Here is a 45946-nt window from a genome sequence, read left to right on the forward strand (position 1 = left end):
TCACGTATACTGCCATCAACGGTGCCGCAAAGACATATCTTTTCCGTAACCATGCGGGAAAGCGTACAATTGGAGATGCCGACGGCCTTTACGAGGGCTTTGCATCAGCCATTGATGGATATACCGATTTTGAGACGGCCAAAGAACCGGAAGGTTCAGCTAAAGAAAATTTAATCCGTTTGGGGAATCTTCTGTCAAAAGACAATCCACAGCAGGATGATCTTGGTATGTATGCTGCTAAAAATGCTGCAGCAAGCGCCTCTGAAGCTAAAACAGGAGCAGGCATTTATTTTCTGGAAAATTCCGTAAAAAAGGATGCATTCACTGCTAAAAACAAGAATTTCGGTTACTACCGTCTGCCCTATGCCAAGGTCTATACCACTTATACTCCGAATGAAGTATGGAAACTTGAAGACGGAAAATTGGTCAAAGAGACTAATTTTCAAAAAGGGACAACATTTTTCCGGGGGGAAAAAGACGGTCTTATCTATGCTAGCAAGGAAGCCGCAAAGAAAAGCCAGTTAAATCCGGATCAAGGAGCTTATACTTACATGAACGGAAAATGTGCATACCGTGCGTTGTGGAACCGTCAGACTGTTACAGCTGATGGAAAATCGATTGTGAACGCTGACACGCGCCGTAACAACACCTATCTGTTGACAATCAAGGCTTTCCAAGGATTGGGCATGCCATGGGATCCTTCCGATCCCAAAGATCCATATCTTCCGAAACCGACAGATCCTACTGAACCGACAAATCCAGAAAATCCGGATATCGAGAAAGAAGAGACCTATATGCGTGTCGAGGCCAAGGTACTCCAGTGGAACCTCGTTTCACGTGATGTCGTTCTGGAGTAATTTTAGTATTAGATTGCTGATAAATTCAGCCTACAATTTCTTACATAGCTGTAGAGAGGGAAGAGGAATTTTTCCTCTTCTTTCTCCAATCAACAAACAGTTTGGTTTCAAACTGCTAAATAACCCCAACATAAACTATATCAAATGAGAATCAGAAGTGTACATTACATCGCATTTATCATGTTGCTGGTTTACTGTCTTATAGGATGTAATTCTGCGGTATTTGATGACTTGGGTAGTTGTCCGCAAGGTGTTTATTTCCAGTTCTATAGACAGACCCCTTGCGAACAATTTCCTGGCTATCCGTCAGATATCAGAGAAGTCCGGGTATTTATCTTTGATGATGATGATCTGCTGGTGGGCGAATTTTCTGACAAGAAGGCAGTCCTTTCGGCAGATTATTCTTTGTCCGCCACATTGCGGCATACGGGGAAACTCACGTTTGTCGCATGGGGTGGCAGTGACCTGGAGGCCTATGATTTTTCAGATTTTCGAGAAGGCGTTACTACCAGACAGGAAATGCAGGTGTCACTGCGGTTGAAAAACGGACGGATTTCCTCAGCCCCCGGGCCTCTGTATGTCGGTCTCGCCTCCATATCACTGGAGAACCGGAAAGATATGGGAAGCGTGTATGAACGGGTGGCTTTCAATATGCAGGAATTGACATACCGGGTACACTTCACAATCAGCTCCATAGGTTCCCCTTTCCCCATAGACGGGGAATTTGTCATCAGGATAGAAGATGACAACGGTGTGTATGATTTCAACGGCCGGATCGCCCTTTGCGAACGTTTTGAATACGAGACCGAAGCCGTACGTGACGCTGAAGGGGCATTGAAAGCGGATTTCACGCTGATGAAACTGGAAGAGGGAAGAAATGCATTCGTATCTCTGATTGACAAGACAACCGGGGAGATTCTTTATACCGCTAATCTGGTTGATGACATCCTCATGTTCCGGGGAGATGCGGGTGAACCGCCGTATAGTCTGGAATGTGACCATGACTTTCCCATAACCCTGAAACTCAAGAACGAAAAGGAAACATGGATGTTGATACAAGCAACCGTTCTGGATTGGAATGTCGTTTCCCGCCCCATAGAATTGGAGAACTGATAATCAGACAGATTTTAAAACTAATGATTCGTGTAATATTAGAAAGGAATTGGTATTATTATAAAAATGATAGATAATGAAATACGGAATTGTGATAAAGCTGTTGATGGTGGCCTGTGTATCAATTGTACAATTGACCGGATGTTCGTCTGATACGGAAGAGTTAGAAAAGTCAGTTTCGGGTATTCCCATCCGGATTGTGGCGGAAATGAATGGAGGAACTGGTATTTCTCAGATGACAAAGGCGTCTGTACGTTCATCCGGAGAGTGGAAAGAGAACTATATCGGTGCAGAGGAATATGAGAAAACTGTTAAACATGTTCTTCTCTTCGCTTTTAAGAATATGGAGAGCTCTCCGGAAAAAGTTATTTTCTATTATTCCCAAGGAACAACCAACCCGTTGGCGGGTATAACCGGCATTGAGCATTTTGAGATGAGAGAGATGGGTAGAGTGAATGCAGGCGAATCCAATATAGCCTTGGACCTGGAGTTGATGGGAGGCGATTATAATTTTGTTTTGTTGGTTAATTGTGAATCCGGATTGGAAAAAATCAGGAATGGACATACAATTCCTGATCCGAAGCAATTAATGGAAAAGACCGAAATTTTCACATCTGACGATCTGAAAGGAGAAAACCGGAAGTATCTTCCCATGACTGGGCAGTGTAACTTCCATGTTCCGGATAATGTAGTTAGTAATAATAGGATTACCCTTTCTCCCTGCATACTTCTGGAACGTATGCATGCCCGTATTGAGTTCATACTTACAACAGTTGATGACAGGGGGAATTATCTGTCTCCTTTGTTACCTCTTTCCAAAGTGACAAAACTCACCCTGAACAATGAAGCTAGCGGTTATTCTGTACTGCCTTCTTCTGGGGAATACACCGCCACTGGAAGTGGTAATCCGGATATGAGAGGAGTAGATTATGCGGGGACTCCCCTATTATTGCCGGAAAGAGCCAGTTTCCATGACGGTGCCAACGAGGGGGCCGGAGAATCCGCTTTTGTGACCAAATGCAAAGAAAGACTGCTTCCATATATGGGTAAGACACCTAGCTACATCTATGTGGCTCCGGGAGTCTACGGGAAAGGGAAAGAGGGGGCGCTGGCCTTGGTCTTATCCGTCGATTATCGGATGGGAACCCCCGATAAGCCGTATAGGATCGAACTCTATAATCCGGATCTTTCCGAGAATGATAAGGGTTATTACAACATCCGGCGTAATACGGTTTACCGTGTCTTCGCCACACTGAAAGGACCCGGAAATATGGAATATGACATAGTTGTGGACGAATGGGAGGATACGGAGGTGGCTATCCCCTGGTAACTAAGGTATGGTCAGTCATGCCATCACGAAGAAAAACAGTTTAAAGAATAGATACATATGAGAATCAAACATTACACTTTGATAGTCGCTTTTCTGGCGATATCTATGGGAATCCCTCTCGTGCAAGGGTGCAGTGATCCCTTCGATGAGTATGGAAACGGCGGGACAGAAATGCCTGTCAGGGACGGCTGGACGTCTGTCAGCATGTCTGTCGAAGGACTTGGTCTTCGAAATCCCCTGACACGGTCCCTTACACCGGAGGGGGAGAATTCCACGGCAGCGGAGAGGATTAGGGTACTTGTGTTTGACAAGGACAACAAGTTTTCATATGAGGCCAAAGTGACCTCCTATATTCCTTCCGGTGATCCGGCTGACAAGAAAGACAAGGGTACCATGACCTTGTTGGCGAAAAATACTCCTTCAGGCGATACCAGTACATTCGTGATGCTGGCCAATGTCACCCGGTCAGCTAATACAGACGCAGACGGGCTGGCTGGAAAGACACGGGAGGAAGTCATGCAACTTTTCACTTTCTCCATGCCGGACAAGGGGGTATGGAAAGACGGGGAGTTGCCGATGTGGGGTGCCTCGGACCCGGTCAGGGTGGATCACAGTGCCGGTGCTGTTCCCAAACTTGGAACTGTCTATCTGGTCCGTGCCGTAGCACGTGTGGACGTGGGGCTTAACTTGAGCAACATGTCGGAAGGGGCTTCTACATTCGACGAGAAAGCCGGGGGGATTGAAGGGATAACGCTGACTAAAGTATTTTTTTATAATACCAATACGACGGGACGGGTCTCTCCGTTCGAGAACAGGATTTACTGGGATGAGGCCAATAGAAAGGCGAAACAGCCTTCTATTCCTGATCCTGCTCCGGCTGTGACAGGAAAGATTGATAGAACATCTTCCATAGTGGATGAGAAAATCTTGTTACGTGAGGTATATGTTCCGGAGGCGGTCAATGTGCCGACGGCTGCCACGCAAGGAGCCAACGGAGAAACTCTTCCTGAGAATAATACGGAAAATTACTTGAAACGTCCTTATATCGTTGTCGGACTGACCGGTGCAGATAAGAGCCGTCCTGACAAGGAAACTTTCTTCCGGATAGACTACCTGAAACGTACCGGAGCCGAGGCTGATGCGACATACGAGTACCTTCCCTTGCTGCGTAACCACCGTTATCTGGTAAATATCAAGGCTGTAGGTGGTCCGGGATTCGATACGGAAGAGGATGCTAGGAAAGGGCCGGCTGCTAACATCATGTATAATGTTGTGGTATGGAACGAGTCCATTATGTCTGATGTATTGTATGACGGGCAATATATGCTGGGGGTCAGTGCCGACCATTTCACTTTTTATAGGGAGGGAGGCAGCCTGACGGCGAAAGTGCAGACTTCCTGGCCGGAAGGATTTACGGTAGAGGGACTGCCTGCATGGATCAGTTATTCTATAAAACCTTCGGATCCGGATAAGACCGCACCGACGGATGAGAAAACCGTGACCTTTACGGTCACAGAGCATGTGGATGCATCCCGAAGGTGGCCGGAAAAGCCGGAAGATGCTCAGAATACGTTGAAAGCCGCTTATGTGAAGGCGGGGCGTATGAAATGGTTTCTTGGCTTTGAGCAGTCTAAGGATATCAATGTCACCTTACAGATTTTTGCGGACGAGGCCTGCAGCCGGCCGCTGGAGTTTATTGAGGTCAATCAGTATGGCGAGAGCTATGGGCAGGCGGATAAGGTGATAACGAAAGACGGGCGGACGCTTACAGCGGAAGAGGCAGGTGCCAGGGTTACTTTCTATGTAAAGACAGAACCGCATGATTTGGAGCCCGTTTTCCATGCCGAAGCCGCCAATCCGTTCAAGATAAAGAAAACGGGTCAACTTGCCGGGGGAATATGGAAGTACACGGTGACGGCTCCCGACATTACAGGAAATACGGAGTATTTCGATAATTTCAATACCACTTATACTTTCACCGTCACACACGTGGAAACCGGTAGAAGTGCGTCGGGGAAACTCAGCCTCTTGCAGAAAGAATATAATGCTATCCCCTTTTTTGACAAATTCCTGCATCAGTCATTGCTGGTATCCAATAACAGTATCTATCTGATGGATGGCAAACAGAAGCAATATTATGTCAAAGCCAACAGCGAATACAAAATTGAGTTGGTTTCCGCTTTGTCCGACAACGGAGCAGGTGATGTGATAGAGATGTTCGCTCCTTTCTATGAGAAGGATCCTTCCCTTTCCGGGAAACCAGTTTCTTTCACGGCTGTTGACGATATCACAACCTCACGTCTTTACTCCGGTAAGGCGAAATTCAAGATTTATTCCCCTGATGGTCTTTTTCCGGAAAGAGAATTTGAGTTGGAGCTGGTTTCCGGAATTGTGCAGCCTGAAGCGAATACATATATGCTTAAAGCGGGAGCAAAGCAAGGGATCTTTATTCCTGTTTCCCGGGTAAATACTGCCTATGAGTATTACAAAAAGCTTCTGGATCATGACGCTGTTTTAAGTGATAAGCAGGGACTTCCCGGTAGCAAAGAGGATTTCATGTTGAATAAGTTGGATGCAGATGATGATTGGAGAGTCAATATCGTGTGGACGGATATTAAAGAGGCTGGTGGGCATAATGATATAGAAAAAGCGGGACTCAGTGAATTGTCCGAACAGGGAGGTTCCGGTCCGGGATCATATATTTATGTCAAGCCAGGGCAGACTCCGGGAAATGTGTTGATAGAAATTAAATCTGGAAAGATCAAGGGGAATCCGACACTCTGGTCCTGGCATATCTGGATTGTTGACAAGTATCCGACAGTCTTGGATGTTGCGAGTCAGGGAGGTGATGGTCCGAAAACGGTTCAATTGATGTCGCATCTGTTGGGAGCATACGAAAGGGTCCAATCACAGTATAGTGCAGATGCATATAGGGAATTTGGTATGCAATATCAATGGGGCAGGAAAGACCCGTTCCCGGCACATGATGTTCGTGTCAATAAAAACTTTTATGACGGCAGTGGCAAGCTATTTGATTTCCTTTGGGAACAGAGAGGAAATGATGTGGATTATGGAAAAACAGATGCTCAGCAAGCGAGAGGGGCTGCTCTTACGATGAAACAGAGCATCGAACATCCAAACGCTATCGTCTCTCATCAAAGTTTCTGGCTGTATGAATGTTTCCCGCATGGGCTGGTTAGTTATTTCAAAGACCGCTGGGTATTCCTGTATCCATGGAACCGGCCTTCCCAGACAGGGAATCCGGAGGATGTAGGCGGGAAAACCGTATTTGACCCTTCTCCTTACGGATTCCGGATTATGTCGCAGAAAGAGGCCGTGACTTTGAGGTTTGCATATTATTATGCAAGTTATTCTGGAATACAGACACCTCTGCCTGGAAGTATTTATGACGGTACCTTCTTGAACAACAAAACGGGAGGGGATGAAGTTATTTTCGCCGTGGCACAGGCCAAGAGCAATACTCATGCGGGCCATTATTTGCTCAATTCCGTTGGATCTGCCGCGGGTTGGACATCCGCTTCCAATACGAACGCTACTTACAGGCGTTGCATGACCTATTCCGTACGTCCGGTCATTGATCCGGATGTGCAGGATGACTACAAAAAGTATTTGCCGGAATAAGTCATGGAGGTGTGTCAAATTGCACACCTCCTTTTTTTATGCACAAAGATTGAATCCAAAGCCAACAAGTACACTTTCGTCTGGCGAAAAACAGTTGAGCGGAATCGTGAACACCTGATGAGGAAGCTACATGTCCTCTAGGATAGAAAAATGATGTCATCGCCCGAGAGAAATCATCGGAAAGCTATGAGGCAGTTGAATTCACTCCGGCTATGCTGACCGAAATGGCGGGAGAGTTACGTCATGCACTTGAAAGAGTTCCCGAACCTTCCACCCAAGAGGAGAAAGTTGCGCTGAAAAAAACGCAAATAGCTGAAGGAGCTGGAAGAACAAAGAGACAAGCTACAGGAATACGACAATCATCCTGGACACTCTACAAGGCAGGAACTTCTATTCCAAGACAGACAAGGACGCTACTTTTATGAAAATGAAGAGGAATGCCATGCGTAACGGTCAGACGAAACCCAGCTACAACCTTCAGATCGGCACCGAAAACCAGTTCATTACCGATTTTGCACTCTTTCCAAACCCTACAGATACACTGACCATGATACCTTTCCTGCAATCCTTCTGTAGCGTGTCATATTCTGGTGTCTGTTTATAGTCATATATTCACGAAATAAATATTGTGAGAACTTTGTTTCATATCACTTTTACACGAGCATTTGGTAACTCAGAGACATATCTTATGAATGCTGTTTTAGGAACCGATATACCATCGGAATGGTAGTCAGTCATAAAAATACATGGTCTTATTACCTCCAAAACTCTTTATGTCCAATGACCTATCAAAGCCCGATTGATTGACCAGTATATGTTCTGTGTATTTAACTTGTCTGTTTTAGTTGAGAAATTGTCTGTTTTTACAAAAACAGCTTTATCTTGATTTTTGTTGTAATAAAAAATAAGAAACATGAAATTACTATATCTGAATGAACATTTATCCTGTCTGAATTACCAGATGAATTCGGATGTAGGATTTACTTGCCAGCAACTGGAGAAGAATGAGGTATACCGGATTGATAACAGCAAGTCATCGTGCACTCTTTTTATGATTGAAGGTGATGTGATTTTTGATCTGGGTAAATATAAAGGTTTACGAATTTTACAGAACCAGATGGCATTCATTCCACAAAATATAGGAACCCGGATGAAGTCTATAACCGGTTCGAAATGTATGCTTTTATTTTGGGACAGGAATGTAAGTGTATGTGACAAATTGTTTTTGGGTTCGTTGTCTGTCAGAGAGGAGGAGCGAATGGCTGATGATTTTATTCTTCCCGTCAGGAAGCCTCTTGCTGAAGTGCTGGATTCTGTCAGAAAGTATCTGGAAGCAAGGCTGCTTTGTAAGCATATGCATTTGTTGAAGCAGCAGGAACTGCTTTTGGTGTTGAAGGGCTTTTATACAAAGAAAGAACTGACAGCGTTCTTTTCCGCATCGACCGGCATCAGACAACGTTTTGAGAAATTTGTCATGGAAAACTATAAGAAAGTGAACTCTGTCAAGGAATTCGCTGATTTATACTATGTTTCCGAACGCTCCTTCAGCCGGAAGTTCCACTCCTGTTTCGGGGAAAGTCCTTATAAATGGATGCAGAAAAAAAGGGCGGAACAAATGTTGGAAATGATTTGTGATCCGGAACTATCCTTTCAGGAAATATCCGGCAGGTTAGGTTTCAGTTCACCTTCCCATTTTACGGCATATTGCCGCAGAATGTACGGGATGTCCCCCACCCTGTTGAGAGAAAGAAATAAAAAATAAACGGATTTTTATAATTGCATTTTAGCGGAGGAACTATGAAATATTCAAATGCTGGTCTGGTCTGTGAGCAGGCAGGTCTTTCCTGTGTGGAACTGCCGAAGATCTGTATACCAGTCTACAGAGAGGTTGTCAAGGACATGGCAGAAGTGATAAAGGACACCCAGATACGGGATGTTTTTTACTCTCTTTCTACCGGGATAGATATACTGACTGTTTCCAAGAAAACAGGTGTTGCCCCCAAGAAACTGGCATATATGTATAAAAAAGCGAGCAGGCAGGTCCGTTTGGAATGGAAATCTTATTCTGAATGGAAACAAGAGTTGGACCGTGTATATATCAGATGCCGGAATTATGCGGCACTCCTGACACATTCCCAAGAGTGTGGCGGACAGAATTTCAAGAATGTAGTGATAGTCGTAAGGGAACAGGATATTCCGTCGGAATGTGTAGACTTGTTAGTTACACCTTTAGGAAATTTGGATATAAATTTCAGGGTGTTACGTGCGCTTAGAAAATACAATATCTATCAGCTTGAGGATCTTTTACGCTTTATAAAATATAACGGATTTGATGCGCTGTGCCGAATACCCGGTATGGGAATGAAATCTGTTGAGCAGTTGTACAAGAATTTAAAAGAGAGGAAAATTCTGGAAGATAAGGAAACTTGCATCCTGTTCCGCTACCTTTTTGTGTAACACACAAAAAGAATGCAGAAACTGCATTCAGATATTGACAATGACTGTGGATATGATTGATATCTTGTCTTTATTTTTAAAACGAATAGATATACTGATAATATGGGATAATTCCCCTATGTTTAATTAAAAACTGGAATTGATGAGAAAAAACATCTTGATTTTATGTATGCTTGGAGCATCTGCCCTGACTGTAAGCGGACAGACGTTGTTGAAAGGGACAAAGTTTACGGACAACTGGTCTGTCGGAATTAATGGTGGAGTGACCACTCCGATGACACACAGCGCTTTTTGGAAGAACTCCCGCCCTGCCGTGGGTATTGAATTATCAAAACGGATAACACCGGTTCTGAGTCTGGGGACTTCAGTCATGGGGCATATCAACACAAGCAGCAGTAAAACGGCTTTTGACGCTTCGAATGTTGAGCTTTTAAGCAAGTTCAATATGATGAACCTTTTCGCTGGTTATCCTGGAACACCCCGGACATTTGAAATGGAAGCCGTAATTGGAGTAGGCTGGCTTCATGGCTACGTCAACGGTACGGGGGATGATAATTCCTGGGGTACACGGCTGGGAATGGACTTCAACTTTAATATAGGGGAGGAAAAAGCGTGGGCAATCAGTCTGAAGCCATCATTGGTATATGATATGGAAGGTGACTTTAACCGGCACAAGAGCCGTTTCAATGCCAATAATGCACGTGTTGAACTGCTCGCAGGGATTACTTATTATATAAAGGGAAGTTACGGCAGACACCATGCCACTCGCGTAAAGGAATATGACCAGACAGAGGTGGATAACCTGAATGCAAGTGTAAACAGTCTGCGCGACCAACTTTTGGACAGCCGGAAACAGACAGAGGAAGCAATTGGCCGGGCGGACATGCTCCAGAAGCAGCTGTCTGAATGTCAGAACAAGAAACCGGTCATTGAAACTGTTATTGAAAAAGCCAAGACACTGGAGTCTATTGTGACTTTCCGCCAGGGTAGTTCCAAGGTTGACGTCTCACAACTCCCCAATGTGGAACGTATTGCCTCCTATATGAACAGGCATCCTGAATCCAAGGTTGTGATCAAAGGATACTCTTCACCGGAAGGAAGTATCGAGGTGAACGAAAGAATAGCCCGTGCCCGTGCGGAGTCAGTCAAATCCATTCTTACAAAGAAATACCGGATAGCCGCCTCACGCATTACTGCGGAAGGACAAGGTATAGGGGATATGTTCTCTGAACCTGATTGGAACAGGGTCAGTATCTGTACCTTGCAGGAAAATAAATAATATCCGGGACTATGGTTCCACACAAACCACAGCATAATCTGCAAGATGCATGAATGTTAAAGATTTCATATAAACCATGGATTGCGATGCGGATTATAGTCAGTCTGAAATGTAGCCAGTTGCCAATCGGTAACTGGTTTTTTGGTTTCATCAAGCTTACGGGGAATTTGTGGGTTGAGCCGCAAGCGGGCCGCATCGTTAAGCCATTTCATGCTGTCCTCATAATCCCGTATCCGTACAACACTTACATTATTGGGAGCTATGAGTTTTGTAAGTTCATAAACAGCCAGTCTTACCATGTGCCTCTTGAGGTTAGGATTACGTGGGTCATGTAACACAAGATGTTGTCCTGCTTGTGGAATATCTGCGTTTACGTCTGTTTCTGGACTGAACACCCGTCCTTTGTAGACTACGTACTCGTGATCCGAAAGTTCATATGTGTTGTATGCCGGATCATAATCTGCGACGGCACCCCAATTGTCGGAAACCATTGGATCGAGGTTGCTGTCAAAGCTGTCAAGTGTCGTCAACGTGTAAAACTCTCCGCTATATTCGACCACGCTCCATAATGGATATTTCATGGGCTGCCATGATGGTGTTTCTACTTCCTTCCAGCCATTGACTAACGGGATGCGTATGTCGTTGAACTTGTAACCATTCTCCAAAAGACAGGTATAGAAAACGCCATTATGACTTATCTTATCACCCGGATAGTAAGTACCGAACTGGGAGTAATTTACCACCTGTGTCACACTGATATTGGCATCGGAACACTCTTCCCAATAAATGGCCGTTGATGGTTTACGGTAACCGCTGATGGAGCGTGTCACTTCATGAATTTGTCCTTCAAAATAGATATGCACCCCCACAGGATAGGTAATGCGCCGGTCATATTCGGCGATATATTTTCCTTTGGCAAGTTCTTTCTCCACTTCGTAATTCTCCGAGAGATATTCCACAATACTTATCTCTGCTGATTCTTCAGCCTGAATAAACCGCTCGTCATTGCCTCGTGTAAGCTGCGTAAGGGCTTCCCGAGTGATGACACCCAGATAATCGTTATTATTAAGAAACCGTCTGTACATTTTTTATTTTGTTGTTAATATGAAAATCCTTCCTGAATTACTGAAGTGGAGACTACATATCCGTTTCCGTCCCCACCACTCTTAAACTTGTACCAACTATCACGCAGATAAAAACACAGCAGATAGTCAAGGCAGTCGGACAAATGGCCATAACGCTCGCACTTTACACCGGTTTTCGGATCGGTAGTCTTCTGCTTATTCTTTGAGCCGTCCTCATTGCGGAGCTGGTAAATCAAATCCTGTGTAAGTCTCCGGCATTTGATGTCTATCTGTATTTCCCAGCCATTGTAACCATCAAATATCTCGTTTACAAACTCACAGCGTGTCGCCTGCGGAGGCTGTTTTCGTAACAGTTTCACCTTGGCGCGTAGAACTCCTTTTCCAAAAATGTCCGCAATTATGGTGTAGTTGTTAATTCCGTCCTCATTGGTGGTAGAGCGCTGCAATCCGGACGGATCTCCCGTTACATCCACTCCGCCGATATGTTTGTCACGGTAAAGTTTCAAACGTACTTTTCGTGCCAGCGCAGGCGTATTATTCTCTTTTGTCTCCGGCTTACCAAGTATTTCCTCGAGTATATATACCTTTTTGTTGTCGTAGTCTATCTGTGCGGAAAGTACGGACATTTGGGGGGCGACATTGAAATCCCAGACCGTAACAAGCGGCTTGGTAGGATCATATACCTTTTCTTTCAGTCCGGTAACAAGATGTCTGGAACCATCAAAACTGCAATAAATGGCCATATCGTTGGCTTCCACAAAGTCCCAGTTACCATAAAGCAGGCGTTCCTTGGTGGCCTGATCCCGAATTTTGTTCAATGCGGCTTCATAAACCTGGCGAAAAGCAATGTTCGGGTTATCAAATACGGAAAACGGAATATAGGATTCACCTTCACGGCACATAACTTTTTCACCATTCTCATCCTGTACAAAACGGGAGCGCACCCAATTGATCGTCGGATTGGTCGTGAGCAACATTCGTGGCGTCTTAAACGTTTCGTGGGTTCTCCAACGGAGACGGGAAAACAGCACCTCGACAGCCCGTTCTGAAATCTCCGATACCTCGTCCACCATGGCAATGGTATATTCGGACGAACCAAAACGTTCGAAGTTCGGGTCGCTGGGGATATCCGCCATCTCTTTCATGATAATAACAGAATCATTCCAGAATGTGAGTGTGCCTTCGAGATTGTTTATCTTGTAATTTATATCCTCTTTAAGCCCCCAATCTTTCAGTATAGACTTGATGGTATTCCAGGTCGATTCCTTCAATGATTTGAGCGTCTTACGGGCGACGACCGCACGAATATTCTCAAATCGGATACACGAGGATACCAACCATACGCTACCGATAAAAGACTTTCCGCCACCCGCTGCTCCCCCACCCAATATCAACTGTGGGAGGTTTTGCGACCTACATTGCTTACATTGCGGCTTATACTGCGGATTCCTTTGCGGATCGTAACCGACAAGGATTTGCTCTATTTCTCCGCCGCAGTGGGGACAATAATTAGGCTGCAACAACTTCCACAGTTCATATTGTCGTGGTGACGGTTTGAACTCGATATGCAGGTTTTTAGGCGGTTTGAGCTTGTTGACCGCCATTCCTTATACGATTTGAATGGTTATATCGACCGCGGACTCAAGTATGGAATATAAATTCTGGAAAGTAGCAAGGGATTCCAACACTTTCCCTCTAACCGTGTTATTCCCCACGATGATACAGCCGACAGAATCAACTTCGGTATTTCCGGAATGAATCAGGATGCCGAGGAAATGGGGCACATCGTGCAGATACGGCATCTTTTTCTTGTACTTGGGGCTGTACTGAAAAGTGATTTTGTATGTTCCAGCGGGAATGGCAGTTCTGGCATAAATCTTTTCCTTACAAGTACAAGAACGGCCATTAGGGGTATTGGGGCAAGCTGCCGGAAGTTTTCTTACGGTGTCTTCGATGGTGTTACAAAAAAAATTGCCATTGATGGACAAGTCGCCTATTGTATAGGTCTGACCTCTGAATTTGCGATTGAGTGTTAGCTTCATACTTTGATACTATTTGTATCGAAAGAGTAGCTCCAACTATCGAATAGAGTTTATTGAGAATGTTTATAAGGTAAGATTTTAGAAAGTGATTATTGCTTTTGTTGTGTTGTAGGTACTCATATCTAATGAAGAGTATCAGAACCTCTTTAATAGACGGGGAAAGTTTTTTTCGTGGATTCTACATTTAAATCTAATTAAAAAGTTGTATGGGATAAATTGTATATAACATCACAGAGGATATCGTCATAATACAATTAGTTATCCATAATATTCCGGCATTTCTCCGCCTAAACGTTTTTATTAGATAGAACAAGGAATAGGATTGGTGTTTTATTCTGATACTTATAGCACTTTATATAAAGCAACGAGGGTTCTGTTTTCTGTTTGAAACAAGAAATGACCGTTACTTAATATGCACTCATGAATGTTGCTGTCAGTCGGATCGAAGTTTAACAAACGCACGGCTTCATCTCTATCTATAACTTGCATTTCCACACCTAGCACTGTTACATAAGTGGCATCTTGGGGAATCTTCATAAGTTCATTCAGTAATGTACTTTTCATAGCACTTTAATTCTTAGCCTGAAGTCCCGTCAAGCATTTTTAGATATCAAAAGAAAACGTGGGACATAACTGTAGCACCGAGGTTCTGGTAAACCTATCCGCAAACAAGTTAAGCCCACGCCAAACATAGGCGAAAACTGTTTGTCTTGCGGATGAATGAAATTTACCAGATTCCGGTGCATGACAAAAGCTAACGCTTTCTATTATTTTTTCTTTTACAAAAAAATATAAATAAAAACTAAATCTGATAAGCAATATAGCCTATCAGACTTTTAATATATACAAAAGAGACTCTGAATTATTTTTATCTTTCATAAATAAAAAAGTAAGCAACCAACATAACTTATGACAGCTTTATTCTTTACTCAGAAAGAGAACTACTTTTTACTTGCTTCCAAAGATGCTTTACGGAATTCTTTAGCCAGTTTTTCCAATATCAAAGAATCCTTACGAGCACGAGTTCCGGCAGCCTTATTCTGTTTTTCCAATTGAAGCGTAGCATTTGCTTTAAACGTTTCATAAGTGTCCTGCATTTTTTCTAAAAGTTCTTTCATCGTTATTTTTATTTGGATTATAATATAGCAACAAAGATAGCAGATGATTGAAAGTTATTTTTTAGAATACAGAAATTATTGCTTGACAGCATGAATATTTAACAAATGAACACATTTGTTTGCATAAGGGAGGTTGATTCATGACATCGAGTTCCGGTTAACAAGATGTTTATATACAAATTCGATAACCTGAAAACAAGAATGGAGTATAAGGATTTAGAAGGTCGATTTTCCTATGTTGGATGTCCTATGTGAAAAATATCATGAGATAAATGCACTGAATCATGGAAAATAGCTATCTTTGCAAGGAGTGACAAATATAGGGCGTTTTGCTCTATTTTGTCACCCAAAGACAGATGAAGTATAGTACAGCTATTGGACTTTCACTATAAAACTACTACATAGAGATGAAATGCTCAATATTAATAGATTATGTAGTTTTTTGCAGAAGTGGCAAGGAAGGAAATTTGCTCTGTATAGGGGGATTTTCAAAAATAATTTATTTCTAACCTTTTAGAAGTTGTAAACTATATACATCCGTCTTTGCGAAAATTTGATTATTAATTGTATTCATGTAGGCTGATATGCGATTTTTCGACTCAGAGACTTTAGTTTACATTTGATATTCAGAAAGTTAGGGAGCAAAAATAAGCTACCTGGGATAGATAGCCTTTTTTATTTTATCCTTGTTAGCCCCCCCAAAAAAAGTGTCACTGCTAAAAATGAAAAAGGCAAAAACCAAAGTAAGATTGCTTGCAAAAATATAGGGAATGCCAAAGTATGTTTTTCCCGCATCAGAAAACATGTTTGTACACGTATATTCCCATATAGTTATACATACGTACAGACTTGTGCGGACGTATGTATAATTATATGTCCAAAATAAAATTCCATATCAAAGACAAGGGCGTTTTTTTAAAAGGCGGTTATCTTTTTTAAAAACGTCTTGATCTTTTTTACCGTTACCGGAACTTTGTAAACCGTCATTCTATGGAAATCCCCCCCCTTATGCACACTTCTTGCGAGAAAAAAGCCTGAAAACACCCTACTCCCTATCAAGCCTGAAATAGCCCACAATATATGTATATAACTGAGGACAAGCATGTTACACGAAAACATATTTTAGAACGCTATGAGAGCATGAGAGCATAAGTGAGAACAAATATTTTTACTATATGCATATAAGTTGTTTATAATTAGTCTGTTATACAGACAGTGAGGGCATGAGGGCATAAACATCCGAACTTCCTCAAGAGAAAAACTGATACGTCAAGAACATTTCTGAAAGCTGTCAGAGAACAAAACAATCCTTCAAGAACCAAAGTCCTTCCCCACGATTTTGCAGATGAACCTCAAACAGACCGAAAAAACCGCTTTTTAAAAACTTGTTTTTCAATTGAAAGGACAGAGAAGCACTCTTTACAAGGCAAAGTCATTTAAAAAAAGAAATAAAACATTGCCCGCAAATAAAGTCTTGCTAGCTTGTTCAAGAACTTTCTATTTATCACAAACTTCAAACTTTATTAAATCATTAAACCATTTCTACCCGTATTTGTCATCTAGAAAACAATAAATAGATTAGATTATGGAAAAAATTATTGAGAGAAATGTCCCTATTGCAGAAGAGAATGTAACATTATCAGGACAACCGGCAACAAATATGTTCGAAGACTGGAGTGAGAACATAACTGAAACAGATCTTTTGCATGAAGAAAAAGATAAAGGATTCTCCCCTAAAAAGAATCCCAAAAAACTAATGAAAGAAATGGATCAGATAGTACAGGATGACATTAAAAACATTCATTAATAACTATTCATCCAATCCCCTTTACTATTTTACATTTGTCCTAGGCTAGTGTACAAAAATCACTTGGCGAAAAGAGTATAAGGACAACTGAATACAAATAAATTGGAAACAGCTGCCATAAAAAACAGTTGTTTCCAATTTCAATTATGAACAAAATCTCTATGACGGCAAATTAATTAAGATAACAACACAAGTCTTGATGCCATCCTGTTGGAGCATTATTCACCTCAACAGGGGTAAAATGATTTATCGCAATCACATTCTTCACTCCACGTACTATATCTTTTGCAAACAACGCTGCAAGTCCTAATCCCATTACCCATACTAACACAACAAAAAACTTTCTCATATCCTAATATATTTAAATGGTTATTCTTATGACAAAGAGAAAACAAAGCCTATGCCAAAACAAGACAGGCTTTGATTATCAATTAAATACATTAAGAATAAGCTATTTTCAAAGAAAAAGATCCACATTTTCATTGTAGAATATTTCTACACTTTCCCCAACAAACCAGACATGTACATCACCTTGTATCCGGCACAACAAACAACAGGAAGGATAACTTTATAACATTCTTCCTCATCTAAATACATTAATAATATTGATAGTTGGTTAAGCTGCACACAAGTACAAACAACTAACTATAAGCAGTTTCGTTATATTCCCTAATAACAAAACAACCATATTCACTATAAATCGTGTTCATTCATCCCAGGCAACAATTCTTCCTGAATATTTGTCATGCATTTCCACAAACTATACCGTGCTTCAGGATTCATTTTTTCTAGAGAATATAAAACCTCTTTCATATTTGAACGATTCGACAAACTTTCATAAGGACAATCTTTGATCTGTTTACGAAAACCGCGGATACGTGCCATTTCAATTAAATCCGCTTCATGTACCAAGCACATCGGACGAATAATTGTCATCTCAAATTTACGCATCACTAATTTAGGAGGCATTGTACTGAACGCTCCCTGAAAAGTAATATTCATCAACAAAGTTTCCAAGATATCATCCATATGATGTCCTAAAGCAATCTTATTGCACCCCTGCTCCTTTGCCACCGTGAACAAAGCTTTTCTCCGATTCCAAGAACAAAGGAAACAAGGAGACTTCCGAGTGTCGGTACTCGGATCAAAAAAAGTTTCATAATGCACAAACGGCACCCCTAAATCCTCTGAGTAGCCTTTCAGATATTCCAAATCAGATTGATAAGGAATATTTGTCATGCCTACATGCACAGCTATCACTGTAAATTTCGGTTTCAAAATACGTGAACGCCTTGCCAATAGCTCCAACAGAGCCAAAGAATCCTTCCCACCAGAAAGACCTATCAAAATTTTATCACCATCCTCAATCAAGCGATACTTTACCACCCCCTTGTTAAAGCGTTGCTCCAACCTTCGCATTATTTTCTCGTCTTCCGTAAATTGTGCCATACATCTTCTTTAAAAATAGGGCACAAAAGTACATGAAAAGAATGATTTATGGAAGATTTAACAAAATAGAATTATGTAAAGCATGAGAAATCCAATTAATATTTGTATTTTTGAATCTAAATAATACGGATTATAAACTAACTATGTACAAAAAATATATCATTGGTTTATTTACTTTATGCTGCGCAGGCAATGCTGCGGCACAAAGCTTGGCGCAAGCCAAACAACTTTTCCTGAACGGAGAATTTGAACAAGCCAAACCTGCTTTCCAAAAGCTGGTAAAACAAGCCCCTTCTAACGCCAATTATAATTATTGGTATGGCGCATGTTGTTATGAAACAGGAGAAAAAAAAGAAGCACAGCCCTACCTTGAAAAAAGCGCCGCCCGCAAAGTCATTGACGCATACCGCTACTTAGGAAAACTATATTATGACATCTATCGGTTTGACGATGCCGTAGATAACTACGAACAACACATAGAATGGTTGGAAAAGAAAAAACGCCCTACCGAAATGGCTGAAGCAGAGCTGGAACAAATAAAGCAAGCAGCCCGTATGATAAAAGGAGTGGAAAACATTACTGTAATAGACAGCTTTGTAGTCGATAAAAATGATTTTCTAAAAGCATATAAAATCAGTAGAGAATCGGGGGCACTCTATCACGATCCTGCCATATCCGGGACTGTCTATCAGACCGAAATGGGCAATAAAGTACTCTACGGAAACCAAAGCACAGACGGCAAGATGCAACTGTACTCCCGTATCCGTCTGTTGGACGGCTGGAGCGAGCCCGAACCCCTCACGTCCCTTAATGAACAGGGAAATGTAAACTATCCCTTCTTAATGTCAGATGGCATTACCTTGTATTATGCATCGGATGGAGAAGGCTCTTTGGGAGGATACGATATTTTTGTAACTCGCTATGATTCGGAAAATAGCAATTATCTTCGTCCCGATAATATAGGAATGCCATTTAACTCTCCCGCCAATGACTATATGTATGCCATTGATGAATTCAACAATATCGGCTGGTTTGCTTCAGACCGCTATCAGCCTGATAACAAAGTCTGTATCTATGTGTTTGTACCGAACTCTTCAAAAGAAGTATACAATTATGAAAGTACAGACGAACAGATCATCATAAATGCAGCCAGCCTGCGCTCTATCCGTACTACTTGGAAAGATGAAGAGAAAGTACGAACCGGCAAGCAACGCCTGGCAGCCATAATGTATGCCAAAGAATCCGGAGAACAACAAAAAGACTTCACCTTGATAATAGATGATTCTGCCGTTTACCACACATTGAACGACTTCCGCTCTGCCGAAGCACGCAAACTTTACCAGCAAAGAATACAAAAGCAGAAGGATTATGACAACCTGAAGAAAAATTTGGATGACAAGCGCGAACAATATGCCCAAGGGAACAGTGCACGAAAGAAGAATCTGACACCCGCCATTTTGGAATTGGAAAAACGTACTGAACAACTTCTGAAAGAAATGGCCCAACTGGATATCAGTGTCCGCAACGAAGAAATAAAGAAGTTGAAACACTAATACAAAGATATTTATGGAAGTATTTATTATCGTATCGCTCATCTTGGCAGGACTACTTCTCTTTATTGTAGAGGTTTTCCTTATTCCCGGCATCAGTATAGCCGGAATAGCATCAGCCATCTGCCTGCTATATGCCAACTATTACGCTTTCGACACATTAGGACCGATAGCAGGATTCATTACTTTAATAGCATCCGTCCTAAGTTGCATAGCCATTATCGTTTGGTTTATGCACTCAAAAACCATGGACAAGCTTTCTTTGAAGAAAACACTGGATTATAAAATCGATCCCCTAAAAGGAACCCATATCCGCATCGGAGACAAAGGCATAGCAATAACCCGCCTTGCACTGATAGGCAATGCAAACTTTAACGGACACATCATCGAAGTGCGCTCTGCCGATGGTTTGATTGATGAGAATACTCCCATTTATGTAGAAAGAATGGTTGAAGGAACGGTGATTGTACGCAAATTCAACCAATGATAGAGAAATGACTTACAAATACGAATTTATCAGGTTTCTTGATTGACATTCTCATTCAAGCATATTTTAGACAATAGTGAAAACAGCAAAAACTTGATATTGAGCTGTTCAAATATAAATATTTACTTTTAAACAACTGATTATTATGATCGAACCCAACTATCTTCCTTTCATCCTTATAGGAGGTGGAATTATTTTCGTGGTACTATTCTTTCATTATGTGCCATTTTTCCTCTGGCTGTCTGCCAAAGTTTCGGGGGTACGCATCTCATTGGTGCAATTATTCTTAATGCGCATCCGTAATGTCCCTCCTTATGTCATTGTCCCGGCAATGATTGAAGCACACAAAGCCGGCTTAAGCAACATAACCCGAGATGAATTGGAAGCTCATTATATGGCAGGCGGGCATGTGGAAAAAGTAGTGCACGCACTAGTATCCGCGTCCAAAGCCAATATCGAACTGTCTTTCCAAATGGCAACTGGTATTGACCTAGCCGGTCGTGACGTATTCGAAGCCGTGCAAATGTCAGTGAACCCTAAGGTTATTGACACCCCTCCCGTTACCGCTGTAGCCAAAGACGGCATACAGCTTATAGCTAAAGCTCGTGTCACCGTACGCGCCAATATCCGCCAATTAGTAGGAGGTGCCGGAGAAGACACGATTCTAGCACGTGTTGGTGAAGGTATCGTGTCCTCTATCGGATCGTCCGAAAATCACAAATCCGTATTGGAAAATCCTGATTCTATCTCTAAATTAGTACTCCGCAAGGGCTTAGATGCCGGTACGGCTTTCGAAATCCTGTCTATTGATATAGCTGATATTGATATAGGCAGAAATATTGGAGCTGCTTTACAAATAGACCAGGCCAATGCCGACAAGAATATTGCACAAGCCAAAGCAGAAGAACGCCGTGCAATGGCCGTCGCCTTGGAACAGGAAATGAAAGCCAAAGCAGAAGAGGCACGCGCGAATGTAATTCAGGCAGAGGCCGAAGTACCCAAGGCCATGGCGGAAGCATTCCGTAGTGGCAACCTAGGTATTATGGACTATTACCGCATGAAGAATATACAAGCAGATACCTCCATGCGTGAAAATATTGCAAAACCCGAAACAACTTTCGGTAATGAGCCATTAAGTAAATAAAACTAGTATTCAACGATTAATATATTTTTCTTGGATGCGAATGGAACTGCTTTTCTCTTGATAATGCTAATATCAATGAAAGTTTATAAATCCGTAACATCTACATCCAGGAAATAATCTGTTTGCATACTCATTAAAAAGACAAGAAATATAACATTAATTATACTGGCCATTAACCACAAAAATAAAGATTATGAAAAAATATTATGCAGAATCTGAGTTGATTATCAATCCCGACGGCTCTATCTTCCACCTTCATATCAAACCTGAACAGTTGGCAAATAAAATAATTCTAGTAGGTGACCCCGGGCGTGTAGCATTAGTAGCTTCTCATTTCGATACTAAAGAATGTGAAATAGAAAGCCGTGAGTTCAAGACCATTACCGGTACTTATAAAGGAAAACGTCTCACCGTAGTTTCCACCGGTATAGGTTGTGACAATATAGACATTGTGATGAATGAATTAGATGCTTTGGCCAATATTGATTTCAATACCCGTTATGAAAAAGACCACTTGCGCCAATTGGAATTAGTACGTATCGGTACATGTGGCGGATTACAGCCTTATACTCCTGTTGGTACCTATGTTTGTTCTGAAAAGTCTATCGGTTTTGACGGACTGCTTAATTTCTACGCCGGACGCAATGAGGTTTGCGATCTGAAATTAGAACAAGCTTTTATAGATTACATGGGGTGGGAAGGTAATGTATGCATCGCCCACCCATACGTTATTGATGCCGACCGGGAATTAATAGACCGCATTGCGCAAAATGATATGGTCCGTGGCGTAACTATCGCCGCAGGAGGTTTCTTTGGTCCGCAAGGACGAGAACTCCGTATCCCATTGGCCGATCCTAAACAGAATGAAAAGATTGAGAAATTTGAATACAATGACTATCGCATCACTAACTTTGAAATGGAAAGTTCCGCCCTTGCCGGATTAGCACGCCTGATGGGACACAAAGCCATGACTGTATGTATGGTGATTGCCAACCGACTAATAAAGGAAGCCAATACCGGCTATAAAAACTCTATTGATGGTTTGATAGAAAAAGTCTTGGAAAGAATATAATTCCCAATTTAGTTGTCTATATAATATGGATAAGATTCACCGGATCATCTATCAAGACTTATTCTTATTATCATCCAGAAGAAGATTGGCATAAACAGATTTTTTACAGAATAAGCCAACTCTTTTTACCTAACAGGGGACATCGCTTCATAGAAGACCATTTTTTGTAAAAAAACAACAAGATGTCCCCTCATAAAACAAATAAAAATATGGAAACCAGTTTCAAACAAACAACTAGTAATAAAGTAGAACGTTACCGTCTTTTCCTCCCTCAGTTTGAACTTTTAATATCAGATGAAAAAGAAGAAATAAGTGTTTTGGCCAATACTGCTGCTGCTCTTCGGGAAGCCTTCGGCTTTTTTTGGGTAGGTTTCTATCTGGTTAAAGACAACCAACTTATTTTAGGACCTTTTCAGGGAAGCACCGCCTGTTATCGCATCCATAAAGGAAAGGGAGTATGTGGAACCTCATGGGCAGAAGCTCGAACCTTGATAGTGCCCAATGTAGAACAATTCCCCGGACATATAGCCTGCAGTTCTCTTTCCCGCTCCGAAATTGTTGTTCCTATTCTTGCTAATGGACAAGTAAAGGGAGTATTGGATATTGACAGTAATCTATTAAACTTTTTTGATGAAACAGACCGCCGTTATTTAGAAGAAGTAACAGCCATTATAGCTAAAACATTATATTATTAACCAAATGAAAATGATAAACCAAGATACAATCTGTGCCATTGCCACCGCCCAGGGAGGAGCTATCGGAATAATTCGTGTATCTGGCCCAAAAGCGATTGAAATAACGTCACGCATATTTACACCCGCCACAGGCAAGCCACTGACAGAACGAGCACCATATACTCTTACTTTCGGAAAGATTTGTTCCCCAAAGCGAAAAATTAATAATACACTTTTCCAACAAACGAGTGAAATTCCGCAAGAAAAAAGTGAAACGTTACAAAAAACTTCGTCAATTACTTCTTCTGCAGAAGAAGTAATTGACGAAGTTTTAATTTCCTTGTTCCGCGCCCCCCATTCTTATACCGGTGAAGACAGTACGGAAATCATGTGTCACGGTTCATCTTATATCCTGCAGCAAGTTATACAACTCCTGATCTATAATGGATGTCGTGCCGCTCTACCAGGTGAATACACCCAACGTGCTTTTCTAAACGGAAAAATGGACTTGAGCCAAGCCGAAGCTGTTGCCGATCTGATAGCCTCATCGTCTGCCTCCACCCATCGCCTAGCCATGAGCCAGATGCGCGGAGGATTCAGTAAAGAACTTTCTAACCTGCGTAACCAATTACTTCATTTCACTTCGTTAATGGAATTAGAACTGGATTTCAGTGATCATGAAGAACTAGAATTCGCCAATCGTGACGAACTGAGCAGTCTAGCTACCCATATCGAACAAGTTATTGCCCGGCTAGCTCATTCTTTCAGTGTAGGAAACGCAATCAAGAATGGCATTCCTGTAGCAATTATCGGAGAAACGAATGCCGGAAAATCTACCTTACTGAATGCGTTGCTGAATGAAGAAAAAGCCATTGTCAGTGATATCCATGGAACGACCCGTGACGTAATAGAGGATACAATCAATTTACAAGGTGTCACATTCCGATTTATTGATACAGCTGGAATCCGCCAAACGAACGATACAATAGAAAATCTAGGGATAGAACGTACTTTCCAAAAGATGGACCAAGCATATGTCATTTTATGGATGATAGACTCTACAGATGCCCAAAGGCGGTTCGAAGAATTAAAAGCTGACATTCTTCCACACTGCGAAGGGAAAAAGATGATTATTTTATTTAATAAGTCAGATCTGTTACTAGCAACACAAAAAGAAGAGTTGTCAGCCATATTTGCTGACATGAAAGTGGAAAAACTATTTATCTCAGCAAAGAAAAGGGAAAATATAACGATTCTGGAAAAGAAGTTAGTACAGGCAGCTGCCTTACCGGAAGTCAACCAAAACGATATTATCATTACAAATGTACGCCATTACGAAGCATTAACACGAGCATTGGATTCTATTCATAGAGTACAGGAAGGATTGCAATTGGAATTATCAGGAGATTTGGTAAGTGAGGATTTAAGACAATGTATCCACGAACTAAGTGAGATTGTTGCAGAAGGAGGTATAACCTCGGAAGAAACATTGCAAAATATATTTCAAAACTTTTGCATCGGCAAGTAGGATATTGTAATCAACTGCAACGAATTAGAACCAACTATAATGAAGTCGCTGATTTTCAGCGGCTTTTTTGTTTGCCAAAAATCCAGCTATAAACAGTTGGATACTGTTGTTCACCATATTTTTCTACCGTATTTCTACCGCGGAACATTTTCAGAATTTGCCCCGATGTCACGATGACGCAGTAGTTTACGTGTGTTGACAATGGTTTACGTGTGTTGACACAAAAGAGGAGAAATAAAGAGATTTGAACTCAAAATATATTAGGAAAATATGGAAGTAAGAAAGATTTGCCAATGGTGTGGAAAACCATTTATCGCTAAGAAAACAACGACTTGCTATTGCAGTCATCAGTGCTCTAATCTCGGTTACAAAGAACGTATCCGGGAACGTAAACGCCAGATGAGAAAAATGCAGGAATTACTGCAACCTAAACAGGCTGCAGAAGGACAAGATTTCTTCTCATTTGCACAAGCTGCCAAGCTCATGGGGGTGACCCGCCAATATGTTTATAAATTGGTAAAGGAATCAAAACTAAGAGCATCCCGTATCAGTGGGAAGAAATCTCTTATCCGTCGTGCGGATATTGAGCTAATGTTAAAGACAAAACCTTATGAACGAATAGTTCCTAAAGACGATTTTGACATGAGTGAATACTATACCGCTGAAGAAATAGCGGAAAAGTATAAGGTCAATGCTAAATGGGTATGGACTTATACTCGACAGCATAAAATTCCCAAAGTCAAAGTCCGCCAATTTAACTATTACAGCAAAAAGCATATCGATGCGGCATTTGCCAAGTACAAGACGGATGACGCCTTGACCGAATGGTACACACCGGAAGAGATTGAGGAAAAATATGGAATGACACGTGTAGCCATCCGTTCGCATGTCTATCGCAACAACATCCCCTCTAAGAAAGAGCACGGCCAGATATTCTACTCCAAACTTCACTTCGACCTGTCAAAACAGACCGCCGAAGATGACTCGTCTGAATACTACACAGTACAGGAAGCCATGAAGAAATACAATCTCACCAGGGATTCAGTTTACGGCATCCTGCAATTCCACGAAATAAAACGGGAGAAGAAAGGCAGGTTCGTGCGCTTTCTGAAGGTGGAATTCGACCACATCATGGGAGCCCGTTAGTGGCTAAATGCGACCGACTGTAATTATCGGGAAATTATTTCCTGCTGATTATAGTCTGTATAAAAGCATTAAGGATTTTCGCAGCAAAAATCAGTTACAACCATTTAATATTCAACATTATGTCAGAATGCAAAACAGTTACATTGAGGACGCGCCCTTTGAAGAAAGGTATGCTGTCGTTCTACCTTGATTATTATCCGGGCTACCGGGATCAGGAAACAATGAAGACCATCCGCCATGAAGGATTGAACATTTACATCTATGCCAATCCCAAAAATCAGCGTGAACGCGACTTCAACGCTGCTATGTCGGAAAAGGCCGAAGCAATCCGGTGCCGGAGGTTTGAAGCCATCGTAAATGAACGGTACGATTTCTTCGACAAACGCAAGTACAAAGCAGACTTTCTGGAGTATTACCGGAAGCAGCTCCGCAAGCACGACCAGAAATGGGGATTTGTCTATCAACACTTCTACAACTTCGTTCACGGCAAATGCACTTTCGAAGAAATAGATGTGGACCTGTGCAACAAGTTCCGGGAATACCTGCTTAACGCAAAGCAACTCCGGCGTGACGGACAGATATCAAAGAACTCCGCTTCCGGCTACTGGTCCACTTTCCGGGGATTCCTGAAGATTCTGTATCGCAACAGGATGATAAAGACCAATGTCAATGACTTTCTGGAAAAAATCGAACCGGAAGATGTTGCCAAGGAATACCTGAGTGTGGAAGAGCTGTATTGTCTGGCTGAAACTCCGTGCAAGATACCTGTTCTAAAGACTGCTTCCCTCTTTTCGTGCCTGACCAGTTTGCGGCTCAGTGATATACTTTCCCTTTGCTGGGAGGAAATCGTTGACTTTGCAGCCGGAGGAAAATGTGTCCATACCATCACCCAGAAGACCAAGACGGAAGACATCATCCCGATAAGCGATGAAGCTCTGGAACTGATCGGGTACAGTCCCGAGAAAAAAGGTCTTGTGTTCAAAGGCCTGAAACGGAGCTGGACACAGCAGCCTATGAAGGAATGGATCCGTTCCGCAGGAATTACCAAAAACATAACTTTCCACTCATACCGCAGGACATACGCGACCCTTCAGGCTGCAGCCGGTACTGATATCCGTACTATCCAAAGCAACATGGCGCACAAGAGCATCACTACCACTCAACGCTACATGAAAGTAGTCGACAGCAACAAGCGTGAGGCGACCACAAAAATCACATTGACAAGGAAGGGCTGACCTGACTGATTCGTGCCTGTTTTATCGGTTAGAGTATGATTTTCAGCGAAAAATCATACTCTAACCATATTTTTTCTTAATTCCCGGCTATTTTTCTGCCATTATTTACAACTGTCTGAAACCGGACATCTATTTTTGTCCTATCATAATTCCAAATAATAACAGTTTATGGCAGATAACAACCGAATATCCATCAAAAAGACAAGCCGGGTCCTTGCAATTACATGTGTCGCCTATACGACAGTGGCAACAATATTGTACAACAATTATCAGATTGACCTGATTGACTATTCCACTCCGGTCATATTAGGAACCGTAGCAACCATCATGTCATGCGCTGCACTGCAACGCCTGTTCTGTTCTCTACTCTCCAAAAGCCATCTTTCTTTTGGCTGCAAGGAGTTGTCCTCAAGAGGAACTGTCCCTTCCGAAGCAAATCCTGATACCAAGGAAGAATTGCCTCCAACTGATAATGCAACCAGTGAAAAACACGTCGAGAGTCCATATCTTAAGGAATATGAAGCCCGCATAGAAGAATTGCGGCGCAATGAAATGGAGAAAAAGACCGCTATTGTGCATGCGATACATGAATACATCACACACGAAATGTCACAGTTCTTATCCATAGACGATCTTGAAACTCTCCATGAGAACATAGAATCTCTGGCATACGGACAAGCGGAACTATATAAACCGGTTCGTTCCAAGCCCGATAATCAAATCAAATCCCCTTCGCTAAGACATTATGCATGGAATATCGGGGAGAGACTTGATATCCCTTTAATCGACAGGGCAAAGTTCATAAAAACAATATTCCCGCATGAACTGGAAAATGCGACAATCGAATACCTTTGTAAAAATCTTCGTGACTCAGTTCCCGCCATAATTGCTATTGATGTTCCGGAGAACGGGGACTATCATTTCAGTTGTATGCAAACTTCAGCAGACAGCGATAATTAGTTTCTGCTGATTATAATCTGCATAATATCATTATGTTGGTTTGCAGCATGTTAAACATTTAAATATTAAAAACATGCCAAACGAGAAACTGACATTCAATGACCTGCCGGAAGTGGTAGGCAAACTTTGCGAAAGAATCGAGAGTCTCGAAAATGCGTTGAAGGACAATTTTGCCAAACAGGTTCCTGTCAAAGAAAACCTGCATGTCCCTATGACCGTCGAGGAAGTATGCAGTTACCTTGGAATATCCAAGTCATCCTTCTATTACAAGGCCAAACACGGAGGGATACCTGTCATCAAGCAGGGGAAGCATCTGTTCGTATATCGCGACGAACTGGACAAATGGCTGGAGACCGGAAGAAAAAGCCAGGTGCCTCTGAGCTTCGAGGAGGAACACGAGCAGATGCTTGCTGCGACAAGACATAAGGCCAAACCAAGAGAACTGTAGGAATATGGAAAAGACGAGCTGCAATATTCCTACTCCGGAGGAATTGAGAAACTACATAAAAGAATCTGTCATAAGTGTGACCGGGACATACGAACAGTCCGCTTCCGTGCTTATGGTGGATGATTCCACAATCGGGACTCTGGGAAACTTCAGTGCATCCATTGGAAAGGCCAAAAGCAAGAAGACCTTCAATGTCTCCGCCATCGCTGCGGCCGCCCTGAAGAATGGCACAGTGCTGCATTACCGTGCCTGCTTCCCGGATGGAAAAAGGAAGATTCTCTACGTTGACACGGAACAAGGCAAGAACCATTGCCAAATTGTTCTGAATAGAATCCTGAGACTGGCAGGTCTGCCGAAAGATTGTGATGCAGACAATCTAACGATGCTGGCACTCCGGAAATATTCGCCTGAAGTACGACTGGCAATAACAGAAGAGGCAATCGGCATGATACCCGATTTAGGTCTGGTCATCATAGATGGCATCCGGGACTTCATCCATGATATCAATTCACCCGGAGAATCCACCGATGTGATATCCAAATTCATGCAATGGACCGATGACAGGCAGATACACATCCATACCGTCCTGCATCAGAACAAGAATGACGAACACGCACGCGGTCATGTCGGCACGGAACTGAACAACAAGGCGGAAACCGTCATGCAGATAGAGCCAGACAAAGACGACAAGTCCATAAGCGTGGTGGAAGTCATACACAGCCGTGACCGTGAGTTTGAACCGTTTGCCTTCCGGGTAAACGATGATTCCCTGCCCGAACTGGTGGAGTCATATCAGCCCCAGAAAAGGCAACCAGGACGCCCGCCTAAGGAACCGTTCAATCCATATAAGGAAATACCAGAGGATACGCACCGTTCCGCTTTGAACGCCGCTTTTGAGGACGGGAACATCGGCGGCTATAACGGTTACCTTGAACGGCTGAAAGAAGGCTATGGACGGCTGGGGATAAAACTGGGATACAACAAGACGGTGGAATTGGCAAAGTTCCTATGCAACAAGCGGATGGTCGTAAAAGAAGGGAAAGAATACAAATTCAATCGGGATTTCCATTATTGAGCCCCTATACCATAAAATCCCGGTGTGACATTTTTCTGTGACATTTCCCGACTTTACTTTAATGCAGGGGTGTAGATATGGGAATAAAGCAAAGCTATGGCAGGTTTCATCATACAAGTGCAATCTGCCATACTTCCTTTTGTATGTACACTAGAAACCGGACAGCATCTGCACTATTTGAAGTGAAGCTATACTCCATGCCGGGCTTGCCCGTCTGCCAGTAGTAAACCCTATGGGGGAGCCTAATACCCCACTCGCCTTTCGGCGGCGGGATGAGTGCCACTTAAAACAGCAAGCTGGGCACGGGAAAATCACTGTAGGGATTGGACATAGCACGATAAATTCTATCTCTTTTGTAGCCAACTATAATATCTGCTTTATGCATATAGTTCCCGCAGAAGAATCAGATAGGACTTTAACCAAGTTATGATTTGAGGCAATAGTTATGGCTGGCGCAAAAACACATCATGTGAAACTAGGGTAAGCCTACGATTCCTAAATGCGAGGTCTAGAACCAAAACTCTTGAATCCTTTCGGCAGAATATCGGACAGTCCCATGCTTTGGCTATTGGACATATTGTTGATTTTGTATCCCCTATTTTTGAGTTTGATTCGTCATGTCCATAGCCAAACTCACTATCAGAATCAAGTTACGAATATCCAATAAGCATACCACATACTCACTTACAAAAAATGCTTCATGCTATGGCAAACTGCTATCATGTATTCTGGCAAACATGATTTCCTTGACTGGATAATCTCAGCAACAATCCATCTTGAAAATCCGGCAAACAAGAGCTCATTCTCCGGCAACATCAATTATCGCGTATCGTTTAGTATGTCCAATCCAACAATGCCGCCGACCGGTTTAAGCAATTTATGCTTGGTTTGTGGCGCATTGAGGACAGATGAAAAGTCAGATTAAATCTGGCAAATCTTATTGCTGGTAAATACATGCTGTGTTACCTCCAAATCTCAGTCAATCAAATATGTGGTAACTGTTTTGTCCAAATGGTAATATTTATACAATAAATTCATTTAATTCTTCTTTCAACTGTTTCCAGCTCGGAAAATATTTAGTTAGTAAAGATGTATACTCTTCATTGTGCAATCTAACTTTAATATGTAACAATTCATGTACTACAATATATTCAATACAACGAACTGGTTTCTTGATTAATTCTAGATTAAAAATAATATTTTGTGTACGGTGATTACAACTTCCCCATAAAGTTTTCATTTGCTTGACCTCCCATTTGTTCACACTCACACCCAATATTTTTTCCCATTTGGCAATAAGTGGAGGAAGCATCAATTTGAGCTCCGCACGATACCATTCTCGCAACACTTCTGCTCGACGTGCTGCTGTTGTCCCTTCACGGACGTATAGTTTAATATATTCATTACCCTGAATTTCTACTTTTGCAGATGCATGATGATACAACACCTTTAAGCGATACCTATGACCTTTGAAGTAATGATTCTCGCCAGAGACATATTCGCGGGGCGTTTGACGACTCTGATCAAGAACCTGTGAAACACGTTGATTTATCCACGACATTTTCGTAATCAAGAATAATCGCACAGCCTCTTCTGCCATTCCAATAGGAGCAGACACATGAACACGAGCATTGGGTGGATATATTGTAAGATGCACATTCTTAATATTTTTCCACTCAACTTCCGCAGATATATTAGCAACCTCAATAATCGTCATTAGTATTCTCTTTGCGCAACTATTAGCTGCATTATATCATCTATGTTCACTTCAACTCCTTGCAAAACACGCTCAACAGCTCTCCGAAGAGCTTTCATCTTTTTCAAACCACTACTATCCATATCTCTGAAACCGTCACGTGCATTTGCTTTGATTGTTTCGTGAACTCGGAGAGCCAAAGTTTCATCTTTTCCAAGATTATCATAAAGAGCCTGTTTCCCTTTTGTATCAATTGTTGCAGGGTACTTTGTCTTGATAGTCGATCGAGCTTCTTTCAGTTTTTCGATGAGTTTTTTTATTAGTTCCTTGTATTGGATCTTACCGTCTTTCTGTTCTTGAAGCAAGTGGTTAAGCAAATCAGACATTTTATCAAAGTAGGCCGGATTGTTCGGTCGTTCACTGATAATCATTTTTCGCATATTTGCCGCCAAAATCTCTGCAACAGAACGCTCATTCTGCTTGATTTTCTTTGGCAGTGAATCGATTGCCTTATCACCCTGCGTATCAATCAAGTCGAGAAACGAAATATCAGCTAAATCGACCAGTTTTTCACTATCTTCAGCTCGCACATAGTTATCAATAAGCTGACGCATTGCCGGATCGTAATATTTAAGATCGAGTGCATCTCCACTTTTTAATTTTATCTCATCTTTGATATCATTGAAATAATCAACCTGCTTTTTGATGTCAGCAGCCTCCTCTGTGGTATAGCCAGCCTGTTCCATCTCATTGGCTATATCAATATAACGACGCACCAAACGCGACACAAGTTTATAGAAGGTCTCGCGTTTATTGGCATTCTCCTCACACTCTTTTTGCTGATCTTCCACAGGTGTTGTTTCGGCATATACAAAATACGCAAAATAGCCTTCTCGCGTTTGCGGATGTATCACTTCACACATCGTATAGACCGCTTGTAAAGATTCTTCCAAAGCTTTGCGACCTTCGGTAAGACGATCCGAAAGAAGGCCTTCGATATCGTCGTCATCATAACCATCAAATGCCCCATTTGTATAATCCTCGATTGCACTTTTTACTGCTCCAAACAGATCTTGGTAATCAATAATATATCCAAAATCTTTTTCCTCACTATCTACTCGATTCACACGGCAGATTGCTTGGAAAAGATTATGGTCGCGCATTTTTTTGTCAATGTAGAGATAGGTTGCCGACGGTGCATCAAATCCTGTCAATAGCTTATCTACGACAATCAGCAACTTCATGTCTCCGGGATGGTCTGTAAACTCCTTTTTCGCCCAAGTTTCAAACTGTTCCGGCGTTTTATCGCCAATCATCTTTTGATATACCTCATACTTGGTGAGGTCCTCGGTCTCTCCATCACCCTGATACTCGTCTTTTACCGATGCGGTACTTGCATCGTAACTTGTAACCACAGCGCAATGCCCTTTCAACTCTGTCGATTGAAAAACCTCCCAATAACGACATGCCTGATAAATACTGTCGGCCACGAGCATGGCGTTCCCATAACCACCTGCCAGAGCCCGCTTGGTGCTCATATCTTGACAAATATCTGCAACAATGCGGTCGATACGCTCCTTGCTGCTAAACAGCTTTTCCATCTTTGCCCAACGCTCTTTCAAAGCGGCACGAGCCACAGAACTCAACCCTTTTGTCTTCGTGTCAAACCACTCATCAATTTTCTCTCGTTTGCCCAAGTACTGTTCTACATTCCGAGCCTCATAGCGCAAGTCTAGAATAACCTTATCCTTTACTGCCTCATTAAACTTATAACTATGAATATACGAGCCAAAGGTCTCTATCGATTTCTTCTTATCCGTATGGAGCAGAGGCGTACCTGTGAAACCTATCAGCATCACATCGTTGCCCATGATATGCTTCATGGCTTCGTGAAGCATGCCTCCTTGTGTGCGATGACATTCATCAATAAAAACATAAATATTACCCTTCGCACAAAAGTCAGCCGGGAGCGATTTTGCCAATTCTTCAAGATACAAGTCGAGCGACTTACTTGCTTTCTTATTTCCTACCGATATGGCATCGCTGTCATTCTTATTGCCAAATTTATGAATCAACGTACAAATCAACCAGGGTTCGGCGGCATTGAGCATCTCAATCAGCTTACCGCCACTCTTGGCTCGTTGAATCTGCTCACCTACATCTTTAAAACCTGATTCTATTTGTTTATCCAGCTCATCACGGTCGGTAATGATTACCACACGAGCATCGCTTACGTTTTCACGTATCCACTGAGCCAGCCATACCATTGTAAGCGATTTGCCTGAACCCTGCGAATGCCATATAATACCGTTTTGCTTCTTGCGAACTCTGGGTTGAGCTGCTTTGACAGCGAAATATTGATTGGGACGTGCAGTCTTCTTTATCCCTCCGTCGAAGATGATAAAATCATGGATATACTCTAATAACCTTACAGGCTCAAAGAACTGCAACACACTACGATCCAGCTCATTGGGATACTCCTTTGCTGTAAAATGCGATGGCTGGCATGGCTCGCCACACGGTTCTTTCCAACGCAACCAGAATTTTTCGGGAGTTTTGATTACACCATAGTGCAATCCCTCCGTGTCGTTGCCTGCAAACAGCAACTGTATAGTCGTAAAGAATCGAGGAATATAACCGTCCTGTTGATTACGGATATTCTGGCGAATACCCTCATGGGCAGAGACCGTACTACGCTTGAGCTCGATTACAGCAAGAGCAATACCATTAACATACACGACCAGATCGGGGCGACGATCACTTGCGCCTTGAATGGTTACCTCCTCGGCTATCTGAAAATCATTCTCCATCGGGTTGGCCCAGTCGATAAGATGTACCATCTTTTTCTTTTCAGTCACCTCAGCCTGAATATTCACGCCATAACGCAAAAAGGTATATACCTCCTTGTTGGCATTATACAATCCGCCTCCAAGGGAGTTTGCCGACTGCTTGAGTTTCACGATTGAACTCCGTATCTCCTTGTCGGTATAGCCACGCCGCGAGAGATATGCTGTAAGCAACTTTTCTTCGATATTGGCGTTATCCTCACGAGTCTCCCAATTCCCAAGATAGGTGTACTTTAAGACATTCTTAAAAAGTCCTATCAGCCTGTTTTGCGTTACACGCTCCTTTGCCCCTATGTTTGTGTCCATATTAACTAAATATTTCTCGTTCCAACTCCTTGTATACAGAGGTATCTTCCGTAATTAGAGGTGCTAATGTGTCTCTAAAAAACGCATCTTTGGTATTACCACATTTTGTCATATTAAGAATACGTTTTAATTCAACATAAATTTCACCGCTCGCAGATTTTATATCATCAGCAGCGTTTCCTCTTGCAGTACTTGCTGCGATTTTTTCTGTTTTGGCAGTTATGCACTCAGCTATTTTATCTGGCTTACCAACAGCATTGCACAATTTTGTTATAATTTCATCGTCGAGTATGTAACTTTCAACATGACGTCGATTTAATACTTTTATACCTTTTGCAGTACACTCAGCGACTTCTTCCGTACTCTTATCATCTCGATCAACAAATTTAATAATTTCAGAGTTTTGCATCACTTGAGAAATTATTTTCATACTGATATTATTTGGATTCTCTATATCCAAACAAGAGCCAATCGACACAAACGAAGTTGTCGGATACTTAGATGAAAATATTTTACTATAAATCTGAGCATCAAAATCTTTATACTTTCGCCCCTTAACATCGCCTTCACAGAATACAATTCTTTCTGGTGCAATTAATTTGGCGAAATCACCAAAAGCGAGTTCTACAAATTTATTCCAAATAGTTTTGTCTATAGTTGTTGGTGTTATCGTTGTCTTTTCATCAAAATCTATATTACTAAAATCCAAAAAAACCACACTCCCAGGATGTTGGCTCTCGAGTTCTTTTGCTTGTTGCAACATCCCTATCGAATGTGTTGCGAGCCAAAGTTGAGACTGATCATTTATCAGATTATACATTTCTGCCAGTAATTTAGCTTGCAATGCTGTATGCATATGAGCTTCAGGCTCATCAATACAATAAACGGTATTGTCAAAGTACTCTCCTTTAATAACTAGATCAAGTATAATATCAAAAGCTGACTTTTCTCCTGCAGATAAATTTTTATAATGAAAATTGAGAGATCGCCCTTTAGTAAAATAGAAACTTCCATTTACTAATGGTTCTCCAATAGACGATAACTGCAAATCATCAAATACACGACTTAACGATTCTGCAATTTTCCCAATAAGTTCTTGTTTAAGAGACTTTACTGTTTTATCTTCATTTGCAGCACTAAAAACACCAGAAAGTGTATGTGAAACCAATCGTTGATAATTTTCGGAAACACTGGCATCTGTGGTCATTAGCGTGTTAAATTTAAAATTATTTTTAGGATCATTCTGCTTTGATAAGGTCTGAGTCGTAAAATCAGGTTCGTTTCTATGTGCCGTACGAAAATAAAAGCATCCTTTAATGTTATCTGCACTATTTAATGCTTCATCGTATGCATTAATTGTTACTCTACCATCATACCATGTTGAGGATTTAACATCTTGGACATCTCCACTTTTAACAAAATAATCCACATCAGAACTGTTCCATGAACGATATCCTTTATACTTATACCAATGATTAAAGGCCTCAAAAATAGATGTTTTTCCACATCCATTTGGTCCCACCAAAACCACTAATTTGACAGATTCTGGTATATCCTTAATCGTTAAATCTGTGAATCTCTTAAACTTATTCAGATGTACTTCTTGTATCTTCATATTCGGTTGATTTTTAATCTTATTTGACCCGTTAATAGCTTTTGCATCATGCCCGATTTTAAGAGGCTATATTTGTCCCGTTTGGCTTCAAGGTCGGCTATCTCCTTATCCATATCGGTCAGAATTGTAGCTATTGCTGTCTGTTCTTCTCTATCTTTGGGTATGGATATTGTCAATTGACTATACTCTGAAATCCAATATCGTTGATGATCTTTAAGCGGAAAATCTATCTGCTGCATCAACTCATATACTAATCGCAAATCGTAATCATTGTTTTTTAGTGAAAGCACCTTCATTGCTGATGACTTCACCTTAAATGGATACGATATATATTTACTATCCGTAGTAAAATCATCGAAAATAATAACAGGCAACTTATTGTATATGCCAAATTGTTCAGTCGTATAACCTAATATCCGAGATTTACCTGCAGTAAGGACAGGAATACCACTATCAACATAGTCAGTTGATACAACTAAATACGGCTGAGGCTGTTCATAATCTAAAATCTCACCTAACTTCTTTTCTACCCATGAGTCGGTAAAGCCTGGAAGGCGTTTTTTGCCGGTTAGGAGTTGTTGCATCGCCCCTTGCTTAATCAGGCGTTTCTTGGCGATTTTCTTATCCAATGCTGCAATCAATCCATCTATATCACTCAGCGCTTCCGCAATAGCCCGCTGCTCAGCAATAGTTTTCGGGAAAACAATCTCAAGAGAATTAAGAAGATTCTTATTTAATCCACCGCGTCCACCATCTCCAGATGAAAGCAATCGTAAATAATCATACTTACTATCTACAACATAATATAAGTATAGCGAATCGTATTTATCATTAGGTAGTATTGCTGCTATTGATTGATTGGTACATAGAGAAATATAATTATATGCAGCTGTCCCTCTCGTTTTCCCCTGTCCCGCTAAACCAATTAACACGCAAAATGGAGGTATCATATGTGTACTTGAATTTAATAATCCTTCAGTAGTTATTCGACCTTCAACATCAAAAACAAATTTCTTATTTAGTTCTCCAGAACTCATCCACATAATATTTCCACCCCAATACTCCGGTCGTAGAGTACTAGGAGTACCGCCCGTAATAATCGAGGTAAAATCCGATATTCGTTTTACCTCCCAATCATCGGGTATTATTCCCAACTCGGTTTGCTTATATCCTTGTGGTATATCCATTACTTACGTTTTAATAATATTCAATTACCCCGCTTTGTAACCTCGATTCTCATATCAGTATCCCATCTGTTTCAAATGTGCTGCAACTTTTGCCTCTAGGTCGGTTATATCGGCATCAATCTCGGGAAGCGTTTGGGCATAACGCTCTGCAAGAGCCAATACTTTGGAGGTAAGTTGCTGACTGATTCGTTGCATCTCACAGTCAAGACGCAAGGCAAGCGATGTGAACCACTTTTTCTCGATAACCAGGCGCTTGATTTCTGCCTCGGACAAATCGGCATACTTGACTACCAAAGCAGTAAGCAAGTCATACTTACGTTCTTTAATCAGTTTCTTATTGAGTGATATATCGCCTTTTAGATCGAGGTACTTTTGCAGTACGGCAATCTCTTCGGCATCAGTTCTCTTATCGAGTGCCTTAATTCGTTTTTTTACATTGGCATCGGTCATCTTACTATCGGGGAAATTGTCCTCATCAAGATAATTATCCGCTTGTTCCTCGACCAGTTCAGCAAGCTGCGCCTCATTTTGCCCCAGCAACTCTTCAGCAGCAGCGATAACATCCCGCTTTTCTGCAAAATATTCATCAATAACAATTGGTACAGGAAGCAGGTCGCAAACGACATCTTCGGGAGCGACGGCCTTTTTCTCCTTCTTCTTTTCGTCTTTCTTCTTGGAAGCAGGCTGTGGAGTGTACAGTTGCACCGTCCAGCCTCCGGACGAAATCATATAACAATCATCCTGCATCGTTTCGCTCCAGTAATTCATCAGGCAGTCATAGACATCATACGCATCGACAAGCGACTTATCAACCCTGAAAATCTCTAACAATGAGTTGCTCAGTTGCTCAATAAGTTTCTTGGGTGCAAATCCGGATACGAGGGAGTAAAGTTGTTTGCGATGACAATTACACCACTCCGTAAAACTACTCTGAAAAGCATCGCTCTGCTTACGGAAATCAATATTCTCGGCAACGGCATCACGTACCGCATCCGGGTTACACTCCAGAGAATAGTAACCTTTACGTGTAGGATGGTCGCAAAAGAGATCATTACAAAGTGACGGGCACACTTCCCAATAGGCCTCAAGTTGATCTATATCGTGTTTGGGTAGACCTCCATGAAGGTGTGCATCGATATCTTGCAGAATCTCAGTGTCGGGAGCAGATACATAACGAGGAATATTGAGATTGTAATCGTTACGCTCAATCTCCTCCATAGGCACAAAGCGCGCATAATGAGGTACATCGCGCTGTGTTTGCCAAACATCGACAATGCGGCGAATATCCTGTTCCCGCAGACGATTCTTTGCTCCGTCTTTAATATATCCATTCTTAGCATCGATCATAAACACCCCTTTACGACCTGCTGCTTCCGACTTCTCAATGATAATGATACAAGCCGGAATACCTGTACCATAAAAGAGATTAGCTGGTAGTCCTATGATTCCCTTAATGTATCGTTTCTCTGCAACGAGATATTTACGAATCTGAGCCTCTGCATTACCTCTAAATAGAACGCCATGAGGCAAAATGCAAGCTGCACAACCGGTCTGTTTCAGAGAGCGCACAATATGGAGTAGAAAAGCATAATCACCATTCTTTTCCGGAGGAACTCCGATTTTAATACCCTCTCCCCAACGATGGTATACATCCTCAGTCTTTGCACTTTTCAACCAAGACTTTGTAGAAAACGGTGGATTTGCGACAATGTAGTCAAATGTCTTGAGTTGGTCGTCATCTTTGAACTGAGGGTCATTAATCGTGTCTCCCTGCTTGATGTCAGCATAGATCTCATTATGGAGAATCATATTCATTTTTGCCAAGCCAACGGTTGCATTGTCTTTCTCCTGACCATAGATGGTCGCTCCATCTGGAGTCTCACATATAGCACGCAGAAGCAGAGACCCCGAGCCACAAGTAGGGTCATAGATAGTTGTCTTTTTCCCATTTCTGGCATTGCCCAATCCGATGACTTTGGCCATCACACGACTGACCTCTGCCGGTGTGTAGAATTGACCCTTACTTTTACCGCTCTCGGTGGCGAAATTTTTCATTAAATACTCGTAAGCATCTCCTATAAGATCGTCATCGGCAGCTCTGTTTTTGCTAAAATCGAGGTTCTCATTCTGGAAAACTGCAATGAGTTTACTGAGAGTTTCAACCTTATCCTTTCCCTTACCGAGCTTGGCATCGTCTTCAAAGTCGGCAACAAAAACGCCATCAAGTTGATTAGCCTCGGCAAGTGCTGCCATCTTTTTATTCATCTCCTCCCCAATATTCGGATTGCCTTTGAGGGCAACAAAATCCTCAAAGTAACAGCCGCCAGGAATATCAATATCAAACCCTTCGTCACTGCGACTCTTATCGCTGATGTACTTAACGAAAAGAATTACCAACACATAATCCTTGTATTGGCTTGCATCCATACCGCCACGAAGCTCGTCGCAGCATTTCCACAATGTACTATATAGTTCTGACTTTTTTACTGCCATAATGATTTATCTTGTTTATAATAAATTCATTTAGTTTTTTCATTTATTATTCCGCTATAATAGCCAAATCAATCATCTAATTCTCTTGCGACTTCCGGGAAGTTGTCCTTTATGGTTCCCTGAATGCCTCCATGTATCGAATATTGTTTGATTTGAGTAACTTGCGTTTTTGAAGATTCATGCTCATCTTTGGAATATAGTATAGGAATTGGCTCAGACTGATAGCAATTTTGATTGTCTGTAGCCATATACCGTATCTCGTATGCTTCCTCAAAAGGCGTAATAAGATATATTCTTATCGATGCGCCAAAAGCATATAGCGATTGACGACTTAATTCGCCTGGTAAAATACATTTTGTCTCCCCTTGCCGTACTTGAATATATTCACTTTTAGGTTTCAATTTTATATCCAAATGTGTTCGAGGTTCATATATTATAATCCGGTACACTTCTACCGGATATGAGTTATTTTTAACCTGAATCTTCAGTCCCCACATCAAATCATCCTTCAAACTTATCTGAATTTTCGGATATATATTGCTTCCAGCTTGAATACGTTCCAATTGATAATGACGAGAAAACATCTCTGCCATTTGCGACAGGCTGTCAATCTGCTTCTGTGTCCCTTTCTGATTTATGAGAACAAGAACAAAAGTTGCAGCTGTAGCCAAGGCACCTAAAGCCATTATACAATCAACAATTATTTCGAATGACATATTAGATATAAAACTAATTAATTACACAACAATGATTCAAAACCCTTGCCTCCTTAACCACTCGCCCATAAAGCGGTCATATATCATGTAACCGCCAGAAGTCTGATAAACCTGTTCGTTTCCCAGCAGTTTCTTCAATGCTGCACTCACGCTACTTGCAGCACGAAGCCTGTAGGCGCTGATAAAATCCCCGGCCAAAACTTCCTTGACACAGCCCTCCTTGGCGATTGCTTTCAACAGTCGCACCTGACCGGAAGAATATGCTTTCAGCATGTCTGCATAAGTGTAGCTGTACTCGGATAAAATCTGATCTATGGCGTATGCAACCAGTTTCATATCCACATCGCGGTCGTATCCATAGAGGCGATTAAGAAGACACTGCACATACCAGGTATGTCCTTCGTACTTTTCATAAATCGAATTGAAAATATCCTGAGACAGTTCCAGATTATGTAAAGAAAAATGCCCTGTAGCAAAATTTGCGTATTCATCCTGTTGTATCGGTCCGATTGTGAGAGGTTGCGTACTTTGATAAAACGGCCTTTTCGATGAAGTGAACATCTCTTGCATCATATGCTGCTTGCTGCCGGCAAAGATGAAGTTCACATTGGACAGGAACTGAATATAGGAACGCAACAAAGCCTCGACTCCTTTCTCCGGATATTCTGTAATCTGCTGGAACTCATCAATGGCGACATAGCACCGTTTCTCCGATGAACCCAAATACTCGAATATCTCTTTCAAAGTATTTTCTTCCTCTGCCGGAGCCACATCTATCGTCACCTTAGGAACACCTGTCAATTCATCAAAAGTAAAGACAGGACGGCAACTTCGGACAAATTGACGTATCCGACTCAAAGCCTTTTGCGGAACGGAGTCCAACTGCCCTAATACCGTACTGGCAAACAATCTTACAAAATCTCCTAATGACTGGGTTGAGTATGTATCCAAATAGAAAGTGACAATATCAGGCTGTTCCTCTTTCAAACGATAAAAAGCATGACGGACCAGTCCTGTCTTACCCATACGGCGTGGTGCTATCAATGCCACATTGCGCCCATTGTGGAGCGCATCAAGAATAGTTCCTGTCTCCTGCTCTCTGTCGCAAAAGAATTCAGGACTGTAATATCCCGAAATGAGGAAAGGATTATTAGGCTTCATATTATTCCAATTATTTCCATTATTTCGTTACAAGTTTATCGTAATGCAAATGTCGCGATAAAAAATAAGATGGCAAAATAATCTGATTAAAAAGTAAAACATACTCATTCGTCCGATTTCTCAAATCCTTCCGAGGCATTTGCCACTAACGCCTTTCCTATTTCCAACTGCAAAAATTTAGGCAACCGAAGCAGCTTTGACATAAGTTGACTGTAAGTGAACTCAACTCTAGTATCCAGTATCGGTTCTTCTTCAATGTCCATATCAATCCTTTCTACAGACTCGGATCCTTCGATAAAATCGGAACAGTCTGGATTCTCAGGCCAATTTTCTATCGTACCGTCACTATTGATCCTCAAACGGATATAGTCTCCACAGTCATCCGAATCCGGAACCAGACCGTTTGGCACATAACCGGCTATCTTGCATATCACCTTTTTATCTTTATCGAGCAGGAAATATGTTCCGCTGTCGCATATCTTGGCCTGCAGGTACAGATCCCCATATTCAGGCTTCCAATTCAGCAGTTTATGTGTTTTCAAATCGATTATTCCCGACCACATACCCTTAGCAACTAGCGGATATTTGTTCTCATAAAGTTCCCCCATCCATGCATCCGTATAGCTGCACATTTCCTCGTTATATGGGAAATATATCATAAGATAATGCGCAATCTCACTCAATTCCCGCTCCGTAATGCCTATCAAAATCTGTTTTGCCATAATCAGTAATATTAATAGTAACTATTCAAACTTCATCATATCCGCCAACTGGACAAAATAATCGTTTGACCAGATGTCGAGTTCCTTGGGGTTCCTGACAAACGGAAGGACATCGTTCTTTACTTGATTGATATTAGTCGAAGCCAATCTGTCTTTCAATTGAGCCATGAACGCTGCCTGCCCGATTTCTTCATTGTTAAACTGGCGGATACGCTCTGCGAGATGGGCAAAATCAAGAGGAACATTGTGGCGGACATACCATTCAAAATCATACCAGTCACGACCTTTCACCCTGTTTTTCCAACCCCTATACACCAATGCGTGCATCTTCCCGGCAAACAAATCCGGTAAAGTGAAACAGCGTGTCATGAAGGAGTGAGGCTGTAGAAGCAGCTTTTGCTCAGTCCTGAAATTCAACGGTGGCTGGGTATCAACTTCAATTTTGATTTTTATGGATTTATCGGTCTGGAAAGACAGGTCATATACATCCGTATTGTCTTTCAGGAAAGCGGATTCCACCTTACCAAAACTCTTTTTGTCTTTCTTTTTAATCTCCACCTCACGACCGACAATGGCAAATTCATCTATTATCGGCTGGAAGTATTTCGTGAAATCGAACTTGTCATCGGGAGCCAGGAGGGAAAAATCCATATCCTCGCTGAAGCGTTGGAGACCATGAAAAATTCTGAGGCAGGTACCGCCATAGAAAGCGGCCACATCGAAGAAACCGCCATTGTAGAGCCCGGCAAGTATCACCTGCTGGTTTACTTCAAATATGGCATTACACCTTTCTTGTTCTGTTGTCACACTATATGCAGAGAGCATATTGTCATAAATCTCATTCTTCATTTCTTCAGCAATTTAAGTAAAGTACGGATTGAATCGGCCTTTTTGCCGACCTTGATATATTCCTCAAACAACCGGGCATCCATCTGCAAAAAATCCTCTCGTTCCATCCGGATATCCTCTTCCAGATAAATTTCGGCATCTTTCAGATAACGCAAATTCACTTTTGAAGAATTGGCAATCAGATCACACAGAGCCTTTTCAGGTGTAGCCATCACAAACGCGTAGCCATCTTTCTTGATGCTTGTCAGCCCAACAGAGAATGCGGCCTTCGAGATATGCGTATATTCAAACCGTCCAAATGGCGTGTCAAAGTTCTTGGCATACTTCAAAGTCATGGACTGTTTGGTGTAAACCTCTTCCGGTATCAGCCCATAATAGCGCAGAGCCGATGACATGGAAACATACGAAGGGGCATACAGATGATTGGCTATCAATTCTGTCGAAAGGGTTTTCCCCGTTATTTCCGGACTACACACATAAAGTCCCTTCTTGAGACGTATTATCTGTTTGTCACGCTCAAGCAACCTGAGTTTCTGGCTTCCGCCCCTGATATGAGGGAACAGGGACTCCAAAACGGAAGCAGTAACAGGGATATTTCCTAATTGTTGCAATGGATTGTTCATGGCACAAAGGTAGCAATTATTTTAATATCAAAGTATATTAAATATATTTTTCTGCTCAGAATATTACTATGTGTGCAGCCATGATTTTTAGTGGCGCGAGATATGGGCAGAATCTTGCAGATATGGGTTCCGCATATACCTTCCTTGAAGTATAGATCCATCGCTTTCCCATGATAAAGCTCCCGTTTGAGTGAATGTTTGATTCGCATTTGTTTTTTTGATTTTGCGAGTCAACTTTTTTCAGGGAATGACACATACTATTTTTGCAGTGCTTATATTTTCTTGTGATTTATATCGGGAAGTAACCTAACTATCATATAGTTACAATTACAAACAATCTAAAATACTGACTAAAAACGACTTAAATATGGCAAAATAATAGTTTTAGGAAAGGTATTTTCTTTTGTTATGCCTATTTTTCAATATTTTTGTCCCCCGTTTGTCCCCCAAGCCACATACGGGGGGACAAATTTACGCCCCTCTATGTAATTTGGGAACTTTTCACTATAAAATCTATCTAAATCATAGATAATTATTGCTTTATACAGATACCCTCAATCTTTTAGTTTCTAAAATATCAAATACTATAACCACTGATAAACAAATACATACATATAAAAAATACGGAATTGGAGTAAGCGTCTCCGCGATTCTATCTTGTCGCCCATTTTTCATTCTTATATTTTTGCCATGTATAAAAATGAATCATTATGGATTTAGCAGAAAATCGATTTGGAAAAACTTGGAAACATTTCCTTGAAGTATTGAAAGTAGACTACAATTGTTCTTTAGCCGATGTTTGCCGCGATCAGCATACCACTTTTGGAAGTATGAGTTCCTGGATGTCCAGACGGGACTATAGCGTTAAACAAGCCAAGGCGGATATGGTCCGTGATTATTATGGTGGCGTTGAACCCTCCCGACCGACAACTTCCTCTCCTTCGTTCACTCAAATAGCCCCCGCCATGTTGTCGGAAGAAGAGTTTAGTCTTTCCGGGATCACAATCACCTTTAACAGTGGAACCACCATTTTGGTCAAACGGACCACTCCCGGGGGTATTATTAAAATGTTACGCGATTACGAAAGAAAGGAGGGAGATCCATGTATTCTCTAACATCAGCCAATCGATACTATCTGTACCAGGGCTTTGTCCGTATGAACCTTGGCATTGACGGTTTATTCAAAATCATACGCTCTCAAATGAAGGAGTTGTCCCCATTTCCGGAGATGTATTTTTATTCTTTGGCAAAAACCGGCAGAGTGTAAAAATACTGCGTTGGGATGGTGATGGCTTTCTCCTGTACTACAAGCGTCTGGAAGGTGGAAGTTTTGAGTTGCCGACATTTAACCCCCATATAGGCAATTATGAGATCTCTTATCAGATTTTGTCTTTTATCTTAAATGGAGTGTCATTGAAGTCAGTACGGTTGCGAAAATGTTTTATGATTTAATGTAATATACTGTATATTAGCTATTTGATTTCTTCAAAAAGGCGAATCTCTTAGCAAGCAACAGCGTCTTACTAAGGGGATCGCCAAACTTGTATCAAACACATCCGAACAGCAACAACCCCCTCAACCTGCATTGCCGGAGGAAGAGCGGCAGAAGAGAGAAGCGAAGCAGATAAGCGTAAAGCCAGAAAGAACAATGGGGCCAAACGTGGCATGCATTATGAGATGGAGCAGGAGGAACATGACGTTTATCCCGACGATCCTGATTTTGACATCAATAACGCCCGGCTGGTTACCATCGCTACCTGAATATGTGTCCGCTATGAATGTGTACCCATGCGCTTCATCAAGCACGTCTACAAGATACACACCTATGCGCAAGACGGTCGTCTCTTTGAGGAAAAAACAATCGTTTTTTTGTAATCGGTTGGTAGATAAGACTTAAAGAGTTGAAAGTTCGGTAGCCGGTAGCGATTTGGTAGCTGTGCGGGTTTCGCTGCATTGCTTCGCTTTGCTCTTGGAACTGATGCAAATATAGGGATTTTGACCGAAAAAGGGAAATGTTTCGGGGGATTTTTTATTTTTCGGAATCACCGGATTACAGGAAAAGCATAAAAGCAGGAGGCGGTGCAAGAAACGAGGTTGCACCCGTGGTTTTACAAGAAGTATAAAGTATTGATTTTCAGTGTGTATTTCTGTGGTGCAAGAAGGTGTGTCGTAATGCACGATGCACCTCTTTTTTGTTCATCACTATACAAATCTGTTCATTTTCTTTAAGCTGC

37 protein-coding genes and 3 pseudogenes are annotated in these 45946 nt (G+C 41.7%); 23 read left to right on the forward strand and 17 right to left on the reverse strand.

Going from position 1 to position 45946, the window contains the following annotated elements; all coding sequences use genetic code 11:
• The 8 genes and pseudogenes from RE317_RS18355 to RE317_RS18390 form a co-directional block, all read left to right on the forward strand.
• Nucleotides 1–857, forward strand: an 857-nt coding sequence (locus tag RE317_RS18355) for an Mfa1 family fimbria major subunit (protein ID WP_303266265.1), incomplete at its 5' end; no start/stop codon positions are given.
• Between the two features lie 144 nt (nucleotides 858–1001).
• On the forward strand, nucleotides 1002–1970 hold the full coding sequence (locus RE317_RS18360; protein WP_303266266.1) for a FimB/Mfa2 family fimbrial subunit: 969 nt from the start codon (nucleotides 1002–1004) through the stop codon (nucleotides 1968–1970).
• Nucleotides 1971–2046: 76 nt separating this feature from the next.
• Complete coding sequence (locus tag RE317_RS18365; protein ID WP_303266267.1) at nucleotides 2047–3300, forward strand: hypothetical protein; 1254 nt, start codon at nucleotides 2047–2049, stop codon at nucleotides 3298–3300.
• A gap of 57 nt (nucleotides 3301–3357) precedes the next feature.
• Nucleotides 3358–6942, forward strand: coding sequence for a hypothetical protein (locus tag RE317_RS18370; protein ID WP_303266268.1), 3585 nt, complete (start codon nucleotides 3358–3360; stop codon nucleotides 6940–6942).
• 42 nt (nucleotides 6943–6984) lie between these two features.
• A pseudogene (locus RE317_RS21020) lies at nucleotides 6985–7513 on the forward strand (IS1182 family transposase); the annotation flags it as partial.
• Between the two features lie 342 nt (nucleotides 7514–7855).
• Nucleotides 7856–8704, forward strand: coding sequence for an AraC family transcriptional regulator (locus RE317_RS18380; protein WP_303446167.1), 849 nt, complete (start codon nucleotides 7856–7858; stop codon nucleotides 8702–8704).
• 35 nt (nucleotides 8705–8739) lie between these two features.
• The gene (locus tag RE317_RS18385; RefSeq protein ID WP_303266270.1) at nucleotides 8740–9399 is read left to right on the forward strand and encodes a hypothetical protein; all 660 of its coding nucleotides are present in this window, start codon (nucleotides 8740–8742) and stop codon (nucleotides 9397–9399) included.
• Between the two features lie 142 nt (nucleotides 9400–9541).
• On the forward strand, nucleotides 9542–10678 hold the full coding sequence (locus RE317_RS18390) for an OmpA family protein (RefSeq protein ID WP_303266271.1): 1137 nt from the start codon (nucleotides 9542–9544) through the stop codon (nucleotides 10676–10678).
• A 65-nt stretch (nucleotides 10679–10743) separates the two neighbouring features.
• Here the strand turns inward: RE317_RS18390 and RE317_RS18395 are convergent, their stop codons facing one another.
• The 5 genes from RE317_RS18395 to RE317_RS18415 form a co-directional block, all read right to left on the reverse strand.
• Nucleotides 10744–11763, reverse strand: coding sequence for a hypothetical protein (locus tag RE317_RS18395; RefSeq protein ID WP_117830219.1), 1020 nt, complete (start codon nucleotides 11761–11763; stop codon nucleotides 10744–10746).
• A gap of 14 nt (nucleotides 11764–11777) precedes the next feature.
• Nucleotides 11778–13367, reverse strand: a complete 1590-nt coding sequence (locus RE317_RS18400) for a phage terminase large subunit (RefSeq protein ID WP_151849520.1) — start codon at nucleotides 13365–13367, stop codon at nucleotides 11778–11780.
• 3 nt (nucleotides 13368–13370) lie between these two features.
• A complete protein-coding gene (locus RE317_RS18405; protein WP_151849521.1) occupies nucleotides 13371–13805 on the reverse strand; it encodes a DUF5675 family protein in 435 nt (144 codons plus the stop codon).
• 342 nt (nucleotides 13806–14147) lie between these two features.
• Entirely contained in the window at nucleotides 14148–14369 is a 222-nt protein-coding gene (locus tag RE317_RS18410; RefSeq protein WP_117830214.1) for a hypothetical protein, read from the reverse strand.
• Nucleotides 14370–14746: 377 nt separating this feature from the next.
• A complete protein-coding gene (locus RE317_RS18415) occupies nucleotides 14747–14923 on the reverse strand; it encodes a histone H1 (RefSeq protein ID WP_032532785.1) in 177 nt (58 codons plus the stop codon).
• Between the two features lie 1585 nt (nucleotides 14924–16508).
• Between RE317_RS18415 and RE317_RS18420 the strand changes: the two genes are divergently transcribed.
• A complete protein-coding gene (locus tag RE317_RS18420; RefSeq protein ID WP_005839393.1) occupies nucleotides 16509–16730 on the forward strand; it encodes a hypothetical protein in 222 nt (73 codons plus the stop codon).
• A gap of 172 nt (nucleotides 16731–16902) precedes the next feature.
• Here the strand turns inward: RE317_RS18420 and RE317_RS18425 are convergent, their stop codons facing one another.
• Nucleotides 16903–17079: a hypothetical protein gene (locus RE317_RS18425; protein WP_005851777.1), complete on the reverse strand. Its 177-nt coding sequence runs from the start codon at nucleotides 17077–17079 to the stop codon at nucleotides 16903–16905.
• Between the two features lie 344 nt (nucleotides 17080–17423).
• Nucleotides 17424–18179, reverse strand: a complete 756-nt coding sequence (locus RE317_RS18430) for an ATP-binding protein (RefSeq protein ID WP_005839398.1) — start codon at nucleotides 18177–18179, stop codon at nucleotides 17424–17426.
• Nucleotides 18180–18322: 143 nt separating this feature from the next.
• Between RE317_RS18430 and RE317_RS18435 the strand changes: the two genes are divergently transcribed.
• The 11 genes from RE317_RS18435 to RE317_RS18485 all read left to right on the forward strand — a co-directional run bounded on the left by RE317_RS18435 (nucleotide 18323) and on the right by RE317_RS18485 (nucleotide 29498).
• A complete protein-coding gene (locus RE317_RS18435; protein WP_005839400.1) occupies nucleotides 18323–19732 on the forward strand; it encodes a tetratricopeptide repeat protein in 1410 nt (469 codons plus the stop codon).
• 13 nt (nucleotides 19733–19745) lie between these two features.
• The gene (locus tag RE317_RS18440) at nucleotides 19746–20216 is read left to right on the forward strand and encodes an NfeD family protein (protein WP_005839403.1); all 471 of its coding nucleotides are present in this window, start codon (nucleotides 19746–19748) and stop codon (nucleotides 20214–20216) included.
• A gap of 145 nt (nucleotides 20217–20361) precedes the next feature.
• Complete coding sequence (gene floA / locus RE317_RS18445) at nucleotides 20362–21360, forward strand: flotillin-like protein FloA (RefSeq protein ID WP_005839405.1); 999 nt, start codon at nucleotides 20362–20364, stop codon at nucleotides 21358–21360.
• Between the two features lie 193 nt (nucleotides 21361–21553).
• Nucleotides 21554–22432, forward strand: coding sequence for a nucleoside phosphorylase (locus RE317_RS18450; protein WP_005839407.1), 879 nt, complete (start codon nucleotides 21554–21556; stop codon nucleotides 22430–22432).
• A 209-nt stretch (nucleotides 22433–22641) separates the two neighbouring features.
• A complete protein-coding gene (locus tag RE317_RS18455) occupies nucleotides 22642–23127 on the forward strand; it encodes a GAF domain-containing protein (protein ID WP_005851783.1) in 486 nt (161 codons plus the stop codon).
• Between the two features lie 13 nt (nucleotides 23128–23140).
• On the forward strand, nucleotides 23141–24634 hold the full coding sequence (gene mnmE / locus RE317_RS18460; protein ID WP_032934854.1) for a tRNA uridine-5-carboxymethylaminomethyl(34) synthesis GTPase MnmE: 1494 nt from the start codon (nucleotides 23141–23143) through the stop codon (nucleotides 24632–24634).
• 270 nt (nucleotides 24635–24904) lie between these two features.
• The gene (locus RE317_RS18465) at nucleotides 24905–25780 is read left to right on the forward strand and encodes a helix-turn-helix domain-containing protein (RefSeq protein WP_008669465.1); all 876 of its coding nucleotides are present in this window, start codon (nucleotides 24905–24907) and stop codon (nucleotides 25778–25780) included.
• Between the two features lie 119 nt (nucleotides 25781–25899).
• The gene (locus RE317_RS18470; RefSeq protein ID WP_008669464.1) at nucleotides 25900–27015 is read left to right on the forward strand and encodes a site-specific integrase; all 1116 of its coding nucleotides are present in this window, start codon (nucleotides 25900–25902) and stop codon (nucleotides 27013–27015) included.
• 243 nt (nucleotides 27016–27258) lie between these two features.
• Nucleotides 27259–27975 carry a hypothetical protein gene (locus RE317_RS18475; protein ID WP_234248227.1) on the forward strand — a complete coding sequence of 239 codons (717 nt, stop codon included), beginning with the start codon at nucleotides 27259–27261 and terminating at the stop codon, nucleotides 27973–27975.
• Between the two features lie 73 nt (nucleotides 27976–28048).
• Nucleotides 28049–28423 (forward strand): helix-turn-helix domain-containing protein, encoded by a 375-nt coding sequence (locus RE317_RS18480; RefSeq protein ID WP_008630047.1) that lies wholly within the window; start codon nucleotides 28049–28051, stop codon nucleotides 28421–28423.
• A 4-nt stretch (nucleotides 28424–28427) separates the two neighbouring features.
• Nucleotides 28428–29498 carry an AAA family ATPase gene (locus tag RE317_RS18485; protein WP_008669462.1) on the forward strand — a complete coding sequence of 357 codons (1071 nt, stop codon included), beginning with the start codon at nucleotides 28428–28430 and terminating at the stop codon, nucleotides 29496–29498.
• A 1021-nt stretch (nucleotides 29499–30519) separates the two neighbouring features.
• On the opposite strand, the gene RE317_RS18490 is transcribed toward RE317_RS18485, so the two are convergent.
• From RE317_RS18490 to RE317_RS18535, 10 genes are all read right to left on the reverse strand, one after another.
• Nucleotides 30520–31215 (reverse strand): M48 family metallopeptidase, encoded by a 696-nt coding sequence (locus RE317_RS18490; RefSeq protein ID WP_117889521.1) that lies wholly within the window; start codon nucleotides 31213–31215, stop codon nucleotides 30520–30522.
• Entirely contained in the window at nucleotides 31215–34346 is a 3132-nt protein-coding gene (locus tag RE317_RS18495; RefSeq protein ID WP_118430292.1) for a type I restriction endonuclease subunit R, read from the reverse strand. The genes RE317_RS18490 and RE317_RS18495 overlap by 1 nt, the downstream gene beginning before the upstream one ends.
• 1 nt (nucleotide 34347) lies before the next feature.
• Nucleotides 34348–35961: an AAA family ATPase gene (locus RE317_RS18500; protein ID WP_117889524.1), complete on the reverse strand. Its 1614-nt coding sequence runs from the start codon at nucleotides 35959–35961 to the stop codon at nucleotides 34348–34350.
• Nucleotides 35958–37148, reverse strand: a complete 1191-nt coding sequence (locus RE317_RS18505) for a restriction endonuclease subunit S (protein ID WP_117889526.1) — start codon at nucleotides 37146–37148, stop codon at nucleotides 35958–35960. Before RE317_RS18505 ends, RE317_RS18500 begins: the two co-directional genes overlap by 4 nt.
• Before the next feature lie 54 nt (nucleotides 37149–37202).
• Nucleotides 37203–39641: a type I restriction-modification system subunit M gene (locus RE317_RS18510; protein ID WP_117889528.1), complete on the reverse strand. Its 2439-nt coding sequence runs from the start codon at nucleotides 39639–39641 to the stop codon at nucleotides 37203–37205.
• 68 nt (nucleotides 39642–39709) lie between these two features.
• Nucleotides 39710–40327 (reverse strand): hypothetical protein, encoded by a 618-nt coding sequence (locus tag RE317_RS18515; protein WP_133304098.1) that lies wholly within the window; start codon nucleotides 40325–40327, stop codon nucleotides 39710–39712.
• A gap of 66 nt (nucleotides 40328–40393) precedes the next feature.
• On the reverse strand, nucleotides 40394–41518 hold the full coding sequence (locus RE317_RS18520) for an ATP-binding protein (protein WP_117889532.1): 1125 nt from the start codon (nucleotides 41516–41518) through the stop codon (nucleotides 40394–40396).
• Between the two features lie 104 nt (nucleotides 41519–41622).
• Nucleotides 41623–42240 (reverse strand): hypothetical protein, encoded by a 618-nt coding sequence (locus tag RE317_RS18525; protein WP_117889534.1) that lies wholly within the window; start codon nucleotides 42238–42240, stop codon nucleotides 41623–41625.
• Between the two features lie 21 nt (nucleotides 42241–42261).
• Nucleotides 42262–43089 (reverse strand): nucleotidyl transferase AbiEii/AbiGii toxin family protein, encoded by an 828-nt coding sequence (locus RE317_RS18530; RefSeq protein ID WP_117889536.1) that lies wholly within the window; start codon nucleotides 43087–43089, stop codon nucleotides 42262–42264.
• Nucleotides 43086–43712: a hypothetical protein gene (locus RE317_RS18535; protein WP_117889538.1), complete on the reverse strand. Its 627-nt coding sequence runs from the start codon at nucleotides 43710–43712 to the stop codon at nucleotides 43086–43088. Before RE317_RS18535 ends, RE317_RS18530 begins: the two co-directional genes overlap by 4 nt.
• A 710-nt stretch (nucleotides 43713–44422) precedes the next feature.
• Between RE317_RS18535 and RE317_RS18540 the strand changes: the two genes are divergently transcribed.
• From RE317_RS18540 to RE317_RS18550, 3 genes and pseudogenes are all read left to right on the forward strand, one after another.
• The gene (locus RE317_RS18540) at nucleotides 44423–44827 is read left to right on the forward strand and encodes a hypothetical protein (protein ID WP_117889542.1); all 405 of its coding nucleotides are present in this window, start codon (nucleotides 44423–44425) and stop codon (nucleotides 44825–44827) included.
• Nucleotides 44815–45164: pseudogene (gene tnpB, locus RE317_RS18545) on the forward strand (IS66 family insertion sequence element accessory protein TnpB). Before RE317_RS18540 ends, tnpB begins: the two are co-directional and overlap by 13 nt.
• Nucleotides 45165–45195: 31 nt before the next feature.
• Nucleotides 45196–45572, forward strand: a pseudogene (locus tag RE317_RS18550) (transposase); the annotation flags it as partial.
• Between the last annotated feature and the right edge of the window lie 374 nt (nucleotides 45573–45946).

The sequence above is a fragment of the Phocaeicola sp. GP0067 genome (genome assembly GCF_031119655.1).
GTDB classification, from domain to species: Bacteria; Bacteroidota; Bacteroidia; order Bacteroidales; family Bacteroidaceae; genus Phocaeicola; species Phocaeicola vulgatus.

What these genes read in the sequence shown, in the direction of transcription:
- RE317_RS18360 (WP_303266266.1), top strand. Translation starts at nt 1,002, where the DNA reads ATGAGAATCAGAAGTGTACATTACATCGCATTTATCATGTTGCTGGTT.
- RE317_RS18365 (WP_303266267.1), top strand. Translation starts at nt 2,047, where the DNA reads ATGAAATACGGAATTGTGATAAAGCTGTTGATGGTGGCCTGTGTATCA.
- RE317_RS18370 (WP_303266268.1), top strand. Translation starts at nt 3,358, where the DNA reads ATGAGAATCAAACATTACACTTTGATAGTCGCTTTTCTGGCGATATCT.
- RE317_RS18380 (WP_303446167.1), top strand. Translation starts at nt 7,856, where the DNA reads ATGAAATTACTATATCTGAATGAACATTTATCCTGTCTGAATTACCAG.
- RE317_RS18385 (WP_303266270.1), top strand. Translation starts at nt 8,740, where the DNA reads ATGAAATATTCAAATGCTGGTCTGGTCTGTGAGCAGGCAGGTCTTTCC.
- RE317_RS18390 (WP_303266271.1), top strand. Translation starts at nt 9,542, where the DNA reads ATGAGAAAAAACATCTTGATTTTATGTATGCTTGGAGCATCTGCCCTG.
- RE317_RS18395 (WP_117830219.1), bottom strand. Translation starts at nt 11,763, where the DNA reads ATGTACAGACGGTTTCTTAATAATAACGATTATCTGGGTGTCATCACT.
- RE317_RS18400 (WP_151849520.1), bottom strand. Translation starts at nt 13,367, where the DNA reads ATGGCGGTCAACAAGCTCAAACCGCCTAAAAACCTGCATATCGAGTTC.
- RE317_RS18405 (WP_151849521.1), bottom strand. Translation starts at nt 13,805, where the DNA reads ATGAAGCTAACACTCAATCGCAAATTCAGAGGTCAGACCTATACAATA.
- RE317_RS18410 (WP_117830214.1), bottom strand. Translation starts at nt 14,369, where the DNA reads ATGAAAAGTACATTACTGAATGAACTTATGAAGATTCCCCAAGATGCC.
- RE317_RS18415 (WP_032532785.1), bottom strand. Translation starts at nt 14,923, where the DNA reads ATGAAAGAACTTTTAGAAAAAATGCAGGACACTTATGAAACGTTTAAA.
- RE317_RS18420 (WP_005839393.1), top strand. Translation starts at nt 16,509, where the DNA reads ATGGAAAAAATTATTGAGAGAAATGTCCCTATTGCAGAAGAGAATGTA.
- RE317_RS18425 (WP_005851777.1), bottom strand. Translation starts at nt 17,079, where the DNA reads ATGAGAAAGTTTTTTGTTGTGTTAGTATGGGTAATGGGATTAGGACTT.
- RE317_RS18430 (WP_005839398.1), bottom strand. Translation starts at nt 18,179, where the DNA reads ATGGCACAATTTACGGAAGACGAGAAAATAATGCGAAGGTTGGAGCAA.
- RE317_RS18435 (WP_005839400.1), top strand. Translation starts at nt 18,323, where the DNA reads ATGTACAAAAAATATATCATTGGTTTATTTACTTTATGCTGCGCAGGC.
- RE317_RS18440 (WP_005839403.1), top strand. Translation starts at nt 19,746, where the DNA reads ATGGAAGTATTTATTATCGTATCGCTCATCTTGGCAGGACTACTTCTC.
- floA (WP_005839405.1), top strand. Translation starts at nt 20,362, where the DNA reads ATGATCGAACCCAACTATCTTCCTTTCATCCTTATAGGAGGTGGAATT.
- RE317_RS18450 (WP_005839407.1), top strand. Translation starts at nt 21,554, where the DNA reads ATGAAAAAATATTATGCAGAATCTGAGTTGATTATCAATCCCGACGGC.
- RE317_RS18455 (WP_005851783.1), top strand. Translation starts at nt 22,642, where the DNA reads ATGGAAACCAGTTTCAAACAAACAACTAGTAATAAAGTAGAACGTTAC.
- RE317_RS18465 (WP_008669465.1), top strand. Translation starts at nt 24,905, where the DNA reads ATGGAAGTAAGAAAGATTTGCCAATGGTGTGGAAAACCATTTATCGCT.
- RE317_RS18470 (WP_008669464.1), top strand. Translation starts at nt 25,900, where the DNA reads ATGTCAGAATGCAAAACAGTTACATTGAGGACGCGCCCTTTGAAGAAA.
- RE317_RS18480 (WP_008630047.1), top strand. Translation starts at nt 28,049, where the DNA reads ATGCCAAACGAGAAACTGACATTCAATGACCTGCCGGAAGTGGTAGGC.
- RE317_RS18485 (WP_008669462.1), top strand. Translation starts at nt 28,428, where the DNA reads ATGGAAAAGACGAGCTGCAATATTCCTACTCCGGAGGAATTGAGAAAC.
- RE317_RS18490 (WP_117889521.1), bottom strand. Translation starts at nt 31,215, where the DNA reads ATGACGATTATTGAGGTTGCTAATATATCTGCGGAAGTTGAGTGGAAA.
- RE317_RS18495 (WP_118430292.1), bottom strand. Translation starts at nt 34,346, where the DNA reads ATGGACACAAACATAGGGGCAAAGGAGCGTGTAACGCAAAACAGGCTG.
- RE317_RS18500 (WP_117889524.1), bottom strand. Translation starts at nt 35,961, where the DNA reads ATGAAGATACAAGAAGTACATCTGAATAAGTTTAAGAGATTCACAGAT.
- RE317_RS18505 (WP_117889526.1), bottom strand. Translation starts at nt 37,148, where the DNA reads ATGGATATACCACAAGGATATAAGCAAACCGAGTTGGGAATAATACCC.
- RE317_RS18510 (WP_117889528.1), bottom strand. Translation starts at nt 39,641, where the DNA reads ATGGCAGTAAAAAAGTCAGAACTATATAGTACATTGTGGAAATGCTGC.
- RE317_RS18515 (WP_133304098.1), bottom strand. Translation starts at nt 40,327, where the DNA reads ATGGCTTTAGGTGCCTTGGCTACAGCTGCAACTTTTGTTCTTGTTCTC.
- RE317_RS18520 (WP_117889532.1), bottom strand. Translation starts at nt 41,518, where the DNA reads ATGAAGCCTAATAATCCTTTCCTCATTTCGGGATATTACAGTCCTGAA.
- RE317_RS18525 (WP_117889534.1), bottom strand. Translation starts at nt 42,240, where the DNA reads ATGGCAAAACAGATTTTGATAGGCATTACGGAGCGGGAATTGAGTGAG.
- RE317_RS18530 (WP_117889536.1), bottom strand. Translation starts at nt 43,089, where the DNA reads ATGAAGAATGAGATTTATGACAATATGCTCTCTGCATATAGTGTGACA.
- RE317_RS18535 (WP_117889538.1), bottom strand. Translation starts at nt 43,712, where the DNA reads ATGAACAATCCATTGCAACAATTAGGAAATATCCCTGTTACTGCTTCC.
- RE317_RS18540 (WP_117889542.1), top strand. Translation starts at nt 44,423, where the DNA reads ATGGATTTAGCAGAAAATCGATTTGGAAAAACTTGGAAACATTTCCTT.